Source organism: Beijerinckia sp. 28-YEA-48, from assembly GCF_900104955.1.
Lineage (GTDB): Bacteria > Pseudomonadota > Alphaproteobacteria > Rhizobiales > Beijerinckiaceae > Terripilifer.
The window spans coordinates 4,160,927-4,216,943 of record NZ_FNSI01000001.1; the positions used below are offsets into that span (position 1 = coordinate 4,160,927).

General features: G+C 61.0%; 55 protein-coding genes (2 of these 55 cut by a window edge). 21 read left to right on the plus strand and 34 right to left on the minus strand.

The window, feature by feature from the left end:
• Positions 1 to 478, minus strand: the 5' portion of a protein-coding gene (locus tag BLW50_RS19480) for an SDR family NAD(P)-dependent oxidoreductase (RefSeq protein ID WP_090705600.1). 218 nt of this gene lie to the left of the window's left edge; 478 of the gene's 696 nt are visible here — the first part of the coding sequence; the start codon lies at positions 476 to 478; the stop codon falls past the left edge of the window.
• Between the two features lie 34 nt (positions 479 to 512).
• Entirely contained in the window at positions 513 to 1,448 is a 936-nt protein-coding gene (locus BLW50_RS19485; RefSeq protein WP_170850254.1) for a D-2-hydroxyacid dehydrogenase, read from the minus strand.
• A 133-nt stretch (positions 1,449 to 1,581) separates the two neighbouring features.
• On the opposite strand from BLW50_RS19485, the gene BLW50_RS19490 reads away from it, so the two are divergent.
• Positions 1,582 to 2,466: a beta-keto acid cleavage family enzyme gene (locus BLW50_RS19490; protein WP_090705604.1), complete on the plus strand. Its 885-nt coding sequence runs from the start codon at positions 1,582 to 1,584 to the stop codon at positions 2,464 to 2,466.
• Positions 2,467 to 2,515: 49 nt separating this feature from the next.
• Here the strand turns inward: BLW50_RS19490 and BLW50_RS19495 are convergent, their stop codons facing one another.
• Positions 2,516 to 4,141 (minus strand): FAD-dependent oxidoreductase, encoded by a 1,626-nt coding sequence (locus tag BLW50_RS19495; protein WP_210186102.1) that lies wholly within the window; start codon positions 4,139 to 4,141, stop codon positions 2,516 to 2,518.
• A 31-nt stretch (positions 4,142 to 4,172) separates the two neighbouring features.
• Complete coding sequence (locus BLW50_RS19500) at positions 4,173 to 5,153, minus strand: Bug family tripartite tricarboxylate transporter substrate binding protein (RefSeq protein WP_090705607.1); 981 nt, start codon at positions 5,151 to 5,153, stop codon at positions 4,173 to 4,175.
• Between the two features lie 129 nt (positions 5,154 to 5,282).
• Between BLW50_RS19500 and BLW50_RS19505 the strand changes: the two genes are divergently transcribed.
• Complete coding sequence (locus BLW50_RS19505; protein WP_170850255.1) at positions 5,283 to 5,942, plus strand: GntR family transcriptional regulator; 660 nt, start codon at positions 5,283 to 5,285, stop codon at positions 5,940 to 5,942.
• A gap of 7 nt (positions 5,943 to 5,949) precedes the next feature.
• Here the strand turns inward: BLW50_RS19505 and BLW50_RS19510 are convergent, their stop codons facing one another.
• The gene (locus BLW50_RS19510) at positions 5,950 to 6,624 is read right to left on the minus strand and encodes an RraA family protein (RefSeq protein WP_090709390.1); all 675 of its coding nucleotides are present in this window, start codon (positions 6,622 to 6,624) and stop codon (positions 5,950 to 5,952) included.
• Positions 6,625 to 6,767: 143 nt separating this feature from the next.
• Between BLW50_RS19510 and BLW50_RS19515 the strand changes: the two genes are divergently transcribed.
• The gene (locus tag BLW50_RS19515) at positions 6,768 to 7,295 is read left to right on the plus strand and encodes a hypothetical protein (protein ID WP_090705612.1); all 528 of its coding nucleotides are present in this window, start codon (positions 6,768 to 6,770) and stop codon (positions 7,293 to 7,295) included.
• A 177-nt stretch (positions 7,296 to 7,472) separates the two neighbouring features.
• Here the strand turns inward: BLW50_RS19515 and BLW50_RS19520 are convergent, their stop codons facing one another.
• From BLW50_RS19520 to BLW50_RS19535, 4 genes are all read right to left on the minus strand, one after another.
• Entirely contained in the window at positions 7,473 to 8,288 is an 816-nt protein-coding gene (locus BLW50_RS19520) for an NAD(P)-dependent oxidoreductase (protein ID WP_090705615.1), read from the minus strand.
• A 107-nt stretch (positions 8,289 to 8,395) separates the two neighbouring features.
• On the minus strand, positions 8,396 to 8,809 hold the full coding sequence (locus BLW50_RS19525; protein ID WP_090705617.1) for a Rieske (2Fe-2S) protein: 414 nt from the start codon (positions 8,807 to 8,809) through the stop codon (positions 8,396 to 8,398).
• Positions 8,806 to 9,906 carry an amidohydrolase family protein gene (locus tag BLW50_RS19530; protein WP_090705620.1) on the minus strand — a complete coding sequence of 367 codons (1,101 nt, stop codon included), beginning with the start codon at positions 9,904 to 9,906 and terminating at the stop codon, positions 8,806 to 8,808. Before BLW50_RS19530 ends, BLW50_RS19525 begins: the two co-directional genes overlap by 4 nt.
• Positions 9,906 to 11,000 carry an amidohydrolase family protein gene (locus BLW50_RS19535; protein ID WP_090705622.1) on the minus strand — a complete coding sequence of 365 codons (1,095 nt, stop codon included), beginning with the start codon at positions 10,998 to 11,000 and terminating at the stop codon, positions 9,906 to 9,908. Before BLW50_RS19535 ends, BLW50_RS19530 begins: the two co-directional genes overlap by 1 nt.
• Before the next feature lie 392 nt (positions 11,001 to 11,392).
• Between BLW50_RS19535 and BLW50_RS19540 the strand changes: the two genes are divergently transcribed.
• The 3 genes from BLW50_RS19540 (at position 11,393) to BLW50_RS19550 (ending at position 15,461) form a co-directional block, all read left to right on the plus strand.
• The gene (locus tag BLW50_RS19540; RefSeq protein WP_244544319.1) at positions 11,393 to 13,159 is read left to right on the plus strand and encodes an ABC transporter permease; all 1,767 of its coding nucleotides are present in this window, start codon (positions 11,393 to 11,395) and stop codon (positions 13,157 to 13,159) included.
• A 52-nt stretch (positions 13,160 to 13,211) separates the two neighbouring features.
• On the plus strand, positions 13,212 to 14,312 hold the full coding sequence (locus BLW50_RS19545; protein ID WP_090705625.1) for an ABC transporter ATP-binding protein: 1,101 nt from the start codon (positions 13,212 to 13,214) through the stop codon (positions 14,310 to 14,312).
• A gap of 135 nt (positions 14,313 to 14,447) precedes the next feature.
• The gene (locus BLW50_RS19550; RefSeq protein WP_210186103.1) at positions 14,448 to 15,461 is read left to right on the plus strand and encodes a Bug family tripartite tricarboxylate transporter substrate binding protein; all 1,014 of its coding nucleotides are present in this window, start codon (positions 14,448 to 14,450) and stop codon (positions 15,459 to 15,461) included.
• A 115-nt stretch (positions 15,462 to 15,576) separates the two neighbouring features.
• Here the strand turns inward: BLW50_RS19550 and BLW50_RS19555 are convergent, their stop codons facing one another.
• The 10 genes from BLW50_RS19555 to BLW50_RS19600 all read right to left on the minus strand — a co-directional run bounded on the left by BLW50_RS19555 (position 15,577) and on the right by BLW50_RS19600 (position 25,665).
• A complete protein-coding gene (locus BLW50_RS19555) occupies positions 15,577 to 15,876 on the minus strand; it encodes a hypothetical protein (RefSeq protein WP_090705627.1) in 300 nt (99 codons plus the stop codon).
• Positions 15,877 to 16,062: 186 nt separating this feature from the next.
• Complete coding sequence (locus BLW50_RS19560; RefSeq protein ID WP_090705629.1) at positions 16,063 to 16,434, minus strand: Rieske (2Fe-2S) protein; 372 nt, start codon at positions 16,432 to 16,434, stop codon at positions 16,063 to 16,065.
• Between the two features lie 33 nt (positions 16,435 to 16,467).
• Complete coding sequence (locus tag BLW50_RS19565) at positions 16,468 to 17,745, minus strand: amidohydrolase family protein (protein ID WP_090705631.1); 1,278 nt, start codon at positions 17,743 to 17,745, stop codon at positions 16,468 to 16,470.
• A 333-nt stretch (positions 17,746 to 18,078) separates the two neighbouring features.
• On the minus strand, positions 18,079 to 18,990 hold the full coding sequence (locus BLW50_RS19570) for a substrate-binding domain-containing protein (protein ID WP_090705633.1): 912 nt from the start codon (positions 18,988 to 18,990) through the stop codon (positions 18,079 to 18,081).
• 30 nt (positions 18,991 to 19,020) lie between these two features.
• On the minus strand, positions 19,021 to 19,878 hold the full coding sequence (locus BLW50_RS19575) for an HpcH/HpaI aldolase family protein (RefSeq protein ID WP_090705635.1): 858 nt from the start codon (positions 19,876 to 19,878) through the stop codon (positions 19,021 to 19,023).
• A gap of 114 nt (positions 19,879 to 19,992) precedes the next feature.
• Positions 19,993 to 21,021, minus strand: a complete 1,029-nt coding sequence (locus tag BLW50_RS19580) for an amidohydrolase family protein (protein WP_090705638.1) — start codon at positions 21,019 to 21,021, stop codon at positions 19,993 to 19,995.
• Between the two features lie 265 nt (positions 21,022 to 21,286).
• Entirely contained in the window at positions 21,287 to 22,069 is a 783-nt protein-coding gene (locus tag BLW50_RS19585) for an SDR family oxidoreductase (protein WP_090705640.1), read from the minus strand.
• A 39-nt stretch (positions 22,070 to 22,108) separates the two neighbouring features.
• Positions 22,109 to 23,128, minus strand: coding sequence for a DODA-type extradiol aromatic ring-opening family dioxygenase (locus BLW50_RS19590; protein ID WP_090705643.1), 1,020 nt, complete (start codon positions 23,126 to 23,128; stop codon positions 22,109 to 22,111).
• A 95-nt stretch (positions 23,129 to 23,223) separates the two neighbouring features.
• The gene (locus BLW50_RS19595) at positions 23,224 to 24,351 is read right to left on the minus strand and encodes a 5-methyltetrahydropteroyltriglutamate--homocysteine S-methyltransferase (RefSeq protein ID WP_090705645.1); all 1,128 of its coding nucleotides are present in this window, start codon (positions 24,349 to 24,351) and stop codon (positions 23,224 to 23,226) included.
• Between the two features lie 117 nt (positions 24,352 to 24,468).
• Positions 24,469 to 25,665: an FAD-dependent monooxygenase gene (locus BLW50_RS19600; protein ID WP_090705648.1), complete on the minus strand. Its 1,197-nt coding sequence runs from the start codon at positions 25,663 to 25,665 to the stop codon at positions 24,469 to 24,471.
• 92 nt (positions 25,666 to 25,757) lie between these two features.
• Here BLW50_RS19600 and BLW50_RS19605 point away from each other — a divergent pair, with 92 nt between their 5' ends.
• Positions 25,758 to 26,315 carry a cupin domain-containing protein gene (locus BLW50_RS19605; protein ID WP_090705651.1) on the plus strand — a complete coding sequence of 186 codons (558 nt, stop codon included), beginning with the start codon at positions 25,758 to 25,760 and terminating at the stop codon, positions 26,313 to 26,315.
• A 190-nt stretch (positions 26,316 to 26,505) separates the two neighbouring features.
• Here the strand turns inward: BLW50_RS19605 and BLW50_RS19610 are convergent, their stop codons facing one another.
• Positions 26,506 to 27,549, minus strand: a complete 1,044-nt coding sequence (locus BLW50_RS19610) for an ABC transporter substrate-binding protein (protein WP_170850256.1) — start codon at positions 27,547 to 27,549, stop codon at positions 26,506 to 26,508.
• Positions 27,550 to 27,613: 64 nt separating this feature from the next.
• Positions 27,614 to 28,657 carry an ABC transporter substrate-binding protein gene (locus BLW50_RS19615; protein ID WP_090705655.1) on the minus strand — a complete coding sequence of 348 codons (1,044 nt, stop codon included), beginning with the start codon at positions 28,655 to 28,657 and terminating at the stop codon, positions 27,614 to 27,616.
• Between the two features lie 164 nt (positions 28,658 to 28,821).
• On the opposite strand from BLW50_RS19615, the gene BLW50_RS19620 reads away from it, so the two are divergent.
• From BLW50_RS19620 to BLW50_RS19645, 6 genes are all read left to right on the plus strand, one after another.
• A complete protein-coding gene (locus BLW50_RS19620) occupies positions 28,822 to 29,784 on the plus strand; it encodes a tripartite tricarboxylate transporter substrate binding protein (RefSeq protein ID WP_170850257.1) in 963 nt (320 codons plus the stop codon).
• Positions 29,785 to 29,886: 102 nt separating this feature from the next.
• On the plus strand, positions 29,887 to 30,831 hold the full coding sequence (locus BLW50_RS19625; protein WP_090705658.1) for a fumarylacetoacetate hydrolase family protein: 945 nt from the start codon (positions 29,887 to 29,889) through the stop codon (positions 30,829 to 30,831).
• A 176-nt stretch (positions 30,832 to 31,007) separates the two neighbouring features.
• A complete protein-coding gene (locus BLW50_RS19630; protein ID WP_090705660.1) occupies positions 31,008 to 32,177 on the plus strand; it encodes a cobalamin-independent methionine synthase II family protein in 1,170 nt (389 codons plus the stop codon).
• 322 nt (positions 32,178 to 32,499) lie between these two features.
• Entirely contained in the window at positions 32,500 to 33,273 is a 774-nt protein-coding gene (locus BLW50_RS19635; RefSeq protein WP_090705662.1) for an SDR family NAD(P)-dependent oxidoreductase, read from the plus strand.
• An 8-nt stretch (positions 33,274 to 33,281) separates the two neighbouring features.
• On the plus strand, positions 33,282 to 34,478 hold the full coding sequence (locus tag BLW50_RS19640) for an acyl-CoA dehydrogenase family protein (protein ID WP_090705664.1): 1,197 nt from the start codon (positions 33,282 to 33,284) through the stop codon (positions 34,476 to 34,478).
• Positions 34,479 to 34,636: 158 nt separating this feature from the next.
• On the plus strand, positions 34,637 to 36,397 hold the full coding sequence (locus tag BLW50_RS19645) for a thiamine pyrophosphate-binding protein (RefSeq protein WP_090705667.1): 1,761 nt from the start codon (positions 34,637 to 34,639) through the stop codon (positions 36,395 to 36,397).
• Between the two features lie 86 nt (positions 36,398 to 36,483).
• Here BLW50_RS19645 and tal read toward each other — a convergent pair whose 3' ends face one another.
• Positions 36,484 to 37,437, minus strand: a complete 954-nt coding sequence (gene tal, locus BLW50_RS19650; RefSeq protein ID WP_090705669.1) for a transaldolase — start codon at positions 37,435 to 37,437, stop codon at positions 36,484 to 36,486.
• A 23-nt stretch (positions 37,438 to 37,460) separates the two neighbouring features.
• Positions 37,461 to 38,054 (minus strand): YceI family protein, encoded by a 594-nt coding sequence (locus BLW50_RS19655; RefSeq protein WP_170850258.1) that lies wholly within the window; start codon positions 38,052 to 38,054, stop codon positions 37,461 to 37,463.
• Positions 38,055 to 38,241: 187 nt separating this feature from the next.
• Here BLW50_RS19655 and BLW50_RS19660 point away from each other — a divergent pair, with 187 nt between their 5' ends.
• Positions 38,242 to 38,466 (plus strand): hypothetical protein, encoded by a 225-nt coding sequence (locus tag BLW50_RS19660; protein WP_139267683.1) that lies wholly within the window; start codon positions 38,242 to 38,244, stop codon positions 38,464 to 38,466.
• Positions 38,467 to 38,562: 96 nt separating this feature from the next.
• On the opposite strand, the gene BLW50_RS19665 is transcribed toward BLW50_RS19660, so the two are convergent.
• Positions 38,563 to 40,014: a porin gene (locus BLW50_RS19665; protein ID WP_090705676.1), complete on the minus strand. Its 1,452-nt coding sequence runs from the start codon at positions 40,012 to 40,014 to the stop codon at positions 38,563 to 38,565.
• Between the two features lie 590 nt (positions 40,015 to 40,604).
• Positions 40,605 to 41,693 (minus strand): aromatic ring-hydroxylating dioxygenase subunit alpha, encoded by a 1,089-nt coding sequence (locus BLW50_RS19670; protein WP_090705679.1) that lies wholly within the window; start codon positions 41,691 to 41,693, stop codon positions 40,605 to 40,607.
• A 220-nt stretch (positions 41,694 to 41,913) separates the two neighbouring features.
• Between BLW50_RS19670 and BLW50_RS19675 the strand changes: the two genes are divergently transcribed.
• Both BLW50_RS19675 and BLW50_RS19680 read left to right on the plus strand, forming a co-directional pair.
• Positions 41,914 to 42,426, plus strand: coding sequence for a MarR family winged helix-turn-helix transcriptional regulator (locus tag BLW50_RS19675; RefSeq protein ID WP_090705682.1), 513 nt, complete (start codon positions 41,914 to 41,916; stop codon positions 42,424 to 42,426).
• 73 nt (positions 42,427 to 42,499) lie between these two features.
• A complete protein-coding gene (locus tag BLW50_RS19680; RefSeq protein WP_090705685.1) occupies positions 42,500 to 43,558 on the plus strand; it encodes an NAD(P)H-dependent flavin oxidoreductase in 1,059 nt (352 codons plus the stop codon).
• Positions 43,559 to 43,564: 6 nt separating this feature from the next.
• On the opposite strand, the gene BLW50_RS19685 is transcribed toward BLW50_RS19680, so the two are convergent.
• Entirely contained in the window at positions 43,565 to 44,761 is a 1,197-nt protein-coding gene (locus BLW50_RS19685) for a site-specific DNA-methyltransferase (RefSeq protein WP_090705687.1), read from the minus strand.
• Positions 44,762 to 44,981: 220 nt separating this feature from the next.
• Entirely contained in the window at positions 44,982 to 45,650 is a 669-nt protein-coding gene (locus BLW50_RS19690) for a ribonuclease HII (RefSeq protein ID WP_244544320.1), read from the minus strand.
• Positions 45,651 to 45,750: 100 nt separating this feature from the next.
• Between BLW50_RS19690 and BLW50_RS19695 the strand changes: the two genes are divergently transcribed.
• On the plus strand, positions 45,751 to 46,263 hold the full coding sequence (locus BLW50_RS19695) for a hypothetical protein (RefSeq protein WP_139267684.1): 513 nt from the start codon (positions 45,751 to 45,753) through the stop codon (positions 46,261 to 46,263).
• Positions 46,264 to 46,266: 3 nt separating this feature from the next.
• Here the strand turns inward: BLW50_RS19695 and bla are convergent, their stop codons facing one another.
• Positions 46,267 to 47,160 (minus strand): class A beta-lactamase, encoded by an 894-nt coding sequence (gene bla / locus BLW50_RS19700; RefSeq protein ID WP_348272859.1) that lies wholly within the window; start codon positions 47,158 to 47,160, stop codon positions 46,267 to 46,269.
• A gap of 117 nt (positions 47,161 to 47,277) precedes the next feature.
• Complete coding sequence (locus tag BLW50_RS19705) at positions 47,278 to 48,507, minus strand: PA0069 family radical SAM protein (protein ID WP_090705691.1); 1,230 nt, start codon at positions 48,505 to 48,507, stop codon at positions 47,278 to 47,280.
• Between the two features lie 129 nt (positions 48,508 to 48,636).
• On the opposite strand from BLW50_RS19705, the gene BLW50_RS19710 reads away from it, so the two are divergent.
• Together BLW50_RS19710 and BLW50_RS19715 are read left to right on the plus strand one after the other, a co-directional pair.
• Complete coding sequence (locus tag BLW50_RS19710) at positions 48,637 to 49,236, plus strand: hypothetical protein (protein ID WP_090705693.1); 600 nt, start codon at positions 48,637 to 48,639, stop codon at positions 49,234 to 49,236.
• A gap of 13 nt (positions 49,237 to 49,249) precedes the next feature.
• Positions 49,250 to 49,726 carry a hypothetical protein gene (locus BLW50_RS19715; RefSeq protein ID WP_090705695.1) on the plus strand — a complete coding sequence of 159 codons (477 nt, stop codon included), beginning with the start codon at positions 49,250 to 49,252 and terminating at the stop codon, positions 49,724 to 49,726.
• Between the two features lie 15 nt (positions 49,727 to 49,741).
• On the opposite strand, the gene moaB is transcribed toward BLW50_RS19715, so the two are convergent.
• The 5 genes from moaB to BLW50_RS19740 all read right to left on the minus strand — a co-directional run bounded on the left by moaB (position 49,742) and on the right by BLW50_RS19740 (position 53,828).
• Complete coding sequence (moaB, locus tag BLW50_RS19720; protein ID WP_090705697.1) at positions 49,742 to 50,290, minus strand: molybdenum cofactor biosynthesis protein B; 549 nt, start codon at positions 50,288 to 50,290, stop codon at positions 49,742 to 49,744.
• 10 nt (positions 50,291 to 50,300) lie between these two features.
• On the minus strand, positions 50,301 to 51,209 hold the full coding sequence (locus BLW50_RS19725; RefSeq protein ID WP_090709404.1) for a KPN_02809 family neutral zinc metallopeptidase: 909 nt from the start codon (positions 51,207 to 51,209) through the stop codon (positions 50,301 to 50,303).
• Between the two features lie 151 nt (positions 51,210 to 51,360).
• Positions 51,361 to 52,356, minus strand: a complete 996-nt coding sequence (locus BLW50_RS19730) for a Bug family tripartite tricarboxylate transporter substrate binding protein (RefSeq protein WP_090705699.1) — start codon at positions 52,354 to 52,356, stop codon at positions 51,361 to 51,363.
• Positions 52,357 to 52,597: 241 nt separating this feature from the next.
• Entirely contained in the window at positions 52,598 to 53,077 is a 480-nt protein-coding gene (locus BLW50_RS19735) for a peroxiredoxin (protein WP_090705700.1), read from the minus strand.
• Positions 53,078 to 53,138: 61 nt separating this feature from the next.
• A complete protein-coding gene (locus BLW50_RS19740) occupies positions 53,139 to 53,828 on the minus strand; it encodes a protein-disulfide reductase DsbD domain-containing protein (protein ID WP_170850259.1) in 690 nt (229 codons plus the stop codon).
• Between the two features lie 325 nt (positions 53,829 to 54,153).
• On the opposite strand from BLW50_RS19740, the gene fahA reads away from it, so the two are divergent.
• Both fahA and BLW50_RS19750 read left to right on the plus strand, forming a co-directional pair.
• On the plus strand, positions 54,154 to 55,431 hold the full coding sequence (fahA, locus tag BLW50_RS19745) for a fumarylacetoacetase (RefSeq protein WP_090705704.1): 1,278 nt from the start codon (positions 54,154 to 54,156) through the stop codon (positions 55,429 to 55,431).
• 89 nt (positions 55,432 to 55,520) lie between these two features.
• Positions 55,521 to 56,017: the 5' portion of a hypothetical protein gene (locus BLW50_RS19750; RefSeq protein WP_090705706.1), read on the plus strand. Its footprint extends 451 nt past the window's final position; only the first 497 of its 948 coding nucleotides appear in the window; the start codon lies at positions 55,521 to 55,523; the stop codon falls past the right edge of the window.

A 56,017-nucleotide genomic window follows, 5' to 3' on the forward strand; every position in this document is an offset into this window, starting at 1 on the left:
GGCTGAAAGCCCGCAGCCCGCTTTTCGCCACTGCCATGGCGCCATAACCGGCGCCGGCCCGCATCTGCGCCGCCGAGCCGGTGAAGAGAAGCGTGCCGCGTCCGCGCGCGATCATGCTTTTCGCCACGGCCTTCGTCATATGAAACGCCGGCAGGCAGCCGGCCTGCCAGACGGCGGTGAATTCTTCCGCCGTCAGATCGGTCACCGCGGCGATTTTCCAGGCCGCCGAATTGGCGATGGCGACTTCGATCGGCCCTGACTCGCGCTCGACCTTTTCAACCAGGGCCGCGACTGCCGCGCCATCGGTGGCGTCAACGCCATGACAAGAGACGAGAGTGTCGCCGGCAAAGAGTGTAGCGAGACGCTCGCTGTTGCGCGCGGCGGCCGCAACGCGTAGCCCACCAGCCCGAAAACGCCGCACGAGCGAGGCGCCAAGGCCCGCACCGACACCGAGAACGAGCGCGGTTGGCTCCGCCATGGTTTCCTCCTGCTGTTTACAAACTGCGGCGACTTTATCTGACGACGTTGATCATGTCAGCAGCACGCCCCTCGGTGAAACAGGCGAGGTTGTGGGCGACGATCGGCAGGATCTGTTTGGCGAAGACATCGCTCATGCCGCCGATGCGTGGCGTGATGATCACGTTCGGCATGTCCCAGAGCGGGCTTTGATCCGGCGGAGGTTCTTCCTCGAACACGTCGAGGCCGGCGCCACCCAGCGATCCGTCTTGCAGACGCTTCACCAGAACCGCCTCATCGACAACCGGTCCGCGCGCCAGATTAATGAGGATGCCGCCATTTTTCATTGCCAACAGCACGCTATCGTCGATCATATGGCGCGTGCGTTTGCTGAGCGGCACGAGCACGATGAGGAAATCGGCCAGGCCGGCCGCTTCCTGCAATTGCGCGCGCGGCATCAGGCGATCGAAGCCTGGCGCACTGGCGCGTGCATCACTGATGCCAATGACCTGCATGCCAAAAGCCTTGCAGCGCGCCGCCATATCCTCGGCGATGGGGCCGATGCCGATGAGCACCGCCGTCTTGCCGAGCAGCAGTGTCTGCGGCCAGCGCTGCCAGACATGATTGCGCTGGTTGGCCTGCATGGCCGGGAAATTACGAGACAAGGCGATCATGTAGAGGAACGCCAGTTCCGACATCTGCGGGCCGTGAATGCCCCGGCCCGAAGTGATGCGCACATCGGCTTTCAATGCCTTGAGGCCATGCAAATGGTCGACACCGGCGGTGAGCGAACAGATGTAACGCAGATGCGGCATGGCGGCGATGAGATCGTCGGTGACATCATGGGCCAGCGCCACCAGAATTTCCGCCTTGCTGGCAAGCGGCAGCGCCGCAACCGCATTGGACGCCGCCACGATGGAAAGCGCCGGACAGGCTTTGCGGACGTCATCGGCGACGATGTGCACGCCATCTTCAAGAATCAGAACGGACATGGATAAGCCTTTGGAGAGGACAGAGAAATCTAACCCCAACCAGCCCCTCCGAACAGTCGCCCACGATGCGGTGGCGCCGCCGATCGATCTGGCTATAGTTGCCTCATCGATCAGAGGGCGAGCGGAGGGCTTCATGGCGAACAAGATTATCGTGACGATCGCGCCGACCGGGGGCATGGCCAGCAAAAAGCAGAATGCCAATATTCCAACCCAGCCGGCCGAAATCGCCGAGGATGTCTACCGCTGCTACAATGCCGGCGCCAGCGTCGTCGCCGTCCATGCGCGGCGGCCCGACGATGAGGCGACCTGCAATCCCGACATCTATCGCGACATCAACAAGCGCATCCGCGAGAAGTGCAATATCGTCCTCAACAATTCCACTGGTGGTGGCATCAACGGCGATATGGTGCGGGAGGACAATGGCTATCCGGAGATCATCTGGGAGGAGCGGCTGAAGGGCATGGAAGCGGGCGCGGAAATGTGCACGCTCGATGCGACGACCATCATCGCCAGTTTCGAGGGCCGCGAAATCCTGATGCACACCGGGCCCGAGCGCTGTCGTTTCCTCGCCAAGAGCATGATGGATCGCGGCATCAAGCCGGAATGGGAAGTGTTCAGTCCCACGCACCTCCTGCAAGACGTCACATCCTGTATCGAGGCCGGCCTCGACAAGCCGCCTTATTTCATCAATTTCGTTTTAGGCGCTGATCGCGGCTTTCAGGGCGCCATGCCCTATACGCCGAAAGTGCTGTCGCAGATGGTCGAACTGATGCCGAAACAGGCGGTATTCAATGTCAGCGCCATCGGTCCCTCGCAATTGCAGGCCGGTGTCATGTCAATGATGCTCGGCGGCCATGTACGCGTCGGGCTGGAGGACAATCTGTATTATTCGCGCGGGCGGCTCGCCAACAATCTCGAACTGGTCGAGCGCATGGTGCGCATCATCCGCGAAATGGGATTTGAACCAGCGACGCCGGACGAAGCGCGCGAGATCATCGGACTGAAACAAGCGGCCTGATCTCGGGTCGCAGCCACAGCAAGGGCCGCCCTTCGGCGACCCTTCCTCGTTACCTTCCGCGACCGGCAATGCTGTCCAGCAATTCTTCATGGCTGGGAAATTCATCACCGCGCCAGGCCACATGCTGATCCGGGCGGATCAGAACCAGAGGTTTTTCATAGAGCGCCTGCGCTTCTGGCCGGTGTACCGAGAATTTGGTCACGGGCACGCCGATCCGCACAGCGCTTTCTACAAACTTCTCGGCGTCTGCTTCGGCGGCGGAGTTCAAAACGAGCAAGGTATAGTCGGGGCCGAAGCGATCGAAGAGAGAGGCGCCAGGCGCGGTCCCCGGCTCAAGCCAAAGATGAGGCGCGCGTGATCCCGGCACGGCATTGGGCGTATAGATCGCTGAATCCCACGGCGGCGGTAGCGATCCGTCGGCAATGACAATCGGCGAAGTTGCGTAGCGCGCGCCCAGTACGACGCCGAGGGTCCGAAACTCGCGCGACTTCGTTTCGACAATCCGGCTGTTGACCTCGGCGCGCACGGCTTCACCCGCCGGCCCTTCATCCTCCACACTGGCAACAACCAGATTTTTGGATGTCGTCTTCTGATTGGTCGCGGCTTCGGCGATCACAAGTTCATGGACTTGTCGGCGTTCGATTTCGTAGCTCTCAAGAAGCACTTCTCCGCCCCAGCCCTGGAGCAGCGCCGCCATTTTCCAACCGAGATCGATGCCGTCACCAATCCCCATATTCATACCAAAGCCACCATAGGGCGGGTGCAGATGGCAGGCATCCCCAATGAGAAAGAAATTTCGATCGCGATAGCGGTCGGCGATGAGCGCATGGGCCGTCCAATGATCGATTCGCAGAATCTCGGCATCGACCTCGATGCCTGAAACGGCATTGATAAGCGCCTTTGCCTCTGCTTCCGTCGTGATGTGACGCTGAGTGCTGAACGCCCATATGTCGTCAACATCCATCGGCGCCATATTGCCCGGCACATCGGGATTGACCAGCCAGTACATGATGGCGCGCGGCAGCTTGACCCGGTCAACGAGCCCAGGCGCGCGGCAAATGACGATGGTATTGGTGGAGAGATCGCGCTCGCCGCGCATCTCGATGCCCATCAAGCGCCGCAGGTTGCTACCGGCGCCATCGGCGCCGATCAGATAACGGGCGTTGATCGTCTTGGAATGCCCGGCCTCGTCGGTGAAGACTACCCGAACACCGCGCTCATCCTGCGTTGCCGTGTCAAATCGGCAATTGAAGCGCAATGTCACACTGTCGAGCGTCGCCAGATGGGCATGCAATACGGCTTCCAGCTTATATTGCGGGATCCATTGGGCATGTTCGCTATAGATATCCTGCCGTTCCGGCGCGCAGGCGAAGGCATTTTCGAAACGCGTGATCACATGTCCCGACAAACGCGTCGCGAAAACGACATCCGATGGATAGTCGGCGCCAAACGGCGAGGCTTCGAGCAGGTTCTTGGCGATGCCCCAGCGACGCAGATGTTCGCGGGTGCGACTGTGCGTGGTCTTGGCGCGCGGCGAATAGCCAACGCGATCGTTGCGCTCGAGAACAATGCAGGAAACGCCACGCTGGCCAAGTTCGATCGCCGCGGCGAGACCGGAAGGACCAGCGCCAATAATCACCACGTCAAACGTCATCGCACCGTCCCGCTCGCTCATCCTTTGCACCTTCCGCGCTGTTCCTTTGCCGCTATTCCTTTTCGAAACCGGCCATTTGGGCGATGCGGCCGTAGAGTTCGGCTTGCGACTGCAGGAATGTCCCAAACGCGACAGGAGACTGGAGTTCAGTATCAGGATAGACACCGAGGTCGCTAAGCCGGGCGATAAGGTTTGGCTCGCTCAGGACGACATTCATCTCGTCGTTGATCCGTTTGATGATCGCCGGCGGCGTTCCTTTCGGCGCCACGAGGCCAAACCACCCCGATACGTTGAAGCCAGGCAAAGTTTCGCTGATGGCAGGGACTCGTTCGAGGCCGGGAAGACGTTTGGGAGCGCTCACCGCCACGGCGATCAAACTGCCCGATTGCACGTGAGCCTGTACGGCGGGAATGCCGTCGATCATCATGTCGACCACGCCCGTCATCGCATCCATCGCACCCTGGGTCGTCGCGCTATAGGGCACTTGCGTCATGCGGATGCCGGCACTCGATTTCAACAGTTCGGCGGTGAGGTGTGGGACGTTCTTGGTGCCCGAAGTGGCGAAGGAGAGCTTTCCAGGATCGGCCTTGGCGATCGCGATCAGCTCCGGCAGCGTTTTGATGCCGCGCTTCGCATTGACGGCGATCACCATCGGGCTCATGCCGATCAGCGTGATCGGATCGAAATCACGCGCCACGTTAAAGTTCAATGTCTTGAACAAATGCTGGTTGAGCGCCAGCGGCGCTGCCTGGCCGCAGAAGAGAGAATAGCCATCGGGCGCGGCGCGCGCCGCGACCGTGGCGCCCAGGTTGCCGCCAGCTCCGTTTTGATTTTCGATCACCACCTGCTGACCCAGCCGCTGGCCCAGGCGATCGCCAATCAACCGGCAGATGACATCGGGGGCGCTGCCCGCCGAGGCCGCGACAACCATGCGGACATAACGCGTGGGCCATTCCTGAGCCGCCAGCGCGGACGGCAGAACAGCCAAGAACCAGGCCAAGACGACCAGATACAGTCCCTTCACGCCCTTCATGGCTTCCTCCCCTGTTTGGCCCAGTCAGGTTTACGGACACTCGGCCCCTGACAAGCTCGGACAGAAGCATGCATATGTCAAATAATAATATATTATACTTGTTTCATGCATGATATGTTAGAAGTCACGATGGCGACCTTGTCCCTCACCGAAACCGTCTATCGGCAGCTCCGCGCCGATCTCACCGCTGGCCGCCTCCCGCCAGGCCAACGTTTGAAGATCGACGAATTGTGCAAACGGACTGCGGCTGGCTCGAGTGCCGTGCGCGAGGCTCTGTCACGGCTCGTGTCCGACGGTTTTGTTTCTGTCGAGCCACACCGCGGTTTCCGCGTCGCTCCGCTTTCGCTCGAGGATCTGCGCGACCTCACCCAGACCCGATGCCAGATTGAAGCGCTCTGCATCCGCGATTCCATCGCCCATGCGGACGTCGACTGGGAGACGGCGCTTGTGGCCGCCTCACATCGCCTCTCGCGAACGCCCGTGGCTACCCCAGACGATCCCGCGCGTTATTCAGACGGCTATGCTGTTGCCCATCGGGCTTTTCACGAGGCAATTGTCGCCGCCTGCAACAGCAGCTGGCTGCTTCGCCTGCGTGCGACGCTTTATGCCCAACACGAGCGCTATCGTTGGCTCTCACGCCCCTTGGCTCGGGTCGAGCGAGACCTCGACACCGAGCATCGGGCGATCGCCGATGCGGCCTTACAGCGTGATGCAGATCGCTGTGTCCTTCTGATGGAAGAACATCTCAGCCGCACGGCGCGCATCTTGCTGGAAGCGAGCGAGAAATAAGGCCGAATTACTTCTTCTTCAGCTCTTCCAGCATGTGTTCGTAATTGCCGCCCATCACCTGCGACACGGGCAGGCCGGCATAGACGGCGGCCGCCATGTCGTCGCTGCGATCGCGAATCTGCTCGGCGCGTGACAGCACATCCTCGATGCTGGCAGCAGGAATGATGACGCAGCCGCTGCGATCAATGGCGATGTAATCGCCGGGATGCAGCGTGAGATCACCGAAAGCGATCGGCGTCTGGCATTCGGATTCATAAATCCGACCGCGCGCCGTGCGGCAGGTCTGCGTGCGCGCATAGACCGTGTAGCCGATACGGTTCGATTCCTCGATGTCACGCGCCGGCCCGTCGATGATCGTACCGGCGATGCCGCGCACCTGGGCGGCGCGGGCGAGAATGCCACCCCAGGCCGCCGCATCGATACCAGTACGTTGCTCGATGGCGATGATGTGATCGGGCCCGGCAGCTTCAACCGCCGTGGTGCACAGATGCCGTGGCTTTTCGGTCGGCGGCGCCGTGCCGGCAATCAGTTTGACGGTGACGGCGCGCCCGGCGATCGGTTTGCCGGCGCTGGCCTGGAACAGGCCCGTCACGGCCGGCGGCAGGCCGAGCGAGTCCACGGCATCGGAGAGGTCGCAGATGTCGAGGGCACGCAACCGGGCGATATGACTATCGATAGCCATTTCTTGTCCTTTATCGATTTCTTGTCCGGCCAGGGAAAGGGCGTCTTGGGCGAAATGATGCGTCCAGTCAACATCCCTGATGCCAGCCGACTTCAAAGTCTCTCGGCACGGGTCTAAGATCGCCGCCAACACGGAGGATCCCCATGGCCTATACGCTGCAGGACTTCTGCCAGGACAGCCACAGTATTTTGGCGGGTGATGCGCCATTGCAGGATCGGATCGATGCGGTGGCGCACAAACTCGGCGGCCTACTGCGCGAGCCGGATTTCGTTGCCGCGACATTTAACGCCGACACGCCACCCGGACGACGCGAGCTTTATCACGATCCGGAACTTGATTTTTATGTCCTCGCCCATGTGCAGGAGGGCGGCAAGCGCGGTTCGCCGCACTCCCATGGCGCGTCATGGGCGATCTACGGCAATGCCACCGACCTGACGCGCATGCGCGAATTCCGCCGCATCAATCCCGACAGCGAGGAAAGCTGGGTGCTGGAACAAACCGCCGAATATGACATGCGCATTGGCGACACCAAGGCCTATGGCCCCGGCCATATTCACTCGACGGAACATCCACAGACCTGCTGGGTGGTGCGCGTCACCGGCACCGACCTCGATCAGATTCCGCGCTATCGCTTCCGCAAACTGCGTGACCGGGTGTTGGAAAAGACCTAACGTGGTACTGAGGAAACCCTATTGCGAGCGCAGCGAAGCAATCCACGGCCAACACATGAAGCCGCAGGTATAAATGCCTGCACCAAGGACATTTCTCGACATTTGACCACGCGCCCCTGGATTGCTTCGTCGCTACGCTCCTCGCAATGACGGACATCAAGCGTTCGAGAACCCCGCCTATTTGCCGGTCCAGCGCGGCGGGTTGGTCGCCTTAACGCGCCGAGCCTCCTTGACCATCTCTTTCACCGCGCCGGTGAGCGGCAGCGATAGATTGGCTTTGTCGGCCATTTGGGAGACGATCTGCATGTCCTTCAAAGCCCAAGTGAAGGTGGTCTGATCCCAATCCTCAAGCGCCTGGCTCTTGCCGGAACTCATCATCAAGGCTTCGCGCAACTTCACGAGATCGATCCCTGTCGACTCGGCGATGCGTCCGGCCTCAATCAGGCCGATGCTGGTGACCCACAGCATGAGATTGTTCATGGCCTTGGCGACCTGGCCATGGCCGACTTCGCCGAGCGGCGCGATGTCGGAAGCAAATGTGCCATAGACGGCGCGGCCGCGCTCGACCACGGCGTCATTGCCGCCAAACAGCGCCAGCAATTTGCCCTCGTCAGCGAACCAACGGCCCCGGCAAATCGGCGCGTCGAGAACATCGCAGCCCTTGGCCCGCGCTGCTTTATCGATCGCCTTGACGGTTTCCGGCGAGACGGTAGATGAAATCGCGATGATGGCGCCGGGTTTCAGGCTTCCCAGCACACCATCGGCGCCAAGCACGACGGCCTTGACCTCGTCGTCATAGCCGACACCCAAAATGACAAAGGTGCAGTCGCCGAGCGCTTTCGGCTCAGCAACAACCCGCGCGCCCATGGCCGCCACCTTGTCGCGATTGTCCGGGTTGATATCGCAGGCGGTGACGTCATAGCCGTGCCGGATCATATGTTTCACCATCGGCTGCCCCATGCGGCCAACACCGATAATTCCAATCTTCTCCATCGCGTTTCCAATCCCGTTTGTTTTTATCGAAAAAGCTCACAGGGCATGGACCGGCATCAACCGGCTCCACGCCCCGCAAGCTCAATCGTTTCTTGATTTAGCCGAAGTCAGATGTCGATGACGATATAATCTTCCTCGACCTTCACAGGGAAGCTCTCGGCCACATAGGGGCCCTTCACCAGGGTCTCGCCCGGCGCCACGTCAACCTTGAACTGACGCACGCGCATCGACTTCGGATCGCACCAGGACTGGCCGGTGCGGATATCGAACTCCCAGCCATGGAACGGGCAGCGGAGGAACTCCCCTTTGCGCTCCAGCCGGTATTTGTTCGGCCCATCCGATAAAACCAGACCGGTGATGAAGCCCTTGCACAGATCGGCGCCCGCATGCGGGCAGCGGTTGGCGAGGGCATAATAATCGCCGGCGACATTGAAGACGCCAATCTCGCGTCCACTGACTTCGACGATCTGGCTCGAACCCGGCGCAATCTCGTGCGCCTTCGCAACAACGTGACGTGTCATGACAGTTGATACAAAGCCTTGGCGTTGGCGCGGAAAATCTTCTCGCGCTGTTCATCGGTGATACGGACTTTGATGGCCTGGCGCGGGTCATCGAAATCCCAATGCGGATAATCGGTCGAGAACATGATGTGATCCCAGCCGATCCAGTCGAACATCTGAATGATGTCCTGCGGATTTTCCGGCTCTTCCATCGGCTGCGTGGCGAACCAGAAATGTTCGCGCAGATATTCCGACGGCGGCCGTTTGATATGCGGCGTTTCCTGGCGCATGCGCTCCCAGATGCGGTCCATGCGCCAGCCGAGCGCCGGAGCCCAGCTGAAGCCGGATTCGATCATGGCGATGCGCAGTTTCGGAAACTGTTCGAACACGCCTTCCATCACCAGGCTCACGGCGGCAGCCTGTGAGCCCGTGGTGAAGGTGTGGTGTTCCTGCATGTAATAGGTCGGCCAACCACCGCCCGATGAGGGATTGCCACCAGGCACGGCGGCTGGATGCAGGCCGATCGGCAGGCCGGCCCGTTCCGCAGCAGCGAAAATCGGCCAGTAGCGGCGCCGGCCGATGGGCTCGGCGCTGCGCGGCGAAATGATCACTTGAGCGAAGCGGCGATCGCCAGCGCGCTTTTCGATCTCGGCCACCGCATGGTCGGGATCCTCGCCGGTAACGACAATGCCAGCGCGCAGGCGGGCATCGCGCTCGACCCAGTCGTGCAGCTGCCATTCATTGACGGCGCTCGACAGAGCACGGGCGAAAGGCTGGTTACGCTCTTCCATGCCGCCCTTGCTGAGCGCCACGAGCATGCCGAACTCGACGCCATTGGGATCGAGATGCTGGCGTTTCATCAGCTCGTAATCAGAGCCCGGCGGGCCGCCCTGGGGCGGATAGGCGTCGGCGCGCTGGCCAGAGGCCATCATGCGCGGCCACATGATCTGCTCGGTCATGCCCTGGCGGACATGGGCGCCGAAGCTCTCAATATGCTCCTGCCAGGTCTTCGACAGATAGGGATAAAGATCCTTGGCCGAGCGCTGAATCGGATGAATGTCACAATCGACGATCATCAGCTTCTGGCTGGCTTTCTGTTCACGCAGCGGAGCGTTCATCACACGGTCTCCTTCGTGCCCGAGGCATCGACAGTGGCGAGCCGCGGGAAAGCGGCGCGCGGATTGTCGATGGTAATTTTACGTAAGAGGTCAGGACTCAAACCGTCCGGCAACCCGTTGTCGCCGTCGAAATGACCATGCGGATAGTCCGACGAATAGACGATCATGTCGTCGCAGGCGATCTGTTCGAGGATCTTGTTCAGAATCTTCGGATCGCGCGGCGCATCGACCGGCTGCAGGGTGAGGCGCACATGTTCACGGATAATTTCGGCGGGCACGCGATCGAGCCAAGGCACCTCGGTGCGTACACCGCGCCAAGTTTTCGACGTGCGCCACAGGAAGGTCGGCATCCAGGTGAAGCCGGATTCCATGCAGACCAGTTTCAAGCCGGGGAACTTCTGGAACACGCCTTCGGCCAGAAAGCCGACGATGAGATTTTCGAAGGCGCTGCTCTGCAGCATATAGTCTTCGCTCTGATAAGACGGCCAGCCGGCAGCGGTGGGCGGATTGCGGTAGGTGGAACCGGCGTGGACGGCCAGCGACAGGCCGTGGCGCTCGCACGCTTCATAGATCGGCCAATAAATGCGCCGGCTGAGCGGACTATCCCCCATCACCGGCAGGAGCACGGCGACGAAGCGCTTGTCACCGGCGCAGCGTTCGATTTCCTCCACCGCCAAGGCGGGATTCTGCGCATGGACAAGGATCGAGGCACGCAGGCGCGACTCGCGATCAAGCCATTCCTGCGCCACCCAGGCATTGATCGCCTTGCAGAATTCGGCGCCCATATCTTCGTTGAACAAAGCCATGGCGCCATGCAGCGTGTGGCAGACGGCAACCGAAAGACGGCCAGGATCAAGCACGTTGGCCTGGAGCGCGGCGAGGCCCGTCGGCCGGCCCGGCGCCGCACGCCAGTCTTCGCGCACAGTCAAGGGCGAACGTGGCGGATAGCTCGTCAGGTTGAAGCCGGCACGATCGATGTAGCGCGTGACAAGCTGATCGCTCCAATAATCCGACATGAACGGCAGGAGCGTCGCGACATTGGGAACGCTCAGGTGTACATCGCAATCGATGGCACCCTCCAGCGGCAGTTTCATCCTCATCTCCGTTACGCCGGGTTGAATCGGCTCTTTATTGGCCGTGGTTATAACACCAGCTCGCTATTTGCTGCGATTATATCGTTTATTAGCAGCGATTATATCGCTATTTGCGAGCCACGATATACCGCATCCCGCAGCCTCCGCCTAATGCGGGCAGAATACCAACCCTTGCGGGACAGGCCCCAACACTCACCCGCAACAACTGCCACGGTTATAGGCTACCGCTCCACACCTTGCGCAGCATGGGTTTTTTATCACCTTGCATGGTAAGGTGGTTTTCGCCTATTCCGCTTTTCTACAAGACGGCTTGAGCGCGAGAACTCAGTTCGAAGGCCGCTTGTCGAGAGGACGTATCCGGAAATCGCGTGGGGAACGCAAGAGGGTAGGACATGACGGATAACACAGCGGGAACGCTGCGACCCGCCGGCGCGAGCAAACCGCTCGTCGGGCCGAATTCACTGGCCTTTCGGTTCTCACGCTATTTCACCGGCCGCGACGCGGCGGTGCTCACCCTCGTTCTTATCCTCGGCTTTCTGGCGGTCTATCCGCTCGCCATGCTGTTTTACGGCAGCCTGCATTCGACGCCGCCGGGCATGGCGGGCGAATTCAATCTGGACGGCTATCGCTCCATTTTCACCTCGTCGAACATGGTGGTGCTCGCCAACACCGTCGGCATTTCTCTTGCTAAAACAATTCCGGCGCTGCTGATGGCCGTGCTGCTCGCCTGGATCGTGGCGCGCACCGACACGCCCTATCGCGACAAGCTGGAAGTGCTGATCACCCTGCCCTTCTTCGTGCCGCCGATCCTCACAGCCATGGCCTGGGGCATGCTCGGCAATCCACAAGTCGGCTTGCTCAACCAAGTGTGGAAATGGGCGACCGGTTCGAGCACGTCGATCATCAATGTCTATTCTTATGGCGGCGTCGTCTGGCACATGGTCCAGTATTCGACGCCGTTCCTATTTCTGTTCATCGTCGACATTTTTCGCGCCATGGACCCCTCGCTCGAGGAATCAAGCCGCATGTGCGGCGCCTCACGCTGGCGTACGTTCCGCAACATCACCTTGATGCTGATGCTGCCGGCGCTGACCAATTCCTTCATTCTCAGCTTCATCCGCGGCATCGAGAGTTTCGAATCCCCGCTTTTCTTCGGTACGCCCGCGAAGATCACCGTCATCACCACGGAAATCTACAATTCGATCAACCACCGGGCGACGCCAGACTATCAATATGCGACGGCGCTCAGTTTCGCGATCATGGCGTTGATGTTCATCCTGGTGATCTGGCAATGGCGCCTGCTGCGCGGCCGCACCTTCTCGACTGTCACCGGCAAGGGCTATTCGCCGAGTGTGATGAAGCTCGGCAAATGGAAGTGGGTGACGTTTGGCTTCTGCATCCTGTTCTTCTTCGTCACCGTCGTTCTGCCGATCGGCCAGCTCGCCATCGGCTCGTTCTTTCGCTTCTTCGGCTTCTATTCTCGCGACATGCTGACGCTCGAACATTATTCGGCTGTGTTCAGCAATGCGGAAGTGTGGCGCGCTTTCGGCAACACCATGTTTCTGGGCCTGATTGGCGCGACAGCAACCATGGTGCTTGGTTCCGTCGTCGCTTATGTCTCGATCCGCACGCGCTGGCGCGGCCGCCGGCTCATCGACGCGCTCGCCTGGCTGCCCTGGATGATGCCAGGCATGGTGCTCGGCATCGGCTTCCTGTGGGCCTTCGCCATGTTGCCCGGTCCAATCCCGATCTACGGCACGATCTGGGCTCTGCTGCTGGCCTATATGGCGCTTGGCACGCCGGTGTCGGTGCGTGTCATGACCAGCGCCTATGCGCAATTGTCCTATGACCTGGAGGAATGCTCGCGCGTCCATGGCGCGTCGTTCTTCCAGACGCTGTGGCGCATTCTGATCGCGCTTGCCTGGCCGTCCTTCGCCGTCGGCTGGGTGCTGGCCTTCTTCGGCATCATGCGCGAATTGTCGGCCTCGATCCTGCTCTACTCCGTCGGCTCGGAAGTGCTGTCGGTGGTTCTGCTGCGGTTGTGGTCGAACGGACAGGCCGAACAGGTCAGCGTCATCGGTCTGTTCATGATGCTGCTGGTCATCGTCTTCCGCTGGGCGCAATTGCGCTTCATCAAGAACCGGATCAGCACGCTCTAGATTATCGGTCCATCATTCAATCACTTAGGTTTCAGGCAAGGAGAGAATAGGAATGGCTGCGATTACGCTCGAAAACGTGAGCCGGCATTTCGGCGCCGTCGCGGCCGTGGACAATGTCAATCTCAATGTCGAGGCCGGCGAGTTCGTCACCCTGCTTGGGCCGTCGGGCTGCGGCAAGACCACGACATTGCGCATGGTGGCGGGGCTGGAACAAAACACCGGTGGCCGCATCGCCATCGACAATCAGGTGGTCAGCGACGCCAGCGCCAGTTTCTTCGTGCCGCCGGAACGGCGCATGCTCGGCATGGTGTTCCAGTCCTACGCGATCTGGCCGCATATGACCGTGTTCGACAATGTCGCCTATCCGCTGCGCATCCGCCGCAAGTCGGCGCAGGAAATCGCCGAAAAGGTGAAGGGGGCGCTGCGCCTGGTCGAGATGGAGAATTATGCTGATCGGCCAGCGCCGGCCCTGTCGGGCGGCCAGCAGCAGCGTGTCGCCATCGCCCGCGCGCTTGTGTTCGAACCGCGCGTCTTGCTGCTCGACGAACCGCTGTCGAATCTCGACGCGCGCCTGCGCACCCAGACGGGCGATGAATTCCGCGCCCTGCAGAAGCGCCTCGGCATCACCAGCCTCTACGTCACCCACGACCAGGGCGAGGCCATGGCCTTGTCCGACCGCATCGTCGTGATGCATTCGGGCCATATCCTGCAGATCGGTTCGCCGGAAGAAATCTACCGGCGGCCGGCCAACCGCGGCGTCGCCGGCTTCTTCGGCTCGCCGAACTTCCTGCCGTCGAAGGTGAAGGCCTGCGCCACGCAGGCGGACGGTTCCTTCCTGTTGACCCTGGATGGACCGGGCTGGGTTGGCCCTTGCGGCTCTTCCAGCGCGCTCCCCGTTGGCGCCGACGTCTCGGTGATGGTGCGGCCGGAAAACATGCGGATCGCCGAAAAGGCTTCGATCCGCGACGACGAGATGAGCTGGACCGGACCGATCGTGCAATCGATCTTCCGTGGCACGCACCGCTCGATCATCGCCGAAACACCGGCCGGCCGGCTCAATATCGATGTCCCGTCGGTTCATAACCCGGCCGCCGGCGACACGATTACCCTAGCGGCCGACAGTTCCGCCGTGTGGGCGACGCCGCCGGTTTAACCCCAAGCGGACGGGCCTGCCCGTTCGCCTGTCCTCATCCCAACTCTGCGCGCCCTTCCCGCCCACCTTTCCCGCTTGCATTAATGCACACGTGTGCGTAGCCTCCCCAAAACAGAGGGTTGGAGGGGAAGCGCCATGGATGTCGTTCGGCATGCCCTGAAACTGTGCGTAACCGTGATCGGACTGGCGGCCTTGGCGCCGGCCTTCATCCAAGGCTTCACTCCAGCCTGGGCCCAGTCCCCTGCCAGCGATTATCCCACCCGTCCAATCCGCATGGTCGTGCCCTTCGCCGGCGGCGGCACCACCGATGTCCTCGCCCGGCTGATCGGGCATCAACTCGGCCTGGCCTTGGGGCAGCAGGTGGTCATCGAGAACCGGCCGGGCGTCAACGGCAATGTCGGCACCGACGCGGCGGCGAAATCAACGCCGGACGGCTATACGATCGTGCTGGTTGCCGACGGCACGGTGGCGATCAATCCCGGCCTCTATCCAAAACTGCCTTTTGATCCGCAACGCGACCTGATGCCGATTTCCCGGGTCGCCCTGGTGCCGCTGATCCTGGTGGCTCATCCGGGGCTGAAAGCCGATTCCATCCAGGCGTTGGTCGCCTTGAGCAAAGACCCATCGGCCAATCTGTTCTTCTCCTCGGCCGGCCTTGGCAGCACGGGACATCTCGCCGGCGAGCTACTGAAGAACCGCACCGGCCTGCAGATGACCCATGTGAACTACAAGGGCGGCGGCCAGGCGGTGAACGACGTGGTGAGCGGGCAGATCCCGCTGCTGGTGACGGCGCTCGCGACCGCAGGGGCCTTCATCGAAGCGGGGCAACTCAAGGCGCTCGCCGTTACATCGGCGCAGCGGCTCTCAGGCCTTCCCACCGTGCCAACCATCAGCGAAAGCGGCGTGAAGGATTTCGACGTCTCCTCCTGGTACGGCATCATGGCGCCAGCGGGCACGCCAACCGTCATCATCGACAGACTGCATGGTGAATTGGCGAAAGTGCTGCACGATCCGGACTTGCGAGCAAAAATGCAGGCCCTCGGCGCGGAGCCGATCGGCGACAGTCCAGATGCGTTCGCCAAAATTCTGGCTGCCGATTTGAAGAGCTGGCATCGGGTCATCCAGGACGCGAAGATCAGCTTTCAGTGACGATCGCAGACACGAAAGGAAAGAGCCCGGCCGTGATCATCACAACCGGGCTCTTCTCATGCCTGTCGCATGTGCGTCACATGCGCCTCTAGAGCGTTCTGCCGTTTGACTTAAATCAGAACGTGCAGCCGTAGGCGCTGACCGCCGTCTTCATCTGGTCCGACGATGATTTGCACATGGCTTCCATCGACGGCTTGGTTTGCGGATTCTTGGCGAGGTCCGTCCAGCTCTTGCGCATCTGATCGATCTGGCCTTGGAACATGCTCTTCTGCGCCTCCGGCACTTTGCCGGAAATGCAGGCCTCATATTTTGTCAGGAAGTCGTCACAGGCCGGAATGCCAATCGGATCAGCTGCATGTGCAGCAAATGCCGAAAAGGAGACAGTAGCGGCAACAAGAGCGTTTCTGAAAAACATGATTCCTCGCAGAATTTAAAAGTGAAGAAAGGTGAGTTGTCGCGCTAAGCGCACGCCTTATACGGCGGCGTAATGTGACAAGAATGCGGCTCCGCCACCTTTGAGGCGACGGAGCCGTGGAACATAAAAATTGAAGCAATTGCGAACAAGCGCTTGCGTTCTAAGTGACGTCCGCGAAGCAGCGGATTATCCGCGCAAGGTCACATAGATTTCGCCACGTTCGACGCGCACCGGAACCTTGCGCAGGCGAATCGCCTGATTGGTCGGATGACGGCCGGTGCGAATATCGAACTCCATCCCATGCCAGGGACAGACGATGTTCATATGATCCTTGGAGAACTCACGACCACGGCTGGTGCGATCTTCATTCACGGCTTCGGTTGCCAATGGCAACAGACGGCCCTGGCACGCCGGGCCATCGAGATGCGGGCAACGGTTCTCCCAAGCGTAGAACTCGCCACCAAGCAGAAACACACCGACTTCCTGCCCGCCGACTTCGAACACTTTGCGGCCGGGATCGGCGAAAGATGAAGCGGGGCCAACATTCACTTCAGACATGGTCTCAGATCCTGATTTCCAATCGTTCTCAGTTCAAGAAACGCGGTTGGCGGCGCGGGCCGCCATCGCATCGGCCGCGCGCGGGCGCGTGCGCTTGATCGGCAGATTAAACAGCTTCGCCGCATTGAGACCGAGAATGTTGCGCTTCGCTTGATCGTCAAGGAACGGCAGCGTGGTGATCGAGCTCGGTGGATCGAAGTCCCAGTGCGGCCAGTCGGACGAGAACAGCAATTGCGTGCTGGCCTTCATCTTATCGAGCGTCGCTTCGAGCAGCTTGAGATCGTAGCGTTCGAGCGGCTGGCTCGAGTAAAACATGTCCTGCATATATTCGCTGGGCATGCGCTTGAGGCCTGGCGCCTCGCTCTGGCGCAGCAGCACTTCGTGATCGAGACGCTGCATCAGGAACGGCACCCAGGCGACGCCGCTTTCAACCCACACGGTCTTCAACTTGGGGAAGCGCTCCGGCAGCGCGTTGATGATCCAATTGGTCATGTGGATCATGTTGTAATGCACGAAAGACAGAGCGTGCATGGAGATGAAGCGGTTGAGCTGCGTGAAGGAGGGATCATCCCAGTGCGGGCCGGCATGGAACACCAACGGCTTGCCGCTTTCCTCGATCATCGAATAGAGGCGCATATACTGGTTGTGATGGATCGGCTTATGGCGCACGGCGCAGATCGTATAGCCGACAATCTGCGGGTTGGCGCCGAATTCGCGCACCATGCGCTCGCATTCATCGACATTGTTCAAGGGCAGATAGATCAGACTGGTCAGGCGCGGTTCTTGCGGCAGAACCACTTCCACCATCCAGCGGCAATAGGCGCGCGCCAGATAGACTTCGATGTCGTCCATCGGGTTCATGCCCAGATGCAACATCGAGGTCGGGAAGATGACCTGATAGTCGACGCCCATGAAGTCGATGCTGCGCTTGGCGATCTCGACGAAGGCGGCACCGGGCTTATCGGGATTGGTGACGCTTTCGCGCGGGCCCGACTGATGCGGCACGCGGCCCGAGAGCGACTGGAAGCTCATGCCCGGCTGCATGTTGATCAGCGGCGTGCGAATGCCACCGGCCAGCTGATTGAGCGCCGTGTGCTTGAGAACGTCGTTCTCCATGAATTCAAGAATTTCCGGCCAGAAGCGGCCTTCCTGCGTATGCGCATCGACGTCGACGATCAGTTCGTAATCGTCGTACTGGCGCTCGGCCTGCCGCGCGGCGGCAAAAAGATAATCGCGCGTATCGGTGGCCGCAGTGATTTCCTGCAGCTCGCGCACTTCCCCGACCAATGACGATTTAAGTTCGTCAGGCATCGTTCCCTCCGCACTCTAGCGTTGTCGTTTGGCGTCATCGAACGCCACAAGACGCGTCAAACTAAAGACCACGGGCAAATCGCGTTTCGCAAATCGCGGTTCAACCGAACGCAATGTGCCCTGGAATGGTTCTAACGGGAACATGCCACCAAATAAGGCGGCTTAAAAGCCAATTATTAGCTATTATAAAATGGAAACCGTTTAGTTTCCATTTTATGCAATAATTACAGCGCCATAGAAACACCAGACTGCGCAGATTCGGCCGCAGAACGCGCGGCGACGATCCGTGAAGGTGCCTTGAAAAACTGCGTGCCGGCCGCTGCCGGCACTGCCTCAGATGAGATTGATCGTCACGTCGTCGAAGAGGTCTTCGATCTTGTAGTGCTTCTTGACGATCTTCTGCTCGTAGGCATAGCGCGTGATCAGTTCGAGCGACTTGCGGCAGGCGTCGACGCCCATCGGCAATTGATCGATCTCGCCGCTCTTGGGCAGACCGGCGCGAGCCTTGCTCTCCTTCAACGCGGCGAAGATCTGCTTCACCACATCCGGCCGTTCCTTCGGCAGATCGCGATGCACGGCGAACATGTGGTTGATATGACCGCAGCCATATTTCTCGCCCCAGGCGCGCGCCGTCTGTTCCGGGTTCTGGATGACGGTGCGCATTTCCGGATTGGCGAGCAGATCGGCAGCGGGAATCACCGCATCGACATCGCCATCAAGCGCCATCTGGTTGAGGTTCTTGCCGCCGGGCGGCGCTCGCTCCACCAGTTCCGGCGGATCGGTGTATTCGGCCAGATGCGGATCGTCCCAGCAGATCCACTTCAGCTTGTTGAGATTGACGCCGTATTCATCCTGCAGGATACCGCGCACCCAGACACCCGTCGTCTGCGTGTAGGAGCGCACCGCGACCTTCTTCCCCTCGAGGGTCTTTGGGTCCATCGGCGAGCGTTCCTTGCGGCAGACAAAGAACTGATGCTGATAGCGACCGACCATGGTCGCCGGTAGCAACACCAGCGGCTTGCCGTAATCAAGTGCCTGCATGTAGGTGACGATGGCAAGCTCACCGGCAGTGAACTTGCCTTCGCGCACCATCGGCTTGAAGCCTTGGTTGGCGGTCGTCGGACCGGCGAAATCCCAATTGACGAGCGGTGTTTCGATCTCACCCGCTTTCAGCGCTTTCGACAGCGCCGAATCAGCGAGATTGGTCCGCAGCGCAACGGGGCCCGTCGCAGGGAAAGTCGCCATGTCCTTGCCTCTTCTTCTTACTTGTTACTGTTAGCGGCCGGCCAGTTCGCGACCCTTGTTGAGGGCGTTGAACGTGCGCTCCGGCGCCGCCATCAGGAAGCGATAGCCTTCGCTCAGCACGCGCTCGACATTCTTCGAATCGACATGCGGATGGCCGACGACCACGTTGTTGGCCTTCGCCGTCTCGACGATCTTGCGCATATGGTCGAGCACCACCGGATGCTCATACTGGCGCGGATAGCCGAGTTCCTGGGACAGATCGCCTTCGCCGATCAGCACGGCACCGATGCCCTTCACCTTCTTCAGGATTTCGTCGAGATTCTGAATGCCTTCGAGATCTTCGATCATCAGGATGACGAAGATTTCGCCGTCGGGATTGAGCGGCCACACGTCGGCACGCTTGTAATATTCCTGCTGCGAGAGACCCCAGTAGCGCACAGCGCCATGCGGGCCATCGCCACGCTGGCCGAAGGGCTCATGCAGCGGATTGTCCTTCATGGTCGGATAGCGGCAAGCCGACACGGCGTTATAGGCCTGTTCGGCGGTGCCGACATGCGGCCAGACCACGCCATAGGCGCCCAGATCGAGCACCTGCTTGGAGAACGTCTGGTTCATCTCCGCGCCATTCGGCGGGATGCGCACGATCGGCGTCAGCGCCGGCGCGAGCGAGCCAGAGCTGGCGATCTCGTTGCGATTGAGCAGATATTGCAGGGCATGGCGGACATTCGTGCCATCCCAGACATTGTGCTCGGTCTCGAACACGACGCCATCATATTTGGTGCCCTGCAGGGCGGTGGCGGCATCCGCCGTCGCCGGAGAAAACATCGTGAAAGCGGGCTTGCCCGATTCGAGCGCGCGAATAACGCCATTGAGCCGTTGCTGTGCCATGGAATTCCTCTTGAGGCGTAAGGGCCGGCTGAAGGCCGGTCTTGATGAGATCAACCTGCCGGGCAGGTTACGAAGAATAGAGAGCGGCGCCCCAGTGGGGCGCCGCAAGCGGGATCAGATCAGGCCGCGCTTCTTGAGCTGGCCGTCAAGACGGCTATAGACCTTGCGCGCATTGCCTTCGTAGATCTTGTGCAGATCCTCGGCGCTGAGGCCGAGCTGGTCGACGTAGCGCTTCGTGTCGTCATATTCGTGACCGGTTTCCGGATCGATACCCTGCACCGCGCCGATCATTTCGGAGGCGAAGAGGATGTTGTCGGTCGGAATCACCTTGGCGAGCAGCTGCATGCCCGGCAGGTGATAGACGCAGGTGTCGAAATAGACGTTCTTGAGCAGGTGCTCGGACAGCAGCGGCTTCTTCAGCATCTGCGCCAGGCCGCGATAGCGACCCCAATGGAACGGCGCCGCACCGCCGCCGTGCGGGATGATGAACTTCAGGGTCGGGAAATCCTTGAACAGATTGCCCTGGATGAACTGCATGAACGCGGTCGTGTCGCCGTTGATGTAATGGGCGCCGGTGGCGTGGAAGCAGGGGTTGCACGAGTTGGAGACGTGCACCATCGCCGGCACGTCGAGCTCGACGAGCTTTTCGTAGACCGGGTACCACCACTTGTCGGTCAGCGGCGGTTCTTTCCAGTAACCACCCGACGGATCGGGGTTGAGGTTGACGCCGACGAAGCCGAGCTCGTTGACGGTACGCTCGATCTCCGCAACGCAATTACGCGGATCAACGCCCGGCGACTGCGGCAGCTGGGCGACGCCGATGAAGTTCTTCGGGAACAGTTCGGAGACGCGATAGATGAGGTCGTTACAGACCGTCGCCCATTGTTCGGAGGTCTTCTGATTGCCGACGTGATGGGCCATGCCGGCGGCGCGCGGCGAGAAGATCGTCAGATCGCTGCCGCGCTCGCGCTGCTTCTTGAGCTGACCTTTTTCGATCGTCTCGCGAATCTGGTCGTCGCTGATGACCGGCGCCGGGCCCGGCAGGGGGCGGTTGGAGTCGACAAGGCCGGCCAGCTGGCGGTCGCGCCAGGGCTGAAGCGGCGCGGGCTCAGTCGTGTAGTGACCGTGACAATCGATGATCATAACTCGTGACCTTTGTGGTTCTTGCGGTGGACAAAGCAGCATCCGAGCCGGGTCGGGTGAATTTCCTCCCCCTTTTTGACGGCCTGGACGATCCGGGCGGCACAATGACCGGAGAGGCAGCGGAATGCAACGGGCGGAGCTTCAACGCAAGCCCCGCGCGGGATGCCGCTACAAAATATCAGCCGTCTAAACGGTTCATATATTAAGAGTTACCTAGGGCCTTGCGGCTCTGCGTTAACAGAACCGCATCCCTGCTCGAAAGGCTCTAAACCAGCCCTTCATAGGAGCCGCCGTCGAGCTGAATGTTCTGCCCCGTCATGAAGCTGGCGTGGACCGAGCAGACAAAGGCGCAGGTGGAGCCGAATTCCACAGTCGTCCCAAAGCGTTTCGCCGGCAGGCTGTCGGCGATCTGCTGGCGGGCTTCCTCCATGGTGATGCCCTGCGCCTTCATCATCCGTTCGGCCATGAATTTCTGCCGATCGGTGTCGATGCGCTCGGGCAGCAGATTGTTCAAAGTGACGTTATTGACCATGACGCTGCGCGACAGGGATTTCGAGGCGCCGATCAGAGCCGTGCGCGCCGCCGTCGACAGGCCGAGATCGGGATTGCGCGGCGATTTCGTCATGGCCGAGAGAATGTTGACGATGCGGCCGAATTTGCGTTCGACCATGCCCGGCAGAACACCACGGATCATCAGCACCGCTGCCAGCATGTTGGACTCGAGCGCCTTGATCCATTGATCGTGATCCCAATCAAGGAATTCGCCGGGCTGCGGGCCGGCATTGTTGTTGACCAGGATATCGGCATCAGGACAAGCGGCGAGCAATTTAGCGCGGCCTTCCTCGGTGGTGATGTCGGCGGCGACAGCAATGACATTGACGCCGGTCGCAGCGCGGATTTCAGCGGCCGTGGCATCGAGGCGCTGCGTGTTGAGGCCATTGATGACCACATCGACGCCTTCCTGGGCCAGCGCCAAGGCGCAAGCCTTGCCGAGCCCACGCGAGGACGCGCAGACGATCGCCTTGCGGCCCTTAATGCCCAGATCCATGTCGTTCTCCCGGTCTTGAAGTGTTCTGTCGTTTCGTGACTACTCAGCAGCTCTCGCCGCCGGCGGATACCAGGTGGCAAAGCCGAGGCCCGTGCCGGTCAAGGCATCGGTGCGATAACCCGGCGCATAGGACACCCAGGTCAGATCGAGATCGGGACACGCGCCAGCCAACACCAGCCAGTTGCGAATTTCCGAACTGCCGGCCTGCAGACGCTTGACGTCGAGGTTGCTCAGAAATTCGAGATCCTTACGCTTCATCGCGGCGATGACCGCGTCATCGAGATCTTCCTCGGCCTGGAAATGGCTGAGACCGCCCGAGGCCATGAAGCCGACGCGCAGATTGTCGGGGAAGCTGCGCACCAATTCGCCAATGCCTCGTCCCAGATCGACGCAGCGACGCGGCGTCGGCTGGTTCGGCGCGAAATAGGTGTTCAGGAAGATCGGCACGATCGGCATGTCGATGCCGTCGATATATTTCTTATGCATGAAGGAATAGGCGTGGCCTTCATATTGATGGTCGGCCATGCCACCGAGCGAGGCGATGTCAAAACCGCGATCGCACAGGCCTTTGATCAGATGCTCGGCCAGAGGCTTGTTGACCGGATAGAACACGCCGTCCTCGTCTTCGAGCCGCCGGTTCTGGGCAGATTTGTACCAGTGGAACGGATCGCTCTGCGGCAGATCTTTCTTGCGGCCGTTGCGAATACGATCGGCGTGATAGATGCCGATCGCCGGCTGCATGTTTTTCGAGAACAGCTCATTCTGATCGTCGCCACAGATGATCAAAACATCGAGATTGGCGGTGCGCACTTCCTTGCGCATATGCGCCATGGCGTCCTGCACCTGATTGAAGCGCTTGGCGATGGCTTCATCCGTCACCAGTTCCTTGGCGTTGGGCGGCGCCAAAGCCAGCAACTGTTCGTAGGTCACCATATTGCCCTTACGGTCAAAATAGGTGCCCTTCGGATCAAAGGTGCGGAAGCCTTTCTGCCAATCCTGCAAAGTGCAGGTGAGCATGACGCTGTGCGACGAGGCGAAAGCGGCGACCATCTCAGCCATCACGCGGCTCCTTCTCTTATTTCATTCTGGCCATCTGGTTTCCCGACACCCGCTGCGCGGATGTCGGGAATGATACGGAGACTACCAGCAGGTGATCAGGCGTCGGCCCAGACTTCGCGGGCGGTTTCGCTGACCAATTTCAACTTGGCGATTTCCTGATCGATGGTCATCGCCATGCCTTCGATGCCGCTGGCGAAACCGCATTGCGGCGACAAGGCGAGCTGTTCGATCGGCACGATCTTCGCCGCCTCTTCGATGCGACGCTTGATCGTGTCCTTGCTCTCGAGCTTGCCGTCCTTGGTGGTGACGAGACCGAGCACGGCAATCTTGCCCTTCGGCAAGAAGCGCAGCGGCTCGAAACCGCCGGCGCGATCGCTATCGTATTCCAAGAAATAGCCGTTGGCGTTGATCTCGCTGAGCAGCACTTCCGCCACCGGCTCGTAGCCACCTTCCGCCACCCAGGCGCCGCCGTAATTGCCGCGACACAGATGGATGCAGATGATCATGTCATCGGGCTTGCCGGACATGGTGTCGTTGAGCAGCTTGGCATAGGTCTTGAGAAGCTGATCGGGATCCTCGCCCAGGCTCTGCGCATGAGCGCGCAACGCCGGATCGCAAAGATAAGCCAGATTGGTCTCGTCGATCTGCAGATAGCGGCAACCGGCGGCGGCGAGATCGGCGATCTCCTCGCGATAAACGCGCGCGAGATCGGCGTAAAACTCCTCGATCGTCGGATAGGCAACCTTATCAATCGCATCACGGCCGCCACGGAAATGCAGCAGGGTCGGCGACGGGATGGTGATCTTAGCCGTTGAATTGGCGCCAATCTTGGTTTTCAGGAATTTGAAATCGTCGACGAAGATCGGCTTGACGCGCTTGAGCTTGCCAAAAATCTGCATGGTCGGCGGCTGCTGCAGGGCCACGCCATCGGCCTTGTGGAAGCGCACCGGCACTTTCGAGGGAATGAGCCTGACGTTCTCAAAGCCGAGCAGGAAGTCGCGCTGCCAACCGCCGCGATTGTATTCACCGTCAGTGACGGCGCGGAAGCCGAGATCTTCCTGCAACTTCACCACCGGCCCGATGGCCTCGCGCTGCAATTTGACCAGGTCCGCCTCGGGCAGTTTGCCGGCTTCGAAGTCTTTGCGCGCCTGGCGCACGTTGTCGGGACGGATCAGCGAGCCGACCTGATCGGCACGGAAGGGCGGCTTTGATTTGGCAGACATGCTTCCTCCTCGATTTGTTTCCTGACGCAGTCTTTTGCAGTTTTGGCGACAGAACGCTCAAGCTTCTACAACATCAGGGTTCCTGCAATCAAACTGGATTTGCAAACTGGATTTGCATCAGACGGGAACTGCCGTGGCGTCATATTCGAACAGCCAGTCGTAACGCAGGCGCACTTTCTCCGGTGCCCACTCACGCTCCATATATCCCACTGCCGCCGCCGCATCGGCGAGAATGGGATTGTGGAAGCGCTTGCCGGCCTCGGTCGAGCCGACGACGATTTTCGTGGCCCGTTCCACCCGCGCTGCCTGATAGGCCGAGAGCGCCGCACCGACGTCGCCGTATTGATCGAGGCAGCGGGCCAGCACCACGCCGTCCTCGATGGCCATGATCGCGCCCTGGGCCAGAAACGGCAGGGTCGGATGGCAGGCGTCGCCGAGCAAGGCGACATGCCCCTTGGTCCAGGTCTGGAGCGGCGCGCGACCGATCAGTGCCCATTTATAAGGCTGGTCGGTCTTGGCGATCATTTCATGGACATAATCGTTCCAGCCGGGGAAATCGGCGGCGCATTCCGCCTTGCTGCCCTTCTCGTTCCAGGATTCGCCGCGCCAATCATCGCGCTCGCCGAAGCCGACGAAATTCAACAGTTCGCCCGAACGCACCGGATAGGTGATGACATGGCCGCGTGGGCCAACCCAATTGGTGCCCACCGGGCGCTGCAATTCGGCCGACAGCGACTTCATCGGAATCAGCCCACGCCAGGCGATGATGCCCATGAACTCCGATTTGGGAGAATCAAACATCTGCTGACGCATCAACGAGTGGACGCCGTCAGCGGCGATCAAAACATCGCCCTCGGCCTTGCGGCCGCCCTCGATCTCAAGCGTCACACGGCCGGCCTTTTCGCTGAAGCCGAGGCAGCGGGCGCCGGTGTGAATGGCATCGGGTTTCAGCGCCAGCACCGCGTCACGCAACACGGAATTGAGATCACCGCGATGGACGAACCAGTAGGGTGCACCGAAGCGGCGCACGGAATCTTCGCCCAAATCGAACAACTTAAAGGTCTGGCCAGTATTCCAGATTCGCACTTCCTTGCCGGCGGCTTCCTTGGCGACGCGGCGCATCTGATCCTCGAGGCCAAGATGGACCAGCAGGCGCGAACCATTGGCGGCGATCTGGATACCGGCGCCGAATTCCAGCAGTTGCGGCGCCTGTTCATAAACATCGACGTCAAAACCGCGACGCAGCAGCGCCAGTGCCGCCGTCAGCCCACCGATGCCCGCGCCCGCGATCAGCACATGAGGTTTCGCCGCCAATGTTTCCTCCGTTTCTTATCTGTTCGTTACACTCTTGAATGTCACCGCCGTTCCTGCAACGAAAGAGCATAACAAATCAAGCGGAGGACCCCATGGCCCGGCAAACCCGGCGCGTCATCGTCGATCACGACAGCAACGGTAAGGCGATCGTCACCGCCGATGGCCCCACCCCCAATGTGAAATTGCGCCAAGCGACCGGCATCACCTCAACCCAGTTGTGGACCACCGACCAGGCCCAGCCGGATTTATCCTCCACAGAGGATATGTCGCTACGCGAGTTCGGCGTCGCGCCACCGCCCGGCGGCAACATCCTGCGCATCGTCGATTTTCCGCCGGTGTCGGAGATGGCAAACGTCGACAATGCCGCGATGCTGAAGGAAATGGGCCTGAACGCCGATTCCCATGGCGGGGCCGCCAGCCGCAGCGCTTTCATGCATCGCACCAAGAGCATCGATTACGCCATCGTGCTGGAAGGCGAGATCGACATGTTGATGGACGACAGCGAAGTGCATCTAAAGGCCGGCGACGTATTGATCCAGAAGGCGACCAACCATGCCTGGGTCAACAACAGCAAGGCCAATTGCCGGATCGCCTTCGTGCTGATCGACGCGCAGGCGCCGTCGGCGTGGAAGAAAACGCCCGGGCATTGAGAGGGTTGCGCCAAGGCCTCTGTGTCATACCGGACACGCGAAGCGTGATCCGGTATCCAGGGGCCAAAGGCGCGATACGTGCCGTCCTTTACATAGAGCGGCGTCTCAAACTCTACCGCTCGCCCCTGGTTCCCGGATCGCCTGCTGCGCAGGCGTTCGGGATGACACCACGGCTTGAGATCTTTTGAGATCAGCGGCAGTTCTCCAGCTTGGACTCCGGATTCACTTGCGGCAGCGGTCCCAACTGCTTGTTGGCATAATCGACATATTGCCGATCGAAGATTTTCTCCGCCGGCGCCGTCGACTTCACCAGACCGACCTTCTGATAATAGGCCTGCTGATCTAGCAGACCGGCGACATTGATGATGCCATCCATACGCCGGCCGGTCCACGGATTGCGTTCGATGCTTTCGGCGCTCTTGTCGAGGCCGTTGCGGAGCGCGATGTCGATCACTTCCTTGCGGTTCGGACCGCCATGATAGGCGATGCAGTAATCGCGGGCGGCGCGCATATAGGCAACGAAGAAGCGTTGCACCACATCCTTATTCTTGACCGCCCATTCAGTGTTCATGAAAGCAACCGCAATGGTCAGCGGCCGGGGCTCAACGAGCTTGTCGACACTGGCGATGGCATAAGCGATCTTTTGATCCTGATAGGCCGCCGCGAACGGCGGAATGACCAGAGCAGCATCCAGCGCGCCGCTGACCAGCGCCGGCCCCATCTGCGGGAAGCCGAGAATCTTGATGTCGATGTCATCGAGCGTCATGCCAACGCCCTCCAGCATCTTGCCGACTTCATAAGTCGTCACAGAACCCGGACCATTGCTGCCGACGACCTTGCCCTTGAGATCGCTCAGTTTGGTGATCTTGCCCTGGTTCTGTATGCCGACCAGCATTTGATGATGGATCGGCGTCGAGACACGATCGGCCACCATGATGACCGGCAGGTTCTGTTCCAGCGCATTGAAGAAGCCGGCCGAGGTACCGCCTTCGACAAATTGCAGATCACCCTTTGCCAGGATCGCCAGCACATTGGCCGACGAATTCATCAAGGAAATCTCGACATCGAGGCCGGCGTCGCGGAAGTAGCCTTTGTCCAGGGCGATATAAGTGCCGACCGCACCGAACGACTGAACGGTGCCGACATTCACCTTGGTCCTGGTTTGCGCCTGCGCCAAGGGCGCACCCAGTATCATGGCCCCCAGCATGAGAGCGCGAGCGACATGCGATTTCATGATCCCCTCCCGTTTGTCTCTTCCCTCCGGAGCCCACAGGCTTCGAACTACTTCAAACGGTCGCCTAGCGGCAGCCGCTGATCTTACTTTCGGCATTCACTGACGGCACGGGACCGAGAACCTTCATGGCATTGTCGGTATACTGTCGCGTCACCAGCTGCTGCTCGGCGAATTTCGCCTTGATGGAGCCCTGCTCGTAGAAAAAATCCTGCATGTCCAACAGGCTCGCCATATTGACTTCGCCGTTCATGTTACGGGCCGGCCATGGATATTTCTCGATGAAGGCGACATCCTTGAGGGGGCCGGTGCGCGTCACCCGGTCGACCATTTCCTTGCGGTTGTCGCCACCGTGCAGCGCGACGCAATAGTCGCGCACACTGCGCATATAGGCGATGAAGAAATCGCTGATCAGCTTCTGATTCTGCCGCGCCCAATCGGTGTTGATCATCGTCACCGCGATGGTGAGCGGGCGCACCTTCACGCGATCATCGGGATCGGCGAGCAGAAAGGCGGTTTGGTCCTCGACGAGCGAGGTGCCCCAGGGCTGGATGATCAATGTGGCGTCCAGCGCCTTGTTCTTGAAAGCAGCGCCCTGCAGGGGGAAACCCAGAATCTTGATATCGACATCCTTGATGCTGGCGCCATCGGATTCAAGCAGCCGCGCCAGCTCGTAGGTTGTCACCGAAGCCGTGCCATTGCTGGCGATCACCTTTCCCTTCAGATCGGCAATGCGCGTCACCTGGCCTTCCAGGTCCTTGCGCACAAGGAACTTGTGATTGAGCGGCGTCGAAATGCGGTCGCTGGCGATCGTGATCGGCATTTTCTGCTCAAGCGCATTGAAATAGGCGGCGGAAATGCCGCCCTCGATCATTTGCAGGCGGTTGGTTGCGAGCAGCGCCACCACATTGGCCGATGTGTCGAGATTCTCGATCTCGACATGGATGCCATATTGCTTGAACCAGCCCTTTTCGATGGCGGTGTAATTGTTGACCGTGGCGATCGAATTAACCGTGCCGATGCGGATCGTCTGTAACGGCTGCTCCTGGGCTTGAGCCGATGCCAGCGCCAAACCAACAGCCACCCCGGCCATTCCAGCCATCCGAATCATACTCTATCTCCTCCCGATCACGCCGATTGCTTCGGCTTGCCGCCAGTCTCGCAGCGTTCGGCGTGCGCCGCAATACGCTTGGCTTGGGATTGCCCGTCTGGGATTGCCTTGTCGCGGCACGAGCGATACCAAGCACGCGTATATATAAAGTGTGGAGAGGCAGGATGCGCCCATTTCGGTTCGGTTTGATCGGCTTTGCGATACTGTGCAGCGGCTTTGCCAGCGCCAGCGATTATCCGACGCAGCAGATCACCATGATCGTGCCGCTGGCGCCGGGTGGTCTTGCCGATCTCGTCGCCCGCGCGATCCAGACACCGTTGCAGAGCGCGCTGGGCAAGCCCGTCATCATTGAAAACCGGCCCGGTGGCGGCGGCGCGGTGGGCGCGGTGGCTGTCGCCCGCAGCAAGCCCGATGGGCACACGCTGTTGCTGGCGCTGTCGCCCACGATCGCCCTGCCGGAGATGGATCGGCTCGACGGCAAGAAACCTTCTTACGAATTGCCGGAACTGACGCCCATCGCACGCCTGACGGCTGAACCTTTCGTTATCCTCGTGCGTCCGGACGCGCCGTGGAAGAGTTTTGCCGAGGTGGTCGAGGACGCACGCAAGCGGCCAAACGCCATCTCGTTCGCCTCATCCGGCACGCGCGGCTCGATTCATTTCGCCGTGGCGCTCGCGGCCCATGCGGCCAATGTCGATTTTCTGCACGTGCCCTATCGTGGCGGTGGCCCGGCCGTGACCGCACTGCTGTCGAAAGACGTCGATTTCACCCTGGCGGCGCCGAGCGTCGCGGCGCAATTCGTCGACGGCGGTCAGCTGCGCGCCATCGCACGCAGCGGTGGCGAACCGCTGAAGCTGTATCCGAAACTGACCAGTTTCAAGGAACAGGGTATCGACGCCGAATATACCCTGTGGTCGGCCCTCTATGCGCCCGCCGCAACGCCGGCTGACGTACAGGAGAAGCTGAAGACGACCCTGCGCGCCATCTATGCCGACCCCGCCTTCCAGAAGGCGGCGGATGGCGCCGGCCTCGACCTGAAAATGCTGCAAGGCGCCGATCTCAAAGCTTTCCACGACCGTGAGGAGGTCGCGACCAACAAGCTCATCCACATCATCGGCAAGATTTAGTCAGTGCTGTCATCCCCAACGGCCGCGCAGATGTCTAAAAAGCTGGGCGCGTCGGAAATGACAACGGCGAGTTTCCCAATAACCCGTTAGAGCGGAGAATTCATGCGTATCGTCAATTTCATCGTCGATGGCGTGACGCGTTTCGGCGTGCTGCAGAACGATCATATCATCGACCCTCTGCGCGCGGCAGGCGATGAGCAGCGCGCCTGGTTCGCCGACACCACCAGCTTCATCCGTGCCGGCATGCCCGCGCGTCAAATGCTCGACAAGATCATCGCGCAAAGTGATCCGAAAGCGCATCTGAAGCTGCGCGATGTCAAACTGACGGCGCCAATGATGCCGAGCACGATCCTGTGCAGCGGCAGCAATTACCGCGCCCATAACGCCGAAAAAGCCAATACCGGGATCAGCGGCAAGGAACCGGAATTCTTCATCAAGACGAGCGACTGCGTCATCGGGCCCGACGACGCCATTCTATACGATGCGGCGCTGAGCAAGAAGATCGACTGCGAGACGGAGCTGGCGGTGGTGATCGGCAAGCCCGGCCGCCACATTCCGGTCGAGCGGGCGCTCGACCATGTGTTCGGCTATACGATCGTCAACGATGTGACGGCGCGCGACCGGCAGGTGCGCATGAAGGACGGCCTGGTCTGGTACGAGCTGGGGCGCAGCAAGGCATTCGAGACCAGCGCGCCGCTTGGTCCCTGCATTACCACCGCCGACGAGATCGGCGATCCGCAGAGCCTCATGCTGAAGACCCGCATCAACGGCGAGTTGCGCCAGTCCTCGACGACAGCTGAAATGATCTGGAGCTGCGCCGATCTCATCCATTTCTTCTCCGTCAACTTCACCCTGAAACCCGGCATGGTGATCATCACCGGCACGCCGGCCGGCACAGCCTGGTCGACCGACACGGAACTCGGTGGCAAATGGGCGCCGACGCCCGGCCTCGTGCCCGCAACCCGCTATTGCGAGCCGGGCGATATGATCGAAAGCGAGATCGAGAAGATCGGCATATTGCGGAACACCGTGGCCGCCAGCACTTAGGAAGCATCACGGCCGGCTGGGGAACTTGCCCACATTGGGGCGCCATTTCGGCGCCTCAGTGGGCTTGCAGGGTCCTTGCTGACCACAAAATCCTCGACAAAATTGCGTTTCTATCGAAGCGCAATTTGCTCTAGAAATCGCCCGTCGTTCCAAAAACAACAGTTCAGGAAACACCCATGAAGCGCAGCACTGACCGTATTCTGACATCCCATGTCGGCAGCCTCATCCGCCCCGACAGCGTCGTCACTTATCTGCGCGATAAGCAGGCCGGCAAGCCGGTGGACGAAGCCGCCCACCAGAAGAAGCTCGGCGAGGAAGTGAAAGACGTCGTCAAGCAGCAGAAGGATGCTGGCATCGACATCCCGAGCGACGGCGAATTCGGCAAGGGCATTTCCTGGTCGCAATATGTGCTGGAGCGTATGAGCGGTTTCGAGCGCCGTCCGTTCAAACCCGGCGCCAACGCCTGGCGCACCGGCGCCGACCGCACGCGCTTCACCGCCTTCTACGACGAAATGGATGCCAAGGAAGGCATGGCGACGACGATGGAATCGGTCTGCGTTGGCCCGCTGACATATACCGGCCAGGCCGCCGTGCAGAATGATATCGACCATATGAAGGCGGCGCTCGCGGCCAATGGTGTCGAGGAAGGATTTTTGCCGGTTGCATCGCCGACCTCGGTGATCCCCGATCGCACCAATGAGTATTACAAGAGCGACGACGACATTCTCGTCGCCATCGCCGAGGCGATGAACACCGAATATAAGATGATCACCGATGCCGGCCTCGTCGTGCAGCTCGACGATGCGCGCCTCGCCGTCACCTATGATCGCATGGTGCCGCCGGCCAGCATGGCCGACTATAAGAAATGGGTCGGCCGCCAGGTCGAGCTGATCAATCATTCGCTGCGTGGCATCCCGCAGGAGATGGTGCGCTATCACGTCTGCTGGGGCAGCTGGAACGGTCCGCACACCACCGACGTGCCGCTGACCGACATCATCGACGACTTCCTCAAGATCAAAGCCAATTGCTTTGTCATCGAAGGCGCCAATCCGCGCCATGAACATGAATGGAAGGTCTGGGGCAACGGTCGTTTCCCGAAGGACAAGATGCTCGCCACCGGCGTCATCAGCCATGCCACCAACGTGGTCGAACATCCCGATCTCGTCGCCGAGCGCATCGTGCGCATCGCCAAACTGATCGGCCGGGAGAATGTGATGGCCGGCACCGATTGCGGCTTCGCCCAAGGGCCGTTCTATCGCCGCGTCCACCCGTCGATCATGTGGGCGAAGTTCGAGGCCCTCTCCGAAGGCGCCCGCCGCGCCTCGAAGGAGCTGTGGGGGAAGTAGAAGCGTCCATTGTCAAACGCATAAGCCGCAACCTCGGTGTCATACCGGACACGCCAAAGGCGTGATCCGGTATCCAGGGCGAGCGGTAGAGCCATCAATCGCAGCAAAGCCACATCGTCTTCAACGTAGTAAGGCAAGCAATCTACCGCTCGCCCCTAGATCCCGGATCACCTGCTACGCAGGTGTCCGGGAAGACACGGAGACAGCGATAGCCCGGTTAACCGCGCGGGACTGTCAACGGCTCAAACTCCGGTGCAAGTTAACGCTTGCGCACGGCCTCGCCGCCCTGCCAATATTGGTCCATTAACACAAGGAACCATCCATGGCGGGAACGATCACGGCGGATCTCAGCGGCATCACCATTCTGATCACCGGGGCATCGTCGGGCCTCGGCGCCCATTTCGCCCAGATGGCGGTGAGCAAGGGGGCTCAGGTCATCGTCACGGCGCGGCGGCGCGACAGGCTCGACCAACTGGTCGAGAGCATCGCGGCCAAGGGCGGCAAGGCCCATGCGGTGACGATTGATGTCTCAAGCGCCGCCTCGATTCGCGATGGTGTCGCCGCCGCCGTCAAGGCCGCCGGGCCGATCCATGCCTTGATCAACAATTCGGGCGTCGCGCCGGGCCGGCCACTGCTCAACGAAAGCGCCGAGGATTGGGACGAGGTCATCGCCACCAATCTTTCCGGCGCCCGCCACATGGCGGTGGAAGTCGCCCGCCAGATGGTCGAGCAAAAGAGCGGCGGCACGATCATCAACATCGCCTCCATCCTCGGCCTGCGCCAGGGCGGCCATGTGACGGCCTATGCCACCTCCAAGGCCGGGCTGGTGCAGCTGACCAAGCAGATGGCGCTGGAGTGGGCGCGCTATGGCATCCGCGTCAACGCCATCGCGCCGGGCTATATCGAGACGCCGATGACAGCGGCGCATTTCGAGAGCGATGTCGGAAAGCAACAATTGCTGCGCATCCCGATGCGCCGGCTCGGCCAGGTGGAAGATCTCGACGGGCCGATTCTACTGCTGCTATCCCCCTCCTCATCCTTCATGACCGGCTCGGTCCTTGTCGCCGACGGCGGCCATCTCATTTCCAGCTTGTGAGTGAACCCATGGATTTCGCGCTGCCACCCGAGCTTGAAGACATCAGGGTTCGCACCCGCGCCTTCATCGCTGATCACGTCCTGCCGCTTGAAGCCGACCGGGCGAATTTTGACGACCACGAGAACATCCGGCTCGATCGGCTCGAAGAGGTGCGCACCAAGGCCCGTGCCGCGGGCCTATGGGCACCGCAGACACCGAAACAATTCGGCGGCATGGGCCTGCCGATGATCGGCTGGGCGGCGCTTTATGAAGAGGCCAACCGCTCGATCTTCGGGCCGGTGGCGCTCAACTGTGCCGCGCCCGACGACGGCAACATGAATCTCCTCGCCAAAGTCGGCACGCCTGCGCAACAAGCGCGCTGGTTGCAGCCGATCGTCGACGGCAAGGTGCGCTCGTCTTTCGTCATGACCGAGCCCGCCCCCGGCGGCGGTTCCGATCCGACGATGATCCGCACGCGCGCTGAACGGCGCGACGGCAAATGGGTGATCAACGGCCACAAATGGTTCATCACCGGCGCGGCGGAAGCGGCGCATTTCATTCTGATCGCGCGCACGTCCGACGATGCCCGCAAGGGACTCACCACCTTCCTCTTCCACAAGGACCAGCCAGGCTGGCGCATCCTGCGCCGCATCGCGATCATGGGGCCGGAGGAACATGGCGGCCATTGCGAGATTGCCTTCGAGGGCCTCGAAGTCACCGACGAGAACGTGCTGATGAATGTCGGCGACGGCTTGAAGGCAACGCAAATCCGCCTGGGGCCAGCGCGTTTAACCCATTGCATGCGCTGGCTCGGCCTGTCGAAGCGCTGCGTCGAGATCGCCAGCGCTTATGTCAACGAACGCCATGCCTTCGGCAAACGTCTGGCCGATTATGAAAGCGTGCAGATGAAGATCGGCGAATTGGCCCATGCCATCGACATCGGCCGTCTCCTAGTGATGCGCGCCGCCTGGAAACTCGACCAGGGCGATTTTGCCCGCACCGAAGTGTCGAGCGCCAAGCTGCATGTGGCCGACACGCTGCATCTGGCCGCTGACACGGCGATCCAGCTCAATGGCGCGCGCGGTTATTCCAAGGATACGGTGCTGGAATGGATCTACCGCTACGCGCGGCAGGCGCGGTTGGTGGACGGCGCCAGCGAAGTCCACAAGATGGTGCTAGCGCGCCATGCCGCCAACGCCGGCTTGGATACCTGGCGCTGGGGTTAGTACAGGGCCGCAGGAGGCTGATAGCCGGCTGCGCCAATGTCGGCGTTGGCACGCGCGGCTGCATTTTATCTCACCTTCCCACGACCCAAACGGGATGTTACGGGGGGCCTCGCCTATAAAACTGCGCCGATTCAACAGGCGCGCCGGAGGAAACATTCATGCCCTATCTCGATACGCCCGAAGGCTTGCCCGACGATAAAGTGGCTTGGGGCTCGGACGTCGCGGCGCAGATGCTGCGCCTGTGCGGTTTCAAATATGCGGCTCTCAACCCCGGCGCGAGCTATCGCGGCCTGCACGATTCCCTCGTCAATCACCTGGGCAATCGCGATCCCGGCATGCTGCTGTGCCTGCATGAAGACCATGTGGTCGGCATTGCCCATGGCTATGCCAAGGCGACCGATACGCCGATGGCCGCCATCGTCCATTCCAATGTCGGCCTGATGCATGCGCATATGGGCATTTTCAATGCCTATTGCGATCGCGTGCCGATGATGATCGTCGGCGCCACCGGCCCGGTCGATTCACATCAGCGCCGGCCGTGGATCGACTGGATCCACACCTCGACCGATCAGGCGGCGATGGTGCGCGACATCATCAAGTTCGACAATATGCCGACCTCGGCGGAAGCCATTGTCGATGCCTTTGCCAAAGCCAATATCACCACCCGGACCGAACCCACCGGGCCGGTCTATGTCATCCTTGACGCTGGCCTGCAGGAGCAATCGCTGGAGAAGGTGCCGGCTCTGCCGGACATGAGCCGCTTCCGGCCGCCGGCGCCGCCGCGTGCGCAAAAGGCCGACATCGACGAAGCCGTGGAGATGATCAAGGCGGCGAAGCGGCCGCTACTGCTCTTCGGGCGTGGCTCGCGCTCGCAGACTCAATGGGATGCGCGTGTGCAGCTTGCCGAAACCATGGGCGCCTGCGTGATGAGCGATCTCAAGAACGGCGCCATGTTCCCGACCGATCATCCGGCGCACGTGATCGCGCCGTTCAATCAGCCCGGCAAGGAGCTGCTCGACCTGATCGCCGAAGCCGATCTCGTCATCGCTTTCGAATGGGTCGATCTCAACGGCAGCGTCAGCCCGCCGAAGGGCTCGTCCTTCTCCGGCAAGGTGATCAACGTCAGCCTGCATCATCATCTGCACAACGGCGCGCATATGGTCTATCAGGGCACGGCGCCAACCGATCTCTTCATTTCGGCCTCGCCCGCCAGCGTCGTAGAGGATCTCAACGCGGCGCTCGGCAAAGGCAAGAAGGAGCCGTGGCGCGCCGCGATCCGCAAGCCGTATCAGCCAGGCGACGGCTCGCGTATCCGCATGCAGGATGTCGCGAAAGTGCTGCGCGAAACGGTGGCCGATCCCGACAAGATTTCGCTCGCCGCTCTGGCGCGGCAATGGCCTTGCGACCAATGGCCGTGGCGCGATCCGGGCGCGTATATGGGCAAGGACGGCGGCGGCGGTATCGGCTCCGGCCCGTCGATCTCGATCGGCGTGGCGCTGGCCAATGCCGACATGGGCCGCCCGACGGTGGCGGTGCTCGGCGACGGCGATTTCGTCATGGGCAACCATGCGCTGTGGACCGCGGTGCGCCACAAGATCCCGCTGCTGGTGCTGATCAACAACAATCAGTCCTATTTCAACGACGAATTGCACCAGGAAGGTGTCGCCAAGCGGCGCAACCGTCCGGTCGGCAACCGTTGGATCGGCCTGGCCATGGACAAGCCCTATGTCGACATCGCCAAACTGGCTGAGGCGCAGGGCGCGACGGGCATCGGCCCGATCAAAACCCTCGCCGATCTGCCGGACGCGATCCGTAAGGGCGTCGATGTGATGATGAATGGTGGCGTCTGCGTCATCGACATCCACGTGCCGCCTGGCACGGAGCGCAACACCAACTCGACCGGTGAGCGCAATACATAATGGTATCGGCGGGCCGACAACGGTCCGCCTGATCTTTAAAGCCCGGCTCTCCTCGGAGCCGGGCTTTTATTTTCAGGCCTTTGTTTTCAAGCTGCTGCTTTCAACCGCGTCTCGACCAGATCGCGCAGGGCGCGCAGATCCTTGGCGAAGAGGCGAATACCTTCCGAGAGTTTCTCGGTCGCCATAGCATCCTCGTTGAGCTGGAAGCGAAAGGCCTTTTCATCGAGCTTGAAGCGTGCCGGCGCATTCTTCACGGACGCCGGATCGAGACGGCGCGGCAGCGGCCCGTCGCTCTTGCGCAATTCATCGAGCAGTTGCGGCGAGATGGTCAGGCGATCACAACCAGCCAGCGCTTCGATTTCGCCGATGTTGCGAAACGACGCACCCATCACCACCGTCTTCACCCCATGCGCTTTGTAATAGGCATAGATGTTGCGCACCGAGAGCACGCCGGGATCGGTCTCAGCAGTAAAAGTCTGGCCCGTCGCCTTCACGTGCCAGTCGAGAATGCGGCCGACGAAGGGTGAGACCAGAAAGGCGCCGGCGTCGGCGCAGGCCGCCGCCTGGGTCAACGAGAACAGCAAGGTCATGTTGCAGTCGATGCCATCGCGCTGCAGGATCTCGCAGGCCCGTATCCCTTCCCAGGTGGAGGCGAGCTTGATCAGAACGCGGTCCTTGCCGACGCCGCGCGCGGCATAATCGGCGATCAGCTTCCGCGCCTTCGCCACCATGGCGTCGACATCGAACGACAGATCGGCATCGACTTCCGTCGAGACGCGGCCAGGAACGATCTTCGAGAGTTCCGTACCGAAACTGACCGCAAGACGATCGGTGACGTCGCTGGTCCTACGGCCCGCACCTGCACCCCAGGTGATCGCCTCGTCAACGATATGGGCATAGGCCGGCATCTGCGCCGCCTTGAGAATCAGAGTCGGATTGGTCGTGCAATCGGTCGGCTGGAACGCGCGGATAGACTCCATGTCGCCGGTGTCGGCGACAATGGTGGTCATCGTTTTGAGCTGTTCGAGTTTTGACATCACATCTGTCCTATCTGCGACCTGTCTTATTCAGCGGGAGGTTGCGTGGTCAGCACGAAATCGACCATCGCCGTGATCAAGGGATATCCCTTATCAATGCCAAATTCGAGGCGGTTGATCCGGCCCCGGGCGGTAAATCGCGCCTGCCCCGGCGGCTCATCGGGCGTGATGGTGGCGACCACCGACAGCGGTCGGGTGACACCGCGCAGGGTCAGATCGCCATCAAAGCGGACACGGCGCGCGTCGAGGCGCGTCATGACGCGAGATATGAACGTCATCTCAGGATATTGCGCCACATTGAGAATGGCCGGACCACTGAGAAATGCGTTGTAGCGCGGACCACCAGCGTCGAAAGCGCGGGTATTGACCGCGATCGCCAGCCGACTGCGCTCAGGCCGGTCGAGATCGACATGAATCTGGCCCTTCACCTCACGGAACCAGCCACCCTTCACCGGCAGAATGAAGGACTCCACCGTCGCGCGCACCGACATGTCGCCAGGAGGAATGACGATCGGCTTGCTGACAGGGGTGCGCGGCGTGGCGGCACGCGCCGGCCCCTGCGCCATCGCGGCGGCGGAAGGCCAGATCATGATCGCTGTCGCCAGCAGAAACAGTTTCATCCTCAGTGCCCGAGGCCGGAAGAACAAAAGCATCGCATGGCATCCACGGTCGAGAAAGTGGCAATTCCATGGACGCATTAACCGTCACCGCCGTTGCGCGATCGGCCCGGCGGACGAAGTCCGCATATTCATTACCCATTCATGACAGAAGGTTCACCTTGGCCGTGTGTTCACCAAGGAGGTCGCGATGTCGCTGATCAAATCACTGGGCGTTGCTCTTGCCGTTGTCGTGGGCGGCGTTGCGCTTGCCGGCTGCACGCCAGACGGGCCACGCTACGGCTATGGATATGGCCACGGCCCCGTCTATGCCGGCTCGAGCTATGGCTATGCCCGGCCTTATTACAGCCGGCCTTACTATGGCGGCGGCTATTACGGTGGTGGTGGCTACTACGGCGGCTATCGCGGTTATTGATCGACCGGCTTCGGTCCTTAAATGACATTACGGCGCCCTGCGGCGCCGTAATTTTTTGCGTTCCGATACACGAACCGGCGGCTGGCAAACGCCACACTAAAAGCTGCGTACGATACGCATACGAGCACCCCAGTTGTTGGGGCTGACGGCGGCGAGCGTGCCAAGACCAACCGGAGCCGACAAGGGCAGGCTTTGGTTCAAGCGCGCATAGGTGACTTCGGAGATGATGTTGAAGTTCTGCACGGGCGACCAGACGAGCTGCGCCCACCCTTGCCAGATCGAAGCCTTCGACACACCACCCTCTTGCCAGGCGGTGGCCTGACCGACGCGGCCCGGGGTGAGATGGGAGTAAGCCGCATAGAGATGCGTGCGCAAGGTCGGCGTCCAATAATGCGTGAACACGGCCATCGCGTGGAAGACCTTGAGCTGTTCGCCGCTGCCAACACTACAAGCCGCGTTCATGCAGTAGATGGTGAAATTGCGATCGGCACGCAAGAAGCCGCCCATGAAAGCGGCCACATCGAACCAGTCACCATTAGCGCCGCTGGACCACACGTATTCCTGGGCACCGACGCTATAGCCCGCCGCGATTTCAAATTTATCGCCCGCAGCGAGCATCGGCAGGTTGATCCGCAGACCGCCGGTCACCGCCCAGCCGGTCGCGCTGATCTGCGCGCCGTTATTGCCGACAACCGCGAGCGGCAAATTGCCGAACGTCGCCGAGTTGCGCACGACGACGCCGGCGACCTTGGCGGCGCCCCACGATTGATCGACCTGGAACGTGCCAACCAGCGCCGGCAGACGTGTCGCGTTCGGCCCTGCTGTCGCCGCCGTGGCCGTGAACGGATTGGCTCCCAACGTGCCGGTCGTCATGGAGATCGGCCGGGTCCGGTCCTCGATACCAAACGTGGCCGAGAAGCCGCTGCCGAAGGTGAGGGTGTAGGTGAGCTGCGGCACAAAGGGCGGATGACCGTCACCAGCCGATGAAGACAGCAGCGGCGTGTCTCTCAAAAAGAGAGAGTTCATGAGCGCCATGCCGGCGGTAAAGCCAGCAAAACGAATATAGGCGAATTCAATGCCGGTGCCAGGACCATTGCCGGAGGCAAAAAAGCCGTTCGGGTAACCCGGCGGTGCATTCATGATGCCCGAAAGACCGGAGACGCGAATACTCATCGCGGTCTGCAGGGTGCCCCAGGCGGTTTGCGTGCGCGCGTCCATGGTGACGCTGGCGCGCAGGTTGTCACCGATCGTATCCACGGCGTTGGCGGAGACAAAGGTGCCGGCGGCGACGCCATTACCCACCGTGGAGCGATGAGCGACAGCATTTTTTGCCGGCACGTATGACATGTCATAACGGACGCGGCCGCCGACCTTCAGGCAGGTATCAGTGCCCGGAATCCAATAGTAGCCCGTGCCGTAAGCGTCACAGACACGGACGTATTCGACCGGTGCTGACTTGCGAGTTGGTAGGTCCGCCGCCTGGCTCGTGACGGATGTCAATAGTGTAGCGCCGCTCGCAGCGAGCGCTAAGCCTCCCAGAATTCTCATTCATCCCCCCAAAGGATAACGTACGATTGTTTGACGCGGCCAGGCGACAACCAAAATGAATGAGAACACAGTGCCTAATTTCTAACCATTGCTGAAATGCGAATGGCGGCCACGCGCTCCACTTTCGATACATGGAGCGGCGAAAACAACGTGCCGACGTGTTTAAACGCAACGCTTCTGCTGCGATCGGCATTCAAGCCACTTGGCTGTTATTGTTGGCAGTTAGTCGCAATGTGAGAGAGCTTGAATGAGTGCCGCGCGCTTCGTTCTCGCAGATCATTCTCAATCATTTTAATGTTGAAAGACTCGCGCATTGTGAGTTGAAGCGAGAGCGATCACTTTGCCGAAAGCGCAAACTGCAACATGCGAAGTGCAAGGAAGCCTGACGATTACTAGTAGTTTTACTAGTAGATTAATACTGGTCATCGCTTCGCACGTGCATCGATCGATTCGATCATCCATGCTCGTTGCGCGTGTTAGAGCTTCCCGTCGAGATCGACTGCACGGGCTGGCTCGTCGCCAATTGCTCCGTGCAGCCGGCACGCAATGAATGCCTTCGAACTTGGAATGCTTCTTCGAACTTGCCTTCCTCACTCCGCCGCGATGGCTGGTGGCTGCGCCACGCGCGCATCATCGGCAAGCATGATCGGGCGAACAACGGCGCGTGGATCTTCCTGCTCGCGCTTGATCAACTCGTTCAGCAGGCGGCGCCCCTGTACCGGCGCGATATCGACCTTGACCGCCGTCTGCGGAATCGACGGCATGCCCTCGGCTTGCAAACAGCGATCCTGGAGTTCGACAATCCGCTGGTCTTCATCGAACGTGTGAACGATCGCCTTCTTCAGGCCCTCGCCAAGCGGCGCATCCTCAAGACGGAAGTTGCGGCAGACAGCCCAGAAATAATGGGTCGAATGTTCAGTCTCCGGCGTCAACAGATGGAGCACACGGAAGATGGCTGCCTTCTCGCGATCAGTGCCAACCGGATAGGCGCCCACGTCGGTCATGTTAATGCCAGGCGGCATGAAGACCGCGATCTGCCAGCGATCGATCTTGCCGGTGTGATTGAGCATCAGCGAGAAGAACGGCGGCGGATCGATATTCGGCATTTCGCGATGGGCGCGCACCACGAGGCCGCTATCAATGCTCGTCACCACCGGCGCATCGGCAACGGCCGAATTGCCAATGGTCTCGCGATGCACATAGGTCTCATGGGACAGGTCGAGCAGATTGTCGGTCAGCAGCCGATAGTCGGCCTTCATGTGGTGATAGCCGGTGGTCGGTGTCCAGCCGGCTGCATCGAGCCAATGCAGATCGGGAATGAGATCTTCATCAGCGAGTTCAGGCGCGCCAAGCCACAGCCACACCAGCGCATGGCGCTCGGCGACGGGAAACAATTTGACCTGTGCTGTCTTCGGCAAGGTGTCCTGACCCGGAACGTGCGTGCAGCCACCTTGGGCGTTGAAGCGCAGGCCGTGATAGCCGCATTGCACCTGATCCTGCACGATCTCGCCCAGCGACAATGGCACCAGGCGATGCGGGCAGCGATCTTCCATGGCGACAAGCTTGTTCTGCGACGTGCGCCACAGGATCACCGCCTGATTGAGGAGTTTGCGCGCCAGCAGTTTCTGGCCAACTTCCTGCGCGAAGCCGGCAATGTACCAGCAGTTCTTGATCCACATGGTTCCAACCCTCCCACACATTCGACGCGAACCAACCGCCTGCTATGGTTGGTGCCCTCATCGATGGCGCATGCCCTCCCAGGCCCTACGTCCTTGCACCGCCGCAGCGTCCGGAATAAGATTTCACACGGAATTACTTTTCGCAAGAGAAGTGGCCTAAAAATAATAAGAGCCGCTCCAATGAATCCAATTAATACCACTATTACTGATAGATAGATCCATGGGAAGCAATCGAAACGACACCGAAGAGCTAGACAATAATATTCCGCATGGAGCGACTTCGGAGGTCGCCGCCTTCGATTTTAGTGAATTCGTGCCCTATCTGATGAACAAGGCGACGCTTGCCATCCTGCCGCTCTTCACCCCAACGCTGAAATCCCACGACGTGACGTTGGCCGGGTGGCGTATCCTGGCGACTTTGCACAAGTCGCACGCGCTGCGGGTGCGCGAACTCCTCCATCTCACCGCGCTCGAGCCGCCAACCTTGTCGCGGACCCTGGCCGATCTTGAGCAGCGTAAACTCATCGTGCGCATGCCGAGCGAAGAAGATGCGCGCGGCATTCTCGTCGAGGCGACGCCGGAAGGCATTGCTCTGGCCGAGGCCTCGATCCCCGATGCCATCGCGCTTCAGAAAACGGCGCTGCGCGATTTCAGCGCCGATGAGACAGATTTCCTGATTCGACTGCTCAAACGCATTCGGCAGAACGTAGCGCCAGACGCAGAGCGGCGTTGAACGCCAGATGGGTCCACCAAAGTGCAAAACACTGTAGTGTGGCTTCATCATCGGCCTTGCACGAGACGCTGACATGTTCGAACACCTCGCCATCCCCATCATCCAGGCGCCCATGCTGGGCGCGACCACGCAGACGATCGCCATCGCCGTATCGAAGACCGGCGCAATGGGTTCCTTCGCCGCTGCCGGCTCGACGGCGGAGCAGATCATCGAGGGGGTCAAGGCCATGCGCGCGGAGACCGACCGTCCCTTCGCCGTCAATCTCTTCGTGCTTGATCCGGTCGATCCGCCACCGGCCATGGTGGCCGACGCCATGGCGCGGTTGGCGCCCTGGCGCGAACGTTATGGCCTGCCGGCGCAATCGATTCCCAATTCATGGGCGCAGGCTTTCGCGCCGCAATTCGCCGCGCTTGTCGAAGCCGCGCCACCGGCGGCGTCCTTCACCTTCGGCTGCCTGACGCGCGAACAGGCGCGTGCGCTGAAAGCGCGCGGCACTTATGTCATCGGCACCGCCACGACGGTGGCGGAAGCCAAGCATTGGGCCGAGATCGGCGCCGACGCAATTTGCGCGCAAGGCATCGAAGCCGGCGGTCATCGCGGCACATTTCTCAAGACCATGCCCGAATCCTCAATCGGCACGATGGCTTTGGTGCCGACCATTCGCCAGGCGGTGAACCTGCCTGTTGTCGCTGCCGGTGGCATTATGGATGGCGCCGGTGTCGCCGCGGCCTTGGCGCTTGGCGCCGTCGCAGTGCAGCTGGGCAGCGCCTTTTTGCTCTCCGACGAAGTGACGGTGTCGGCGCCCTGGCGCAAAGCGATCGAGACCGCGCCTGACGATCCGACGCGACTGACACGGGCCATCTCGGGGCGCTATGCGCGTGGCATCGACAATGAATTCATGGCGGCGATGCGCCCGATCGAGGATGAGATTCCGCCTTATCCGATTCAGAACGCCCTGACGCAGGAGTTGCGCGCCGCGGCTACAAAGGCGGGATCGACGGACGTACTCTCGCTCTGGGCCGGACAGGCGATCAAACTGGCGCGGCCAGGTCCGGCGGCGCGCATCGTTGAGGATTTATGGGCGGATGCGCGGGCGGTGATGCGGCGTTCGGCGGAGAAATATGCGGGCTGAGTTATCTTACTCAGCCGCGTCTTTCATCTGGGCGCGGATCGCGCCGCGCATTTCGTCGATCGAGATCATCTTGCCATTGCGCTCGATATTCCAGAATACCCAGCCATTGCAGGCGGGCAGGCCCTGCGCCAGGGCGCCGGCCTTATGGATCGAGGCAACGATGCCCGACATCAACAGCGAGCCATCGGCGCGCACCACCGCTTTGAAGCGGCGCTTGTCGTCGGTGAGCGTTTCGCCGGCGCTGATCAGCCCGGCTTCGACAACGCTGGCGAAAGCAACGCGCGGCTCGGCGCGCTTGGCCGGGGGCGTGGCGATGATATCGGCGGACAGAGGCTCGACAGCGGCAATGCGCGCGTGCGCCGCTTTGGCATAGATCGGATCGCGTTCAGTGCCGATGAAGGAGCGACCGAGCTTGCGCGCCACGGCGCCCGTGGTGCCGGACCCGAAGAAGGGATCGAGCACCACATCGCCGGGCTTCGACGCCGCCATGATGATGCGCGCCAACAGCGCTTCCGGCTTCTGGGTCGGATGAGTCTTGCGCCCGTTCTCGTCCTTCAACCGCTCCGCACCCGTGCAGATCGGGAAGAACCAGTCGGAGCGGACCTGAAGGTCTTCGTTGCCGGCTTTCAGCGCGTCGTAATTGAAGGTGTAGGACTTGGCCTGCGCATCGCGCGACGCCCAGATCATCGTCTCATGGGCATTGGTGAAACGACGGCCACGGAAATTCGGCATCGGATTGGCTTTGCGCCAGACGATATCGTTGAGAATCCAAAAGCCCTTGTCTTGCAGGATCGAACCGACGCGGAAGATGTTGTGATAGGAGCCGATGACGAAAATCGTCGCATCGGGCTTCATCACGCGGCGCACGGCATCGAGCCATTCGCGAGTGAAACGATCATACTCGGCAAAGCTCGAGAACTTATCCCAATCGTCGTCAACCGCGTCGACGACGCTCTGATCGGGACGCGACAGCGCGCCTTCGAGCTGCAGATTATAAGGCGGATCGGCGAAGACGAGATCAACGCTCTCGGCTGGCAGCCGGTTGATCTCGGCGATGCAATCGCCAACCAGAATCTGATTGAGCGGAAGCGATTGCGGCTGCACCAGCGATGCTAACGCCGCCGGTCGCCGGGCCGAAACTCCGGTACGCGAGACCTGAATCCGAAGTTTCGAGCCGGCTAATCCGGCGCGCGCTATACTCATGGGAACACTGACACCGGTTACTCTTACTGACGGGGCGACTATGGCCGACAGCGAGTAAAAGCCGCGTTTAGGGGCGCCAAAACGTGGTGTCTTTTTTCCGCACGTTTTTATTAAAAAACGCGTTGATTTATTAAGGAAATCCGGCCGGCTGCCACAGCGGTCTTAACAGCGGGTTACGGCTGCGACGCTTCTTGATACTTCTTTGGCGCTTTTGGACGCCTTACGTCTTCAGCTGGCCGAAGCTGAAGCGATGAAAGACGCAGGGACCATGAGTCGCGATCGCCTCGCGATGCTGCTTGGTGGGATAGCCGACGTGAGCGGCGAAACCATATTGCGGATGCCATTCGCCCATGCGCTGCATCAACCGGTCGCGTGTCACCTTGGCGATCACCGAAGCGGCGGCGATGGACAATGAAATGGCATCGCCCTTGATCAGGGTCGACGCTTCGCAGCGCAGGTCCTTGGGGCAATCATTGCCATCGATCAAAGCGAAAGCCGGCGCCACCGACAAAGCCGCGAGCGCGCGGCGCATGGCCATATGGGTCGCTTGACGAATATTGATCGTGTCGATCTCCGCCGCCGAAGCCATGCCGATGCCCACGGCAATGGCGCTCTGCATCACCAGATCGAAGGCCTCCTGCCGCTCCGCCGCATCGAGTTGCTTGGAATCGGTGACGCCGCCCGGCAGGTGGTTGGGATCGAGGATCACGGCGGCGGCCACCACCGGGCCGCACAGGGGACCTCGCCCGACCTCGTCGACACCGGCGACAAAGCGCAGCCCGCGTGCCAGCAGGGCGCGTTCATGGTTAAAGTGAGGAGCGTCGGGTATGCTATTCTCGGCCGGCGCCAGATCCATATCTTTCGCGAGGGCTTGCGACCGATAAACCATAGAGAACGTTCTTTGCTTCAGCTGAGCCGCGGCGATTGTGCAGGCGGCCCCGCTTCATTAAAAATCCCTTAATGGATATAGCAGGACTTGGGAGCAGACCATGAGCGACACGCCTATGACTGTGGACAAGGAAGGCCAGAAACTGCCCAGCGGGGCCAGCTTCGACCTGGCGAAAGCTTCGGCGGCCGCCGCAGCCGACAGCGATGCCGAGCGCAACAGTGTTTTCGCCAGCCTCGTCAGTGGCGACGCGGATATTGTCGGCCTGGTCGCTTATTCCATCTACAAGCAAAACAAGCACGATTGGCTGGTGTCATTCTCCCGGATCAAGAGCCGTGAGCCCGACGAGGGCGAACTCTCGGCCTATATCATCGGCGAATCGACGCCGCGCCGGCTCGCCACCTATCGCCATTTGGCGCAGGCGACGCTCGACGGGCGCGGCCCGGAAGTGAGCACCGGCGTCGGCGGCCAGAGCTACGCGCAGCAGGGCCTCGGCAAGGCGCGCAATGGCCGATCCGCCCCCGGCAGCATGCCACCGACACTGTGGATCGGCCTCACCGTCGTGGTGCTGATCCTCGCCTATCTCGCGGCGCGCGCCGGCTGGATCAAGGTCTGACTTTTAAGCTGTCGCGATGGCGCGCGCGACAGCGGCCATGGTGGCGTTGCGTTCATCCGACGTCGCCTTGCTGCCGGTCAGATAAGCGCTGACGATGATCGGCTTGCGGTGCGGTGGCCAAAACAGCCCAATGTCATTGGTCGTGCCATAACCGCCGGTGCCGGTCTTGTCGCCGACGCGCCAATCCTTCGGCACACCCGCGCGCAGGCGCGTATCACCCGTCTTGTTGCCGACGAGCCACGCGATGAGCTGTGTCTTGGAGGCTTCCGACAATACGTCGCCCAGAACGAGTTTCTGAATCGTTTCCGTCATGACTTGCGGGCTGGTGGTGTCGCGCTTGTCGCCAGGCCTGGCATCGCTCATCGCCGTTTCGAATCGATCGAGCCGCAGGACTTTATCGCCGATGGAACGGGCGAAGGCCGTCATGCCTTGCGGGCCGCCCAGTGTCGCCAGGATGAGATTGGCCGCGGCATTGTCCGACAGGGTCGTCGTCGCTTCGCATAATTCAGCGAGCGTCATGCCAGTATCGCCGACGTGTTTCTCGGTCGCCGGCGAATTGGAAATAATATCGGTGGCAGCAATATGAATGCGCCGATCAAGCGTTTCCTTGCCCTGGTCGACGCGCTTCAACACCGCCGCTGCGAGAACCAGTTTGAACGTGCTGCACATGGGGAAGCGTTCGTTCTGTCGACAGCCCGCATGCAGACCGCTCTGCGTGTCCAGCACAAAAACGCCGAGACGGCCACCGCTGTCGCGTTCGATCTGCCGGAACGCGGCGTCAAGCTTGCTCGACCATGCCTGATGAGGCTGCGCGAAAACAGGTGTCGCAACCGCAAGTACCGCTGCTGATGGAAACGCCTGTGTGAAACCGCGTCTCGTCATCATCCCCATCGACATATATTCCGCTCCAGTGATTTCAGGTGATCACATCAGATGCGTAGCCACGCATCTGATGTGATCTCTTGGGCACGGATTGCGGCTAGAAAATGCCGGATGCGGGTCGAGATACGGGCTTTATAGCAGCATCAACTGTTCCGCCCCGCGCAGGGGCGGCTTGAACAGGTCGCAGCGCAATTTGACGCGCGAGACGTTGAGCCCGACTTTGGCGGCGGCGACTTCGAAGCGACGGCCGGTGAGCCAAGCATAAGCGCCGGTGCCCTTCATGCGTTGGCCAAAGGTCGAATCATAAGCCTTGCCGCCGCGCATGCTGCGCACCAGCGACATCACATGGCGATATTTCGCTGGGAAATGCGTCAACAGCCACTCACTGAAAATATTCTCCACCTCGAGCGGCAGGCGCAGCATGACATAACCGGCACTCTGCGCGCCGGCAGCCTGCACACGACCAAGAATGGCTTCGATCTCATGATCGTTGATGGCAGGAATGATCGGCGCGACCAACGCCGCCGTCGGAATGCCGGCCTCGCTGAGTTCTTGCAGGGCATCGAGGCGCTTCTGCGGCTGCGCGGCGCGCGGTTCCATCAAACGCGACAACTTGCCGTCGAGCGAGGTGACCGAAATGGCAACCTTAGCGAGCCCCTTCGCGGCCATGGGCGCCAGAATATCGATGTCGCGTGTGACCAGCGCGGACTTGGTGACGATGCCGACGGGATGATTGGCCCGCGACAGCACTTCGAGAATAGCGCGCATATTACGATGCTGCCGTTCGATCGGCTGATAGGGATCGGTGTTGGTGCCGATGGCGATGGTCTTGGGCTGATAGCCCGGCGCCGAGAGTTCGCGCTCCAACACTTGCGCCACCCCATCCTTGACGAAAAGACGCGTCTCGAAGTCGAGGCCCGGCGACAGCCCCATATAGGCGTGGGTGGGACGAGCGAAGCAATAGACGCAGCCATGCTCGCAGCCGCGATAGGGATTGATCGAACGGTCGAAGGACAGATCGGGAGAATCGTTGCGGGTGATGACCGTGCGCGGCTTCTCGTAGGAAATCTGGGTGCGGAACGCCTCCAGCGAGCCGAGACTGTCCCAGCCGTCATCCTCATCGACCCGCGCATGTGGCTCGTAGCGGCCGCTGGCATTGGTCAGCGCACCGCGGCCACGGCGGCGCTCTTCCGCCACGACGGTTTCGACACTTTCGGCGGCGGCGGGCGCGCTCTCGATAGCTATATTGTTAAGTTCATAGCCCGGCCTTGGGACCGGCTTCACATTTTGGGACGGTTTCCGCTGGGACGGTTTCTGGGGAACCGGCGCGATCGACCGCGTTCCGGCATCGGCGCTCAACATACTCAGACTCCGCGATTCGACGTCCCCGCAAGAACAAATAGAGAACATTTGGATTCGCGTCAACGAGGCTGTGGACAATCTTGTTGAGGAACCGGATTATTGCACTGCGATCTGACACCTAGGGACCGTATGTTTTCTGTCATCGTTACGACATGCGATCCGGCTGTTCATGGTTCGGCCTCACCAGAAGCCGTGGCCCGAACCCTCGCGGCCCTGGTTCCGGGTGCCATTTCAGGCGCCGTCCGCGACGTCATCATGACGGGCGCGGAATGGCCGGCCGGCCCCAATGCCTCCGGGGAGCAAGACCGGAAGGATCAAAATCTCAAGGATCTGGCGCGCATCGCCGACCATGCCGGATGTGAATTTATCGTGACCGGAAAATGGCTGGACGGCGTGAAAGACGCGTTGAAAATAGCCCGCGAACCGCGCGTACTCGCCCTCCAGGCGGGCTATGCGCCGGAGAGCGGTTTTTATGATGAATTGTCGGACATGGCCTGGGGCGCAACGTTACACCCGACCCGTTTGCTGGAACGGCCCACATCGGCGCTGCATCGCGCCCTGCCATTTCTGGCGCCGCTGGCCGGAATCGTGGCAGAACGGGATAGGCTAATTCAGGCAAGCGGATCGAATTTCAGCTCATCAGATTTCAAAACATTAAGTTTTAGAACCTGGGCGCGGCAGGTAAGACCAATGCGGACCATGCGCACCAGGGCACGGCGTGTCGACTAAGAACGGGGGAACTATGTCGCCGAAGCTTATCCTCACTGCTGCCATCTGTGCCGCATTGTTTGCCGGCGGCTCTTTGTCGGCTGGCAGCGTCCTCGCACAGGGCTCTCCCAAGCCGCAGCCCGCGGCCTCCCCCGCAAAACCTGCTGGTGCGCCGGCGGCGGCAAGTACGCCGATTGCGAGCGCGCAAATTGAGTGTCCGGTCAAAGGCGACGCGGTCGAGAAGGCCGTGCTGGCAGCGCCGACCTGCAACCAGTCGGTTCGCCTGCTGAAGGCCTGCGCTTTCGGCGCGACATCCGATGTGCAGCTGGCACAGAAGGTCATCAACAAATGCGAGACGCGTTTCGGGCGCCGCATCAGCAAGCAGCGCTATCGCGCCTATCGCGCCGCCCAGGCGCGCTGCGACGCGCAGGGCACGATGTATCAGTCGCTCGCCGCGATCTGCCGGGCCGAGGCCGCCGCCAGAACCGCGCGGGTGGCGCGTCGGCGCTAGCTAGCTCTTGTCCAATTAGCTCTTGCCGCGCCGCAGATGCTCATCAAGACGCGGCATGATCTCGACGAAATTGCACGGCATGTAGCGATAATCGAGCTGATGCACGAGAATGCCGTCCCAGGCATCCTTACAGGCGCCGGGTGAACCCGGCAGCACGAAGATGAAGGTCGCCCCAGCGACGCCAGCCGTCGCGCGGGACTGCACCGTGGACGTGCCGATCTTGTCGTAGGAAATGCGATGGAAGACGGCGGAGAAACCGTCCATCCGCTTTTCGAACAGCGGCTCAAGCGCCTCCGGCGTGACATCGCGGCCGGTGAAGCCGGTGCCGCCGGTGCTGATCACCACATCGATGGCGGGATTAGCGATCCAGCCGCGCACGCGGGCGCGAATCGCCTCGATATCGTCTGGCACGATGGCTCGATCGGCGAGGTCATGACCGGCCTGGGCGATGCGCGCGACCAGCGTGTCGCCGGACTTGTCGTCAGCCAAACCACGGGTGTCTGACACCGTCAGCACCGCGATATTCAGCGCAACGAAAGCCCGCTTGTCATCAAGGCCTGGCATGGCAGCACTCTTAACGGGCGAACGTGTTGCAGGCGTCGACCGAACCGCTTTGCAGGCCGTTCTGCAACCAGCGCACCCGCTGTTCCGACGAGCCATGGGTGAAGCTGTCGGGCACGACGCGGCCGCGACCGGCCTGTTGCAGGCGATCATCGCCGATGGCGGTCGCCGTATTGACCGCCTTCTGCACGTCGCCGTCTTCGAGAATCTTCCACTTCTGGTTGGCGTGATAGGCCCACACGCCGGCCAGGCAGTCGGCCATCAGCTCAACACGCACCGACAGACCATTGGCTTCCGCCTGGCTCGAGGCGCGCTGCTGCGCCTGCTGCACGCGCGGCAGAATGCCGAGCAGGTTCTCGATGTGGTGGCCCATCTCATGCGAGATGACATAGGCATAGGCGAAGTCGCCGCCGCCACCGAGCTTGCGCTTCATGTCGTTGAAGAACGACGTGTCGAGATAAATTTTCTGATCGATGGGGCAGTAGAACGGGCCCATCGCCGATTGCGCGGCGCCACAGGCCGAGCGCGTCTGGCCATCGAAAATCACCAAGGACGCCGGCTTGAACTGAATGTTCTTCTGCTGCGGCAGAACTTCTTTCCACACGTCCTCATTCATCGCCACGATGGACGAGACGAAGCGGCCCATCTGATCGGTCGGCGGCCCGGACTGACGCTGGGTCTGCTGCTGCGGCTGGGTATAGCCCGCGCCGGAACCAGTACGGCTGAACATTTCAGCGCCGCCGATGAGAATACGCGGATCAATGCCGACGGCCCAGCCGATCAGGCCGAGAATGAGGATGGTGCCGATGCCGAGACCGCCACCACCGCCGGGAATCGGCAGACCGAAACCGCCACCACCGCCGCCGCTATCGCCACGGCGGTCATCGATATTGTCCGACTGGCGAAAATCTTCCCAACGCATGACCGGCATCTCCAGACCGGCGGTCTGCCGGCACGTCCCCTAGAGGGACCGGCCACTATTTAACAGCCTCGCTGGCAAATTTACAGGGTCGAAAATTCGCCCGCCACATCAGAACGTTCCAGATTGGGCTCACTAAACCCAATTTGCTGGCTTATTCCGGCTGAATGCCGCTCGCCTTCACCGGCGCCGCCCATTTGACGATGTCATCCTTGACGAATTGGGCGAGATAGGCCGGCGTGCGCCGCTCCGGAGCGACAATGGTCGCACCCAGGGTTTCCAGCTTCGCCTTCACGTCCGGCGTTTCCATCGCCTTGATCATCGCCGCGTTCATCTTGTCGACGATGGCGGTCGACGTGCCCTTCGGGAAGAACAGACCGGCCCAGGTGTCGGCTTCCGTGTTCGGGAAACCGCTTTCCTTGGCGGTCGGCAGATTCGGCAGAACCGAGGAGCGCGCACCCGACAGGGTAGCGATCGCCTTCACCGTGCCGCCATCGATCTGCGGCTTGGCGGTGACGACGATCTCGCACAGATAATCAATGCGGCCGGCCGTCAGATCCTGCATCGCCGGCGCGGTGCCGCGATAGGGCACGTGCTGGATATTGACGCCGATGGCGCTGTTGAGCAGCGCGCAGCCCAGATGGGTGGCCGAGCCGGTGCCCGCCGAGCCGTAATTCATCTTAGCGGCATTGGCTTTCGCATAGGCGGCGAAATCCTTCAGCGAATCAACCGGCAGGTCCTTGCGGGTGATCAGCACCAGCGGGATTTCGGCGATGAGACCGACCGGCGCGAAATCGGTCGCGGAATTATAGAGCGGCGCCTTGTAGAGATTTTGTGAATGGGTGTGCGTGGCAATGGTGCCGAGCAGTGCGCTATAGCCATCGGGCTTGGCGCGCGCGACCGATTGGCCGCCGACCATGCCACCCGCGCCAGGCACGTTCTCGACATAGACTTGCTGGCCAAGAAGCTGCGACAGGCGCTCGGCCATGACACGGCCGAACACGTCGATCGGTCCGCCGGCAGCGGCCGCGACGACGACCTTCACCGGCTGTTGCGGCCAAGAATTCGAGGCTGCATTCGGCGCATCCTGCGCCATAACCGCCGAACCCAGCATGCATGCGGCCGCAGCCGTGGACACCATACGCTTCATGAACGATTTCCTGTGATTTTTTTGATTGCTCCCGCAAGCAAGAGGCTTGCCATTGGCGCTAACCGTCCGTGATCCGGGCGCGCTGTCAAGTCACGCCCGGATCATAGATCTAAAACCACAGCTTATAAATCGAAGCCATAGCGTTTTGCAGTTTGGCGGAATCGCCAAACGCCACAAAGACGCGTCACAACAAAGATGCTGGGCAAAATTGCGTTTCTATCGAAACGCAATTTGCTTGAGCTCAGAGCTGCTTGAGCATGTTGTCGGCGCCGGAAGCCTCCGCGCCAGCGCCTTCTTCGATGTTCAGCGTGCGAACCACGCCGTCGTCGACGAGCATGGAATAGCGGCGCGAACGCACGCCCAGACCGCGCTCGGTGAGATCGAGCTCGAGGCCGGTATCCTTGGCGAATTTACCGCTGCCATCGGCGAGGAATTCGATTTTGCCCTTGGCTTTGGAATTCTCGGCCCAGGCGTTCATCACGAAGGCGTCGTTGACGGACACGACGGCGATGGAATCGACGCCCTTGGCCTTGATCGCGTCGGCATTATCGCGGAATCCCGGCAGATGGTTGTTGCTGCAGGTCGGCGTGAAAGCACCCGGCACGGCGAAGAGAACGACCTTCTTGCCTTTGAAAATGTCATCGGTGGTCTTGGGCTTGGGCCCTTCCGAGGTCATGACCGTGAACGTGGCATTCGGCAGATGGTCACCAACTTTAATCATTACACTCTCCCTATTCGGGTTTATCAGCCGGGGCTGTGGGATTTTACGGCCAGGCCACCTTTTAGGGGCTGGAGGCGGCCGCGTCGAGATGGATCGCGCGTTCATAGGCGCGCGTACCGTCACGATAGGTCAAGACGACGCGCACAGGCAATGTTGCGCCTTTCGGCTTCTGCGCGAGAATCATGTCGAAGTCCTGGCCGTTGCGTTTGGTGTCGAAGAACCATCCCTCCGGCCCTTCGGCAAAAACATCGCCTTCGGCGGCCAACGGCGGCTCGAAACGCAGCGACCATTTCGGCTTTGGTCCTTCGAGCCGCACCACCGACGCAACGGGCGGTTCAGCGCCGCTGACGGACTTGGGCACCTGCGCCTCGAAAACGGCGATGTGCTGCGCCGCCCGTGCACTCACGGCTGCGCCCGGCGTCAGCGTGATCTGCAGATTGGCCTCCGCCGGAATGCAGATTTTCTCGCAGGCGGCGTAATTCAGATGCAGGTCGAGTTGGACCGGACGCGTCGGATCGACCGGCTTGACCCGAAGGGGGAAAATCACCTCATGGCGATAGCCAAACGCCTCCTGGCCCGCCTCTTCGAGGCGGAAAGGCGCCGGATAGGCCACATCGACGGCGGCCAGATTGACCGATTTCGTGAAATCGAACGTCGGCGGCACGCCAGCCTCGCCGGGCATGCGCCAATAGGTCAGGGCCTGGCCCTCGAGTTTAATCTGCACCCCGGCCCGATACACACCCTCGGTCATGGGACCGGCCGAGACCAAGCGGGCGCGCGAATTGGGGCCAGCCGTCCATGGCGACGCGCCATCGCTCGCTGCGGCGGGCGCCGCAGCAAATGCAAATAGCAGTGTCCCGACCAGCCAACCCGTTGTTTTTAGATGCCGCATCATCATGATGCAATGTAGCCGCGAGGGGTTCACGGCGCTACCAACAATCGCGTGACGCGGTTTTGCGATCGCAGGCCAACCGGGCTTGTCGCCGCACTGTCGCAGGCCACGCTCCTTTGCTAGAAGCAGATTAACACGTCCGTTTGGCGCCCATTTCAGCTGAAACATCCAAGGAAGAGCGTTCATGCATCCCAATGATCCGTCCCTGCGTTCCTTTATCGAAGTTGCAGCGGACAGCGATTTTCCGATCCAAAATCTGCCCTATGGGGTGATTTCGACCAGTGACGACCGGCGCCAGCGGGTCGCCGTGGCCATCGGCGACCATGTACTCGACCTGGGCATCATGGAGGATGCGGGCCTGCTGCCGCGCGTTTCCGCCAAGCCGGTGTTCCGCACCGGATCGATCAATGCGCTAATGGCCAACGGCGCCTATGGCATCGGCACGGTGCGCCGCAAGATCAGCGAATTGCTGCGCCATGACTCACCGACCCTGCGCGACAACGAAGCCCTGGCAAAGCGCGCGCTCATTCCGATGAAGAACGTGAAGCTGCATCGGCCGGTGGATGTGCCGGGCTACACCGATTTCTATTCGTCGCGCGAACACGCGACCAATGTCGGCACCATGTTCCGTGGCAAGGACAATGCTTTGCAGGAGAACTGGCTGCACATTCCCATCGGCTACAACGGCCGCGCCAGCACGGTTGTCGTCAGCGGCACGCCGGTGATCCGGCCGCAAGGCCAGCTCAAGGCGCCAGGCGACAGCATGCCGACCTTCGGGCCGAGCAAGCGTCTCGATATCGAATTGGAAATGGGGGCCATCGTCGGGCGCAGCACCGAGATGGGCCACATCATGGATGTGGACGAGGCGCAATATTCGATCTTCGGCTTCGCCCTGTTCAACGATTGGAGCGCGCGCGACATCCAACAGTGGGAATATGTGCCGCTCGGCCCGTTCCAAGGCAAAGCCTTCGCCTCGACGCTCGGCGCCTGGATCGTGACGAAGGAAGCGCTGGAGCCCTTCGCCATTCATGGCCCGAAACAGGATCCAGAGCCCCTGCCCTATCTGCGCCAGGACAAGCCCCACAACTACGACATCCACCTCGAAGTGGAACTGAAGCCCGCCAATGCGACGCGCGGCACGGTGATCAGCGTCTCCAACTTCAAGTATATGTATTGGTCGAGCGCGCAGCAGCTGGCGCATCATTCGTCGTCGGGCTGCGCCATGTCGGTGGGAGACCTGATCGGCTCCGGCACGATCAGCGGGCCGGACAAAGGCAGCTACGGCTCCATGCTGGAATTGTCCTGGGGCGGCAAGGAACCGATCGAACTGGTCGAAGGCGGCACGCGGACCTTCCTCGAGGACGGCGACACCATCACTCTGCGCGGCTATGCTCAGGGCGAGGGCTATCGCATCGGCTTCGGCGAGGCCTCGGGCCAGATCCTACCCGCCAAGATCAAATAGGCGACGACTCGCATCAAAAATCAGAATGCCTTAACGTCGGCCGCCTAGTTATAACTTAGGCGGCCGATTAGCCGTTGCCTGGACCCTTTATGCGCCCTCTTGCCCTCGTCTTCGCTCTTTTGTCCGCCGGAACGCTGCCGGCCGCGGCACAATTGCAATTGCCGGGAGCGGTCGGCGGCTCAACACCGGTTGGCGGCTCCGGCGCGACAGCGCCGGGCGGGCCGCGCAGCGGCGGTGGTGAAGGCCCGCACAATGCATCACCGGTGGCCGTCCGCGCGCCCTCCGAGGACACCATCATCAACCGATCGCTGCGGCTCAACGGCCGGCAAGGACAGATGGTGTTCGAGCGTAGGGACGGCGTCCTGACCTTGAAAACCTTCGTCATCGCCGGCGAACAGATGTCGCGGCGCGGCGAAGCCTGCCAGGTCGAAGTCGCTGGCGGCCCATTCTCGGCGCAGCGCTCGGGCCGGTCCGATGGCCTGCACCGCTACGAAGTTTCGATCGAAAGCTGCCCGTTCACCTTCGACGTGATGGATGGCGCCCTTCAGGTCAATGTCGGCGAGGCCACGTCCAGCTCACCGCTGGG

What these genes read in the sequence shown, in the direction of transcription:
- BLW50_RS19485 (WP_170850254.1), bottom strand. Translation starts at nt 1,448, where the DNA reads ATGTCCGTTCTGATTCTTGAAGATGGCGTGCACATCGTCGCCGATGAC.
- BLW50_RS19490 (WP_090705604.1), top strand. Translation starts at nt 1,582, where the DNA reads ATGGCGAACAAGATTATCGTGACGATCGCGCCGACCGGGGGCATGGCC.
- BLW50_RS19495 (WP_210186102.1), bottom strand. Translation starts at nt 4,141, where the DNA reads ATGAGCGAGCGGGACGGTGCGATGACGTTTGACGTGGTGATTATTGGC.
- BLW50_RS19500 (WP_090705607.1), bottom strand. Translation starts at nt 5,153, where the DNA reads ATGAAGGGCGTGAAGGGACTGTATCTGGTCGTCTTGGCCTGGTTCTTG.
- BLW50_RS19505 (WP_170850255.1), top strand. Translation starts at nt 5,283, where the DNA reads ATGGCGACCTTGTCCCTCACCGAAACCGTCTATCGGCAGCTCCGCGCC.
- BLW50_RS19510 (WP_090709390.1), bottom strand. Translation starts at nt 6,624, where the DNA reads ATGGCTATCGATAGTCATATCGCCCGGTTGCGTGCCCTCGACATCTGC.
- BLW50_RS19515 (WP_090705612.1), top strand. Translation starts at nt 6,768, where the DNA reads ATGGCCTATACGCTGCAGGACTTCTGCCAGGACAGCCACAGTATTTTG.
- BLW50_RS19520 (WP_090705615.1), bottom strand. Translation starts at nt 8,288, where the DNA reads ATGGAGAAGATTGGAATTATCGGTGTTGGCCGCATGGGGCAGCCGATG.
- BLW50_RS19525 (WP_090705617.1), bottom strand. Translation starts at nt 8,809, where the DNA reads ATGACACGTCACGTTGTTGCGAAGGCGCACGAGATTGCGCCGGGTTCG.
- BLW50_RS19530 (WP_090705620.1), bottom strand. Translation starts at nt 9,906, where the DNA reads ATGAACGCTCCGCTGCGTGAACAGAAAGCCAGCCAGAAGCTGATGATC.
- BLW50_RS19535 (WP_090705622.1), bottom strand. Translation starts at nt 11,000, where the DNA reads ATGAAACTGCCGCTGGAGGGTGCCATCGATTGCGATGTACACCTGAGC.
- BLW50_RS19540 (WP_244544319.1), top strand. Translation starts at nt 11,393, where the DNA reads ATGACGGATAACACAGCGGGAACGCTGCGACCCGCCGGCGCGAGCAAA.
- BLW50_RS19545 (WP_090705625.1), top strand. Translation starts at nt 13,212, where the DNA reads ATGGCTGCGATTACGCTCGAAAACGTGAGCCGGCATTTCGGCGCCGTC.
- BLW50_RS19550 (WP_210186103.1), top strand. Translation starts at nt 14,448, where the DNA reads ATGGATGTCGTTCGGCATGCCCTGAAACTGTGCGTAACCGTGATCGGA.
- BLW50_RS19555 (WP_090705627.1), bottom strand. Translation starts at nt 15,876, where the DNA reads ATGTTTTTCAGAAACGCTCTTGTTGCCGCTACTGTCTCCTTTTCGGCA.
- BLW50_RS19560 (WP_090705629.1), bottom strand. Translation starts at nt 16,434, where the DNA reads ATGTCTGAAGTGAATGTTGGCCCCGCTTCATCTTTCGCCGATCCCGGC.
- BLW50_RS19565 (WP_090705631.1), bottom strand. Translation starts at nt 17,745, where the DNA reads ATGCCTGACGAACTTAAATCGTCATTGGTCGGGGAAGTGCGCGAGCTG.
- BLW50_RS19570 (WP_090705633.1), bottom strand. Translation starts at nt 18,990, where the DNA reads ATGGCGACTTTCCCTGCGACGGGCCCCGTTGCGCTGCGGACCAATCTC.
- BLW50_RS19575 (WP_090705635.1), bottom strand. Translation starts at nt 19,878, where the DNA reads ATGGCACAGCAACGGCTCAATGGCGTTATTCGCGCGCTCGAATCGGGC.
- BLW50_RS19580 (WP_090705638.1), bottom strand. Translation starts at nt 21,021, where the DNA reads ATGATCATCGATTGTCACGGTCACTACACGACTGAGCCCGCGCCGCTT.
- BLW50_RS19585 (WP_090705640.1), bottom strand. Translation starts at nt 22,069, where the DNA reads ATGGATCTGGGCATTAAGGGCCGCAAGGCGATCGTCTGCGCGTCCTCG.
- BLW50_RS19590 (WP_090705643.1), bottom strand. Translation starts at nt 23,128, where the DNA reads ATGGCTGAGATGGTCGCCGCTTTCGCCTCGTCGCACAGCGTCATGCTC.
- BLW50_RS19595 (WP_090705645.1), bottom strand. Translation starts at nt 24,351, where the DNA reads ATGTCTGCCAAATCAAAGCCGCCCTTCCGTGCCGATCAGGTCGGCTCG.
- BLW50_RS19605 (WP_090705651.1), top strand. Translation starts at nt 25,758, where the DNA reads ATGGCCCGGCAAACCCGGCGCGTCATCGTCGATCACGACAGCAACGGT.
- BLW50_RS19610 (WP_170850256.1), bottom strand. Translation starts at nt 27,549, where the DNA reads ATGAAATCGCATGTCGCTCGCGCTCTCATGCTGGGGGCCATGATACTG.
- BLW50_RS19615 (WP_090705655.1), bottom strand. Translation starts at nt 28,657, where the DNA reads ATGATTCGGATGGCTGGAATGGCCGGGGTGGCTGTTGGTTTGGCGCTG.
- BLW50_RS19620 (WP_170850257.1), top strand. Translation starts at nt 28,822, where the DNA reads ATGCGCCCATTTCGGTTCGGTTTGATCGGCTTTGCGATACTGTGCAGC.
- BLW50_RS19625 (WP_090705658.1), top strand. Translation starts at nt 29,887, where the DNA reads ATGCGTATCGTCAATTTCATCGTCGATGGCGTGACGCGTTTCGGCGTG.
- BLW50_RS19630 (WP_090705660.1), top strand. Translation starts at nt 31,008, where the DNA reads ATGAAGCGCAGCACTGACCGTATTCTGACATCCCATGTCGGCAGCCTC.
- BLW50_RS19635 (WP_090705662.1), top strand. Translation starts at nt 32,500, where the DNA reads ATGGCGGGAACGATCACGGCGGATCTCAGCGGCATCACCATTCTGATC.
- BLW50_RS19640 (WP_090705664.1), top strand. Translation starts at nt 33,282, where the DNA reads ATGGATTTCGCGCTGCCACCCGAGCTTGAAGACATCAGGGTTCGCACC.
- BLW50_RS19645 (WP_090705667.1), top strand. Translation starts at nt 34,637, where the DNA reads ATGCCCTATCTCGATACGCCCGAAGGCTTGCCCGACGATAAAGTGGCT.
- BLW50_RS19655 (WP_170850258.1), bottom strand. Translation starts at nt 38,054, where the DNA reads ATGAAACTGTTTCTGCTGGCGACAGCGATCATGATCTGGCCTTCCGCC.
- BLW50_RS19660 (WP_139267683.1), top strand. Translation starts at nt 38,242, where the DNA reads ATGTCGCTGATCAAATCACTGGGCGTTGCTCTTGCCGTTGTCGTGGGC.
- BLW50_RS19665 (WP_090705676.1), bottom strand. Translation starts at nt 40,014, where the DNA reads ATGAGAATTCTGGGAGGCTTAGCGCTCGCTGCGAGCGGCGCTACACTA.
- BLW50_RS19670 (WP_090705679.1), bottom strand. Translation starts at nt 41,693, where the DNA reads ATGTGGATCAAGAACTGCTGGTACATTGCCGGCTTCGCGCAGGAAGTT.
- BLW50_RS19675 (WP_090705682.1), top strand. Translation starts at nt 41,914, where the DNA reads ATGGGAAGCAATCGAAACGACACCGAAGAGCTAGACAATAATATTCCG.
- BLW50_RS19680 (WP_090705685.1), top strand. Translation starts at nt 42,500, where the DNA reads ATGTTCGAACACCTCGCCATCCCCATCATCCAGGCGCCCATGCTGGGC.
- BLW50_RS19685 (WP_090705687.1), bottom strand. Translation starts at nt 44,761, where the DNA reads ATGAGTATAGCGCGCGCCGGATTAGCCGGCTCGAAACTTCGGATTCAG.
- BLW50_RS19690 (WP_244544320.1), bottom strand. Translation starts at nt 45,650, where the DNA reads ATGGTTTATCGGTCGCAAGCCCTCGCGAAAGATATGGATCTGGCGCCG.
- BLW50_RS19695 (WP_139267684.1), top strand. Translation starts at nt 45,751, where the DNA reads ATGAGCGACACGCCTATGACTGTGGACAAGGAAGGCCAGAAACTGCCC.
- bla (WP_348272859.1), bottom strand. Translation starts at nt 47,160, where the DNA reads ATGTCGATGGGGATGATGACGAGACGCGGTTTCACACAGGCGTTTCCA.
- BLW50_RS19705 (WP_090705691.1), bottom strand. Translation starts at nt 48,507, where the DNA reads ATGTTGAGCGCCGATGCCGGAACGCGGTCGATCGCGCCGGTTCCCCAG.
- BLW50_RS19710 (WP_090705693.1), top strand. Translation starts at nt 48,637, where the DNA reads ATGTTTTCTGTCATCGTTACGACATGCGATCCGGCTGTTCATGGTTCG.
- BLW50_RS19715 (WP_090705695.1), top strand. Translation starts at nt 49,250, where the DNA reads ATGTCGCCGAAGCTTATCCTCACTGCTGCCATCTGTGCCGCATTGTTT.
- moaB (WP_090705697.1), bottom strand. Translation starts at nt 50,290, where the DNA reads ATGCCAGGCCTTGATGACAAGCGGGCTTTCGTTGCGCTGAATATCGCG.
- BLW50_RS19725 (WP_090709404.1), bottom strand. Translation starts at nt 51,209, where the DNA reads ATGCGTTGGGAAGATTTTCGCCAGTCGGACAATATCGATGACCGCCGT.
- BLW50_RS19730 (WP_090705699.1), bottom strand. Translation starts at nt 52,356, where the DNA reads ATGAAGCGTATGGTGTCCACGGCTGCGGCCGCATGCATGCTGGGTTCG.
- BLW50_RS19735 (WP_090705700.1), bottom strand. Translation starts at nt 53,077, where the DNA reads ATGATTAAAGTTGGTGACCATCTGCCGAATGCCACGTTCACGGTCATG.
- BLW50_RS19740 (WP_170850259.1), bottom strand. Translation starts at nt 53,828, where the DNA reads ATGACCGAGGGTGTGTATCGGGCCGGGGTGCAGATTAAACTCGAGGGC.
- fahA (WP_090705704.1), top strand. Translation starts at nt 54,154, where the DNA reads ATGCATCCCAATGATCCGTCCCTGCGTTCCTTTATCGAAGTTGCAGCG.